General features: G+C 49.1%; 47 protein-coding genes and 1 tRNA gene. 28 read left to right on the top strand and 20 right to left on the bottom strand.

Translation table 11 applies throughout. The features are described 5' to 3' along the window. The 4 genes from MJZ25_04790 to MJZ25_04805 all read left to right on the top strand — a co-directional run. Positions 1–288, top strand: a 288-nt coding sequence (locus MJZ25_04790) for a hypothetical protein (protein ID MCQ2123485.1), incomplete at its 5' end; no start/stop codon positions are given. Between the two features lie 95 nt (positions 289–383). Then, the gene (locus tag MJZ25_04795; protein ID MCQ2123486.1) at positions 384–581 is read left to right on the top strand and encodes a hypothetical protein; all 198 of its coding nucleotides are present in this window, start codon (positions 384–386) and stop codon (positions 579–581) included. Continuing rightward, positions 578–1,168, top strand: coding sequence for a zeta toxin family protein (locus MJZ25_04800; GenBank protein MCQ2123487.1), 591 nt, complete (start codon positions 578–580; stop codon positions 1,166–1,168). Before MJZ25_04795 ends, MJZ25_04800 begins: the two co-directional genes overlap by 4 nt. Before the next feature lie 93 nt (positions 1,169–1,261). Beyond that, positions 1,262–1,843 (top strand): phosphatidylglycerophosphatase A, encoded by a 582-nt coding sequence (locus tag MJZ25_04805; protein ID MCQ2123488.1) that lies wholly within the window; start codon positions 1,262–1,264, stop codon positions 1,841–1,843. On the opposite strand, the gene MJZ25_04810 is transcribed toward MJZ25_04805, so the two are convergent. From MJZ25_04810 to MJZ25_04825, 4 genes are all read right to left on the bottom strand, one after another. Further along, positions 1,829–4,174, bottom strand: coding sequence for a UvrD-helicase domain-containing protein (locus MJZ25_04810; protein MCQ2123489.1), 2,346 nt, complete (start codon positions 4,172–4,174; stop codon positions 1,829–1,831). The genes MJZ25_04805 and MJZ25_04810 overlap by 15 nt on opposite strands. A gap of 151 nt (positions 4,175–4,325) precedes the next feature. Then, positions 4,326–4,469 (bottom strand): hypothetical protein, encoded by a 144-nt coding sequence (locus MJZ25_04815; protein ID MCQ2123490.1) that lies wholly within the window; start codon positions 4,467–4,469, stop codon positions 4,326–4,328. Positions 4,470–4,481: 12 nt separating this feature from the next. Further along, entirely contained in the window at positions 4,482–9,920 is a 5,439-nt protein-coding gene (locus tag MJZ25_04820) for an InlB B-repeat-containing protein (GenBank protein ID MCQ2123491.1), read from the bottom strand. Between the two features lie 175 nt (positions 9,921–10,095). After that, positions 10,096–10,686 carry a hypothetical protein gene (locus MJZ25_04825; GenBank protein ID MCQ2123492.1) on the bottom strand — a complete coding sequence of 197 codons (591 nt, stop codon included), beginning with the start codon at positions 10,684–10,686 and terminating at the stop codon, positions 10,096–10,098. Between the two features lie 169 nt (positions 10,687–10,855). Here MJZ25_04825 and MJZ25_04830 point away from each other — a divergent pair, with 169 nt between their 5' ends. Continuing rightward, positions 10,856–12,394: a hypothetical protein gene (locus MJZ25_04830; protein MCQ2123493.1), complete on the top strand. Its 1,539-nt coding sequence runs from the start codon at positions 10,856–10,858 to the stop codon at positions 12,392–12,394. A gap of 83 nt (positions 12,395–12,477) precedes the next feature. On the opposite strand, the gene MJZ25_04835 is transcribed toward MJZ25_04830, so the two are convergent. Then, entirely contained in the window at positions 12,478–13,443 is a 966-nt protein-coding gene (locus tag MJZ25_04835) for a YfiM family protein (protein ID MCQ2123494.1), read from the bottom strand. A gap of 89 nt (positions 13,444–13,532) precedes the next feature. Beyond that, on the bottom strand, positions 13,533–14,762 hold the full coding sequence (gene fabF / locus MJZ25_04840) for a beta-ketoacyl-ACP synthase II (protein ID MCQ2123495.1): 1,230 nt from the start codon (positions 14,760–14,762) through the stop codon (positions 13,533–13,535). 229 nt (positions 14,763–14,991) lie between these two features. Here fabF and orn point away from each other — a divergent pair, with 229 nt between their 5' ends. The 3 genes from orn to lgt are packed head-to-tail and all read left to right on the top strand — an operon-like array spanning position 14,992 to position 17,828. Beyond that, on the top strand, positions 14,992–15,537 hold the full coding sequence (gene orn / locus MJZ25_04845; GenBank protein MCQ2123496.1) for an oligoribonuclease: 546 nt from the start codon (positions 14,992–14,994) through the stop codon (positions 15,535–15,537). 2 nt (positions 15,538–15,539) lie between these two features. Then, the gene (locus MJZ25_04850; GenBank protein ID MCQ2123497.1) at positions 15,540–16,940 is read left to right on the top strand and encodes a penicillin-binding protein; all 1,401 of its coding nucleotides are present in this window, start codon (positions 15,540–15,542) and stop codon (positions 16,938–16,940) included. A gap of 9 nt (positions 16,941–16,949) precedes the next feature. Then, on the top strand, positions 16,950–17,828 hold the full coding sequence (gene lgt / locus MJZ25_04855; protein ID MCQ2123498.1) for a prolipoprotein diacylglyceryl transferase: 879 nt from the start codon (positions 16,950–16,952) through the stop codon (positions 17,826–17,828). A gap of 65 nt (positions 17,829–17,893) precedes the next feature. On the opposite strand, the gene MJZ25_04860 is transcribed toward lgt, so the two are convergent. From MJZ25_04860 to MJZ25_04880, 5 genes are all read right to left on the bottom strand, one after another. Next, positions 17,894–19,222, bottom strand: coding sequence for a TldD/PmbA family protein (locus MJZ25_04860; GenBank protein MCQ2123499.1), 1,329 nt, complete (start codon positions 19,220–19,222; stop codon positions 17,894–17,896). Next, positions 19,219–19,494 (bottom strand): XRE family transcriptional regulator, encoded by a 276-nt coding sequence (locus MJZ25_04865; protein ID MCQ2123500.1) that lies wholly within the window; start codon positions 19,492–19,494, stop codon positions 19,219–19,221. Before MJZ25_04865 ends, MJZ25_04860 begins: the two co-directional genes overlap by 4 nt. A 17-nt stretch (positions 19,495–19,511) precedes the next feature. After that, positions 19,512–21,089, bottom strand: coding sequence for a hypothetical protein (locus MJZ25_04870; protein MCQ2123501.1), 1,578 nt, complete (start codon positions 21,087–21,089; stop codon positions 19,512–19,514). A 97-nt stretch (positions 21,090–21,186) separates the two neighbouring features. Next, positions 21,187–21,259: transfer RNA gene (locus tag MJZ25_04875), tRNA-Arg, on the bottom strand. A gap of 48 nt (positions 21,260–21,307) precedes the next feature. Further along, on the bottom strand, positions 21,308–23,683 hold the full coding sequence (locus tag MJZ25_04880; GenBank protein MCQ2123502.1) for a diguanylate cyclase: 2,376 nt from the start codon (positions 23,681–23,683) through the stop codon (positions 21,308–21,310). Between the two features lie 168 nt (positions 23,684–23,851). On the opposite strand from MJZ25_04880, the gene metG reads away from it, so the two are divergent. After that, the gene (gene metG / locus MJZ25_04885) at positions 23,852–25,945 is read left to right on the top strand and encodes a methionine--tRNA ligase (GenBank protein MCQ2123503.1); all 2,094 of its coding nucleotides are present in this window, start codon (positions 23,852–23,854) and stop codon (positions 25,943–25,945) included. Positions 25,946–26,086: 141 nt separating this feature from the next. Here the strand turns inward: metG and MJZ25_04890 are convergent, their stop codons facing one another. Continuing rightward, positions 26,087–26,419, bottom strand: coding sequence for a hypothetical protein (locus MJZ25_04890; GenBank protein MCQ2123504.1), 333 nt, complete (start codon positions 26,417–26,419; stop codon positions 26,087–26,089). A 21-nt stretch (positions 26,420–26,440) separates the two neighbouring features. Between MJZ25_04890 and MJZ25_04895 the strand changes: the two genes are divergently transcribed. The 7 genes from MJZ25_04895 to MJZ25_04925 all read left to right on the top strand — a co-directional run bounded on the left by MJZ25_04895 (position 26,441) and on the right by MJZ25_04925 (position 32,349). Further along, the gene (locus MJZ25_04895) at positions 26,441–27,304 is read left to right on the top strand and encodes a hypothetical protein (protein MCQ2123505.1); all 864 of its coding nucleotides are present in this window, start codon (positions 26,441–26,443) and stop codon (positions 27,302–27,304) included. Beyond that, positions 27,301–28,680, top strand: a complete 1,380-nt coding sequence (locus MJZ25_04900) for a hypothetical protein (GenBank protein MCQ2123506.1) — start codon at positions 27,301–27,303, stop codon at positions 28,678–28,680. Before MJZ25_04895 ends, MJZ25_04900 begins: the two co-directional genes overlap by 4 nt. Beyond that, the gene (locus MJZ25_04905) at positions 28,670–29,587 is read left to right on the top strand and encodes a hypothetical protein (protein ID MCQ2123507.1); all 918 of its coding nucleotides are present in this window, start codon (positions 28,670–28,672) and stop codon (positions 29,585–29,587) included. Before MJZ25_04900 ends, MJZ25_04905 begins: the two co-directional genes overlap by 11 nt. A gap of 10 nt (positions 29,588–29,597) precedes the next feature. Next, positions 29,598–29,978 (top strand): VOC family protein, encoded by a 381-nt coding sequence (locus tag MJZ25_04910; GenBank protein ID MCQ2123508.1) that lies wholly within the window; start codon positions 29,598–29,600, stop codon positions 29,976–29,978. 127 nt (positions 29,979–30,105) lie between these two features. Continuing rightward, complete coding sequence (locus MJZ25_04915; protein ID MCQ2123509.1) at positions 30,106–31,134, top strand: GGDEF domain-containing protein; 1,029 nt, start codon at positions 30,106–30,108, stop codon at positions 31,132–31,134. Positions 31,135–31,153: 19 nt separating this feature from the next. After that, positions 31,154–31,864: a queuosine precursor transporter gene (locus MJZ25_04920; protein MCQ2123510.1), complete on the top strand. Its 711-nt coding sequence runs from the start codon at positions 31,154–31,156 to the stop codon at positions 31,862–31,864. Continuing rightward, on the top strand, positions 31,864–32,349 hold the full coding sequence (locus tag MJZ25_04925; GenBank protein ID MCQ2123511.1) for an 8-oxo-dGTP diphosphatase: 486 nt from the start codon (positions 31,864–31,866) through the stop codon (positions 32,347–32,349). The genes MJZ25_04920 and MJZ25_04925 overlap by 1 nt, the downstream gene beginning before the upstream one ends. Before the next feature lie 226 nt (positions 32,350–32,575). Here the strand turns inward: MJZ25_04925 and lptE are convergent, their stop codons facing one another. Continuing rightward, a complete protein-coding gene (gene lptE, locus MJZ25_04930) occupies positions 32,576–33,091 on the bottom strand; it encodes an LPS assembly lipoprotein LptE (protein ID MCQ2123512.1) in 516 nt (171 codons plus the stop codon). Between the two features lie 71 nt (positions 33,092–33,162). Between lptE and MJZ25_04935 the strand changes: the two genes are divergently transcribed. After that, the gene (locus MJZ25_04935) at positions 33,163–34,143 is read left to right on the top strand and encodes a GDSL-type esterase/lipase family protein (protein ID MCQ2123513.1); all 981 of its coding nucleotides are present in this window, start codon (positions 33,163–33,165) and stop codon (positions 34,141–34,143) included. Between the two features lie 75 nt (positions 34,144–34,218). Here MJZ25_04935 and MJZ25_04940 read toward each other — a convergent pair whose 3' ends face one another. Continuing rightward, positions 34,219–35,700, bottom strand: coding sequence for a carbohydrate binding domain-containing protein (locus MJZ25_04940; GenBank protein ID MCQ2123514.1), 1,482 nt, complete (start codon positions 35,698–35,700; stop codon positions 34,219–34,221). Positions 35,701–35,917: 217 nt separating this feature from the next. Here MJZ25_04940 and serS point away from each other — a divergent pair, with 217 nt between their 5' ends. From serS to MJZ25_04965, 5 genes are all read left to right on the top strand, one after another. Beyond that, positions 35,918–37,204, top strand: coding sequence for a serine--tRNA ligase (gene serS / locus MJZ25_04945; protein MCQ2123515.1), 1,287 nt, complete (start codon positions 35,918–35,920; stop codon positions 37,202–37,204). Between the two features lie 192 nt (positions 37,205–37,396). Then, on the top strand, positions 37,397–38,611 hold the full coding sequence (locus MJZ25_04950) for a hypothetical protein (GenBank protein ID MCQ2123516.1): 1,215 nt from the start codon (positions 37,397–37,399) through the stop codon (positions 38,609–38,611). Between the two features lie 97 nt (positions 38,612–38,708). Beyond that, positions 38,709–40,091, top strand: a complete 1,383-nt coding sequence (locus tag MJZ25_04955) for a hypothetical protein (GenBank protein ID MCQ2123517.1) — start codon at positions 38,709–38,711, stop codon at positions 40,089–40,091. A gap of 12 nt (positions 40,092–40,103) precedes the next feature. Then, a complete protein-coding gene (locus tag MJZ25_04960) occupies positions 40,104–40,331 on the top strand; it encodes a hypothetical protein (GenBank protein MCQ2123518.1) in 228 nt (75 codons plus the stop codon). A 3-nt stretch (positions 40,332–40,334) separates the two neighbouring features. Beyond that, entirely contained in the window at positions 40,335–41,579 is a 1,245-nt protein-coding gene (locus MJZ25_04965; protein ID MCQ2123519.1) for a hypothetical protein, read from the top strand. Between the two features lie 53 nt (positions 41,580–41,632). On the opposite strand, the gene MJZ25_04970 is transcribed toward MJZ25_04965, so the two are convergent. The 3 genes from MJZ25_04970 to MJZ25_04980 are packed head-to-tail and all read right to left on the bottom strand — an operon-like array spanning position 41,633 to position 46,318. After that, entirely contained in the window at positions 41,633–44,356 is a 2,724-nt protein-coding gene (locus MJZ25_04970) for a TIGR02171 family protein (protein MCQ2123520.1), read from the bottom strand. Further along, positions 44,357–45,337 (bottom strand): calcium/sodium antiporter, encoded by a 981-nt coding sequence (locus tag MJZ25_04975; GenBank protein ID MCQ2123521.1) that lies wholly within the window; start codon positions 45,335–45,337, stop codon positions 44,357–44,359. Between the two features lie 6 nt (positions 45,338–45,343). Continuing rightward, positions 45,344–46,318, bottom strand: a complete 975-nt coding sequence (locus MJZ25_04980; protein MCQ2123522.1) for a PorT family protein — start codon at positions 46,316–46,318, stop codon at positions 45,344–45,346. A 145-nt stretch (positions 46,319–46,463) separates the two neighbouring features. Here MJZ25_04980 and MJZ25_04985 point away from each other — a divergent pair, with 145 nt between their 5' ends. Further along, positions 46,464–47,987: a leucyl aminopeptidase family protein gene (locus MJZ25_04985; GenBank protein ID MCQ2123523.1), complete on the top strand. Its 1,524-nt coding sequence runs from the start codon at positions 46,464–46,466 to the stop codon at positions 47,985–47,987. Positions 47,988–48,144: 157 nt separating this feature from the next. After that, positions 48,145–48,831, top strand: a complete 687-nt coding sequence (lexA, locus tag MJZ25_04990; GenBank protein ID MCQ2123524.1) for a transcriptional repressor LexA — start codon at positions 48,145–48,147, stop codon at positions 48,829–48,831. Between the two features lie 239 nt (positions 48,832–49,070). Here the strand turns inward: lexA and MJZ25_04995 are convergent, their stop codons facing one another. Both MJZ25_04995 and MJZ25_05000 read right to left on the bottom strand, forming a co-directional pair. Further along, the gene (locus tag MJZ25_04995) at positions 49,071–50,231 is read right to left on the bottom strand and encodes a hypothetical protein (protein ID MCQ2123525.1); all 1,161 of its coding nucleotides are present in this window, start codon (positions 50,229–50,231) and stop codon (positions 49,071–49,073) included. Between the two features lie 3 nt (positions 50,232–50,234). Further along, positions 50,235–50,768, bottom strand: coding sequence for a peptidylprolyl isomerase (locus MJZ25_05000; GenBank protein MCQ2123526.1), 534 nt, complete (start codon positions 50,766–50,768; stop codon positions 50,235–50,237). 155 nt (positions 50,769–50,923) lie between these two features. On the opposite strand from MJZ25_05000, the gene lepA reads away from it, so the two are divergent. Then, positions 50,924–52,747 carry a translation elongation factor 4 gene (lepA, locus tag MJZ25_05005; protein MCQ2123527.1) on the top strand — a complete coding sequence of 608 codons (1,824 nt, stop codon included), beginning with the start codon at positions 50,924–50,926 and terminating at the stop codon, positions 52,745–52,747. Between the two features lie 100 nt (positions 52,748–52,847). Then, the gene (locus tag MJZ25_05010; protein MCQ2123528.1) at positions 52,848–54,014 is read left to right on the top strand and encodes a S26 family signal peptidase; all 1,167 of its coding nucleotides are present in this window, start codon (positions 52,848–52,850) and stop codon (positions 54,012–54,014) included. A gap of 86 nt (positions 54,015–54,100) precedes the next feature. Here the strand turns inward: MJZ25_05010 and MJZ25_05015 are convergent, their stop codons facing one another. Then, positions 54,101–55,873 (bottom strand): DUF1015 family protein, encoded by a 1,773-nt coding sequence (locus tag MJZ25_05015; protein MCQ2123529.1) that lies wholly within the window; start codon positions 55,871–55,873, stop codon positions 54,101–54,103. Between the two features lie 181 nt (positions 55,874–56,054). Here MJZ25_05015 and greA point away from each other — a divergent pair, with 181 nt between their 5' ends. Both greA and MJZ25_05025 read left to right on the top strand, forming a co-directional pair. After that, complete coding sequence (greA, locus tag MJZ25_05020) at positions 56,055–56,522, top strand: transcription elongation factor GreA (GenBank protein MCQ2123530.1); 468 nt, start codon at positions 56,055–56,057, stop codon at positions 56,520–56,522. 174 nt (positions 56,523–56,696) lie between these two features. Next, complete coding sequence (locus MJZ25_05025; GenBank protein MCQ2123531.1) at positions 56,697–57,611, top strand: TatD family hydrolase; 915 nt, start codon at positions 56,697–56,699, stop codon at positions 57,609–57,611. Positions 57,612–57,671 lie beyond the last annotated feature (60 nt).

Genomic DNA, 57,671 nt, shown 5'->3' on the forward strand with positions numbered 1-57,671 from the left:
CGGGAAAGCGCTCATTCGCCGTCGGAGCACTATTCCCCAAACGGGAAAGCGCTCAAACGCCGTCGGAGCACTATTCCAAAAGTGGGACTTCAAATTCCAGTAGAGCTCCAGGGACAGGTTTATCTGGACCCGAAATGTTACGAGCTGCCGGAATCCGTGGCCATCTGGCTTTGCGATTTTGACTTGCCGGACCGTGCGAAGGGTCGCACCATTGAAGGCGCGGCCCTTGTTTTTTACTGCAACCATGCGTATTTTCAAGTACGTTTCCTGATTTGCTTTCCATCCTGAACTCCACCGGCATTCCTCTCCAATCATAAGAAATTTTGAGGGACTTGGACAAAACGGTGTATTAACTCATCACATTTTTTCATATATTTACAGATATGGCAGATGAAGAACTGAAAAAATACAGGCTATCATCCATGGAGGAGCCTTCCGACGAAATGCTGGAAGCCCTTATGGAAAAGGTCGGTGCAGCAGCACGTGAATCCTCCCGCAAGGCAGAAGAGGCTATGGATCGTATGCGTGCAGAAGTCGCTTCAAATATCGCCCAGAAAAAATTACGTCTTGGTTTGCTATGAGCGAAAAGAAACCGACACTATGCATTGTTGCCGGTCCAAACGGTTCCGGAAAGACTACTACGACCATTCAGTTGCTGGAAAATGAATGGGCAGCCGATAGCGTCTATATCAACCCGGACAACATCGCCCAAGAAATGTTCGGAAACTGGAATTCCCCCGAAGCAGTGCTAAAAGCAGCTCAGCATTCTACCGAACTTCGCTACAAATGCCTTGAAGAAAAGAAAAACTTCGTCTTTGAGACCGTTTTTTCCTCAGACGAGAAGCTTGAATTCATACGCAAGGCAAAAGACGCAGGGTTCTTCATACGATTTTTCTTTGTATGCACAGAAAAGCCGTCAATTAACGTTCTTCGTGTAACAAACCGTTTCCTCACAGGCGGCCACGAAGTCCCTATTTCTAAAATCGTGACCCGCTACTACAAGTCACTAGCGAATGCTGCCGTCGCAATCTCCATAGTAGACAGAGCTTACATCTACGACAATTCCGTCGACAATCAGTTGCCTAAGCTGATTTGCAGAATGGTTGACGGAGCCTTGTATAAGCAGTACGCCGAGATATTGCCCAATTGGGTTCAGGAACTGCTGTAATCAAGGCACTGTAACTTTGAAAGGGCCGCACCGATGAATGGCGCTGCCCTCTATTAAATCACAGCATAATCGAATTTGACTATATTTGCCGACATGAACAAGGAAGAGCTTAAGGAAAAATACGGCAAGAAACGCGTGCCTCACCAGTGGCGCGGTACGGACTTTGTTTCCGCACAGATTTGTACTTTCTTCGGTTCTGGAATGAGCCCCAAGGCTCCCGGCACCATGGGAAGTTTGGCAGCCGCTATCGTAGCCTACCCCATGGCTCTACTGTTTGCAAAAATCGGATGCCCGGACTTGACCTTCGCGGGATACAGCGCAGGCTTGAACATCGCCTTTTTTGCCGCAGCCCTCTTCGTCTTCTTTGCCGCCATCCCTTTCGTGAAGAAAGCCATGAAGGACACCCAGACAGAGGACCCGGGCTGGATTGTCATTGACGAAGTGTGTGGAATTTTCATGTCCGTCGCCTTCGTTTCCACGGCAAGCATCCTGGCACACCCCTGGATTTTGGGAATCGCATTCGCCCTGTTCCGCTTTTTCGATATTCTGAAGCCCCTGGGAATTCACAAGTTCGAAGCCTTCCCCGGCGCCTGGGGCGTTATGGCCGACGACTTGCTGGGCGGTGTTTACGCAGGCATTCTCATGGCCGTAATCGTAGCCCTATTCGGCCTCTAGCGGATAGTCAAACTGGATTGTGCGGGGCGTGGCGATTTTGTCGAACTTGATTTCGTAACAGAAATTCTCGGCGTCGATGCCTACTATGGTGCCGGCGCCCATTATTTTATGGACAACACGGTCCCCCTCACCAAACGTAGCCGAGGGAACCTTTTTGCCAACGCCGTAGCTATCCGATTCGTCGATGCCACCCTTTAGGATGCCATCCAGGTCTTCGCCGAATTCACGTTCGCTATCTACCTGGGCAATGTGCTTGCGGGCCTCCTGGTACCATTCGTCGCTGAAGCCGCGGGCAATATCCAGTTCGTCCATGTTCATTTCCAACAAGAAACGAGACGGATAACGGCACTGCACATCGCCACCGGCGCTATCCTCGGCATCGCTCATGCAAAGGACATTTTCGGCGCGGGTAAAGGCCACGTAAGCCAGGCGGCGTTCTTCCTCCAGCTGGACCTTGTTCTTCACGCGCTTCACCGGGAAACAACCCTCGTTCAAGCCGCACACGAACACATAGGGGAATTCCAGCCCCTTGGCGTTATGAATCGTCATGAGCTGTACCTTGTCCTTGCGGGCCGCATCCTGGGCCGAGGAATCGGCGGAACCGCCAGAGCTGTCGTCGGAAGAGTCGGTGTCGGAGTTGGTGAACAGCACAATATTCTGCAGGTATTCATCCAGGGTGGCGTCTTCTTCGAAAGTCTTTTCGAACTCCATAACGCCCTGCTTCAATTCTGCAAGATTGCTGAGGCGATCGTCGTCACCATCCAGGCGGAGCATTTCCTCGTAGCCCGATTCGCGGAGCATCTTGGTCAGCACATCGCTAACCGCCATCTCGTTCACCAGGGCGCGGTACTTTTCAATCAGCTGAACAAACTCCCCCACCTTGGTGCGGGCCATAAAGGCGGCGCAATCCAGTTCCGGTTTGTTTTCGTCGGCCGCCACGTTTTCTACCGCGGCATTTTCCGCCTCGGCAGCCACATAAATTTCAAGCAGGGCATCGTACAGGGTGAGCCCGCGACGCCCCGCATAAGCCGCCAACGCAGCCTGCTTCTTGGGGCCGAACATGCGCTTGGGCGTATTCACCACACGCATAAAGCTCAGGTCGTCGCCATAGACCAGCATGCGCAAGTAGCAAAGAACATCCTTCACCTCCTGGCGCTGGTAAAAACCGATGCCGCTGTAGACCTTGTAAGGAATATCTTCGCTCATCAAGGCCTCTTCCACCGAGCGGGACTGGGAATGCATACGATACAGCACCGCAATATCCTTGCAAGACGCGCCCTTGTCAATAGCGCCCTTGATGCGTTCCACGATCCATTTGGCTTCGTCACGAGTATTCTTTGCGTGATAGAAAACCGGAGTCTTGCCCCCCGCGCGCACCGGACGAAGTTCCTTTTCGATACGGAACTGGTTGTTCTTGATAACAGAATCGGGCACCCTCAAAATGCTGGGCGTAGAACGGTAATTGTTCTGCAGCAAAATAGTCTTGCAACCCTCATGATGGCGGTCAAAATCCAGAATACGGTTCACGTCGGCACCGCGCCACGTATAAATAGTCTGGTCCGGGTCGCCCACCACAAAAAGGTTCTTGTGATAGCTGCTGAGCAAATCCGCCAGGCGGTACTGCTGACCGTCGATATCCTGGAATTCGTCGACCATCACGTACATCATGCGCTTACGCCACTTGTCCAGCTTTTCGGGGAAACGTTCCAGAATGTAGAGCGTCACCAGAATCAGGTCGTCAAAATCCAGGGCGAAGTTCTTGCGCTGCTCGTAAATGTAGCGGTAATAGACCTTGTGCCACTTGTCGGGAGCCGCACCGATCAAATCCAGCAAGCTTTCGGCATCTTTTTCGGCAAACATGGAAACGTAATCCATTTCGTTGGCCTTGCGGCCGCCAATAAAGTCCAGGGCGCTGCTGATCTTCATGTCGTTCAAGTGCAGGCCAAGTTCGGCATAGCACTTTTTTAGCAGGGACTTTTGGTCGTCCTCGTCCATGATCATGAATTCCTTGGGATAGTTCAGAACGTGAATATCCTCCCGAAGGAACTGGACGCAAAAACCATGGAACGTGGAAATGTAACCGGAATCGTCGCCCCCCAGCATGGAACGGACGCGGCGTTTCATTTCGCCGGCAGCCTTGTTGGTAAAGGTGACGCAAAGGATATTGGACGGGGAAATGCCCATCTCCTTGGCCAAATACAAGTAGCGATGGGTCAAAGTGCGGGTTTTGCCAGAACCTGCGCCAGCAATCACGCGAACATAGCCTTCCGTAGTCTCTACGGCCAGGCGCTGTTCAGCATCAAGTTTGGCAAGTTCCTGTTCAAAGCTCATTTAAAAACCCTACAAATCCATTCACACAAAATATAGTATAATTAGTAACCTTTTGTGCACTAACTTGATAAAAAATTCTTTTCCGCAGATGTTAAACGAAAAAGCCCCGGACAACGCCGAGGCCATGTTCGTTGAGAGAGTAATCGAACTGTTAGTCGAATATGTCGTGGTATTCTACCACGGATTCAACTTCTTCGTCAACGCAGTCCAAGCTGCAGCATAGGATTCCTACGTCGTTCGTAACATCGATGATTTCCATCCTAGGAGCTATGTATTCTTTCTTTTCGTTTTCCATTTTTCCTCCTAATTACTTGTTCACGATTGCCTTGTTGTTCTTGATGTAGGCGCCACGGGCGGTGGGCTTGCCGTTCAGGTGACGGCCCTGGAGGTCGTACCAGCGGGCAGGCTTCTTGTCGGCGGTGTTGAGGTTGTCGCCGGCGATGCCCTGGATAACGTCTTCGATTACGGTTTCGTCAACGACTTCATTGTTATCGTCCACGATGCGGACAACGATTGTCTTCGGGAGTTCCTCAGTCTCATTGGCAGCGGCCTTCATCAGGCCAACGCCGGGCTTGGGGGAAACCACAGGCTTGTTGTACACCAGGTAGGCGCGCATGGGCGGAACACTTGCACCGACACCAGCCTTCACGAACTGGCCGGCCACGATGTTATCGCCTTCGTTGACGCCGGCAAAGCCGTAGACCTTGCCCAGTTCCGGATCGCCCTCGACCCAGGTCTTGCCCTTGTAGGCACCCCTGAATGTCCAGGGACCGGAAGTGCTTTCCATAATCTTGCCAGTCGTTGCCTTGAGAGTCACGTTATCCACGGAGATGGAGGCGTTCTTGTTGAACTTGATAAGGTACGGGGTGTTGGCCACAATGCTCTTGGCTCTGGTACCGGTTGCAACCCACTGGTCGCCTTCCTTCTGCACGTCGGTAATCTGGAGCACGTCTTCCATGTCTTCGTTCAGGTCCATGGAGAACGGAAGCATCAACGTAGAGAAACGGCCGGCAGTGAAGTTGCGGGCGATCTCGATATGTTCCACGGTAATGTCCTCGGGAACCACAAGCTCGTCGGTGCTCTTGGAACCGGACAGGGTTGCCACAACGCCTTCCCCATCGCCATCCTTGGCCAAGGCAATACCGCTGATGGGCTTGAGGGTTGCGCTAGCTGTCTTCAGTTCCTGAATGTCTTCGGCAGTGAGCTCGCCTTCGTAGATTTTGCCGTTGGCATAGAACTGCTTGCCTTCTTCGATTGCAATGGAGGCCGCTTCCGCAGGAATTTCCAAGTCTGCGACATTGACTTCTTCAGAAGCTTCATCCCATGTGAGAACCAGTTCCGGCTTTACGATAGAACCGCTGAAATTGGGATACTTGTCGCCGGCAGTAACGTTCTGACCCCAGATGGAATTTTCATCAGAACCGCGAAGCAGAGCTGCCACGGAACCGTTGGCGAAGTCATCGAGAGACATGGCGGTACCAAGGGAAGACACGCCGGATCCCTGTCCTGCAAATCCAAGGTCGCCTTCAAGGTAGAACACATTGGATACAGTCAAATTACTTACAGAAGTGTAACCCACAACTGCACCTACATCATTGTGATGCATGCTATCATAGATAATTTCACCAAGATTGTAGGAGTTACTTAAGCTAACTTTTGCAGAGGAGAATCCAACTAAGCCGCCCGTTGTGTTCGGAGCAGAGACAGTGCCTAAATTGTAACAGTTATTCATGCTCAAACTTCCCACAGCAAGGAAACCAACGAGACCTCCTGCGTTGGAATTGTGATTAGGCCCAGTTACAGAAGCTTCATTATAACTGTTTTCAATGGTCAAGACCCCTGCAACAAAACCAACAATACCGCCAACCTGGGAACTACTGACTTCAACAGCACCCTTGGTATAAACATTAGAAATGTTCACCTCACCAGAAATCTGTCCTACAATCATGCCAACATTGCTTTCGCCCCTAATATAAGAGTCGACAACGCCAACATTCTTTATGGAAGCGCCCTGAACAGCAAAACCGAACAAGCCTACCGCAGAGGCTCCATCATTGAAATATAGACCAGAAATCTTATGGCCTTGTCCATCAAAGGTTCCTTGGAAAGGATGTTCTTTTATCAAAGAGCCGATTGGGGTCCACTTACGGAGATTAGAACCATCCCCATTCAAGGATCCATCTTTCTTCAAAACGTTTTCATTAACAACAATGTCTGCAGTCAACTTAGCACAAGCTGCATTAGCATTGTTGACTCCATTGTTTACCCTATCCGCAAAGAGATAAAGATCATCAGCGGATGCAATTTCATAGCAGCCTTCAGAATCTACATTAGAAACGAATTTTCCAAAGATATAATCAACGCCTTCAGGGATTTCGGTTATTGGTTCTCCCGTGAAGTCCGTATACCAACCCTCAAAGCGATAGCCGGGAATCGATGGTACGGGAAGTTCAAAATTATTTTCATACGCATATGATTCTTCACTCCAAAATTCGCCATCTACAAATTTTACCAGACGTACGAGTTTGAAGTTCTCGGAAACTTCACCGCTGAAGTTCGGCAACTTATCTCCAGCAACAACATCTTGTCCCCACATATAATTGATTCCATGTAGAATTGCAGCAACGTATCCGTTTTCAAAAGACTCCATGGGTACTACACTTGCGTCCTCCCAACGAGTGGAAAGTATTTCAGGAACGAAGGCATTATACAAATAAATTTCAGGATTTATACTATGAGAACTTCCGACAAAGGCATCTTTAGAAAGAGAACCTTCATATTTGCCAACATAGAAGGCGTTTGCAATATCTACCTCCGATTCGCCAGCAACGAAGCCCACAAAGCCTCCAACAGTAGCTCCCTTCAAAGTAGACGTACTATAGCAATCGTAAATATAAACATACTGATCGTAAACAACACCAACAAAGGAACCGATTTTATCCCCTTCGAAATAAGAATCCTCAATACCAATTCCATGCACATCAGCACGGCCTACATAACCGAATAAACCGGCATCACTTACAGTTGAATACAACCCGGAAATAACATGACCCTGGCCATCAAATTCTCCTTGATAGTGATTATAAAAATCACCAATCGGAGTCCATGTTTTGAAACTAGAACCATCCCCATTTAGGGTTCCATCGGCCTTCAGCACGTTGGTATTTACGACAATATCCTGAGTCAACCTAGCGTTAGCATATGTTTCGCCAGAATTCACCAAAGTGGCAAACTCATACAAACCTGCAGCTGAACTTATTTCATAATAGCCGTCAACAAATGCAAGAGTTGTCACTCTTCCATAAAGATCCAGGTCTTCTGTTTCTAGAGAAGATATGGCATCTACTTTTTCGCTGTAGCTATCCGATGTAAACCAGCCTAAAATCTTTTTATCTTCAATTTCACCAGGCAATTCTGCGCCTATACCAGATATATAAGTATCAGTAACTGTTGTGCCATCAGAGAGATGGTATGTGATTTTCTTTTCAAAATCACAACCAATCAACGTTCCCGAGAAATTGGGATGTAGGTCGCCATTGGTTACATTCTGCCCCCATACAGAACCAACAACAGAACCATCGTTAAAAATATTCAGCAAATGAGCAACAAAGCCGTTATGCACCAACACGTCATTAACAAGATATCCATAAGTAGTAGTGAAATACTTATTTTGCTTATAGAAACTGTTAATGACGTTGACCTGAGCCTTGGTGGAATTGCCGATAAAATTTCCTAAGTCAACGTTTTTTTCAAATTCATTGTCAACATAGCTATTTACAACACTTATAGAAGCAGGCGTCGCTCCTACAACATTTTGACCTTCTAGGTAGCCAACAAGTCCACCAGCTTTATAACCTTCTACACTAGCAACGTTATAAACATTTTCAAAACTCATTTGTGCCTGTTTAGCATGTCCGACAAAGCCACCGACGTTTTCAAAATTACTTGATACTCGACCTTCATTTGAACTTGTTTTAAAGTTCAACTTCGCGTAATAATCTGCATAGCCAACAATACCGCCAATATCTCCATCTTCACTTTCGACCGTTGCCTTATTATGAACATTTTCAAAGTTCAGCAAAGTGTTGGATCCCACATAACCAACAATACCACCAATATGCCTTACACCGGTAAAATAGGAGTCTCTTAAGGTCAAATTCTTAATGACGGTACTTTCTCCATAGTTGCCTGAATTCTGTACATAGCCAAACAAGCCCATATTGTCTCGAGTGTTGTTTTGGTAACTAGGCGCACGTAACACCGCAGGCGTTTGAGTTTCTGTAGGTACAGACGGCCTTGACAAAATAGGAGCATTTTTGATTTTAATATACAGACCAGAAATACTATGGTTATTGCCGTCAAAGATTCCCTTAAAGGCATTTCCATAGTTAGTACCAATACCAATGGGAATCCAGCTAACATAATTACCTTCATTTACAAATCCAGCATCATCAACCACATCTTTATTTACAGTAATGTCAGCTGTCAATTTACCGCAAGCGTAATTCTCCGCATAACGGCCTTCTTCATAATCGCCATTCACAATAGCGGCGAAACCATAAAGTTCAGCAGCATTTGAAATTAGATAGCAATTACGGCCGTCTTTCTCCGGTTCAGAAATAGCTAGACCATTTGTGTACAAATCAAGATTACCCGTCATATCGCTATACAGGTACTCCACTTCATTGGTCAAATTTTTATCTGTATACCATTCACCTACAATGTGGTTCGCGATGGTCGTTGGTAAAGAGAAACCTTCACCCTCCAAATAAAGGGTTTCTATGCTGGATCCATCTGCAAAATGGTATGTCAACCGAGATACACCAGAAATTCCATTCAAATCACCCTTGAAATTTGGTTTTGAATCTCCGGCAGCAACATTTTGCCCCCAAATAGATCCGTTAGATTTCGCACCCAAGTAGGAGTGAAGCTTTGCCGCAACACGCCCGTTTCTCATGTCGCCGTCGGAGACTAGGCTTCCGAAATCGGAGTTTGAATTCACATAGAAACTATTTTCAACAGAATTGTTACTAAAATAGACATCGAGTGAACCAATAAATGCATCTTTATTCGACGTTACTATAGGACGCAAAGATCCTGCAAAATAACTATTGTAAATATTGACAGTTTCGCTGTTGAACCCAACAAAGCCACCAACACCATCAGAGGGATTGGAACCTCCAACAACACTGCTTGTGGTATAACTGTTGGTAATGGTAAGCTTCGCTCCATTATTCACCACTTTTCCGACAAACGCACCGGCGTCTCCTTTGCCCTTGAAGTAGGAATCCTCAAGGCCGACGTTCTTGATTTCGGCACTGACAGTACTGGAAGAGCTCGTTGCATTCACTTCTGCAATAAAACCGGCGGCATCAGCATTGACATCTGTGTACAAACCGGAAATCACATGGCCCTGACCGTCAAAGGAACCATTGAAGCGTTGAATGGGAGTCCAGGATTCAAAAGAGCCTTCCGCTAAAGAACCGTCATCGTTTAAGACACCTTCATTGACGGTAATGTCTGCAGTCAGCTTGACGCACGCATTAAAGACAGGGGAAGAATAATAACCGTAATTCTCTGCTTTCACCATTTCCGCAAACCCGTACAGTTCGTCAGCGGTCCCAATGAGGTAGCAGCCTTCGGAGTCCTTACGAAGATCCTCGGCAGGCGTGGGAGTAATAGCAGCACTTGCACTGGTAACAAAGGCAAATGCGAACAATGACAGGAAAATGGCTTTTTTAAGCATAGTTCTCCACCTAATAAAAAATTCCGCGGCAAAGTTAGAAACCAACGTTCTTCATTGTAAGTTTTTTGTAAGTTGTTTTTACAAAAGTTTACATACAAAGGAAAAGGCCGAAACTGGCGTTTTTAGACCAATTTCGGCATATTTTATTGAATATCAACGAGTTAAGTTGTTCTAACTAATTCCTCAAGCAGCGCACGGAGTACATGTTGGTGCTGATGTCGAAGTCGCGGCTGAAGTCACCGGGAGGAGCGAGGTGCCAGCCAAAGGCGTCGCCGTCTTCTTCGGTGGCGCTCCAGAAGTGGGCGGAGACCCCAAGGTCGTAGAATCCGTCAGAAGCCTTCCCTGCCGGAACCACGTCAAAGCCGTAGCGGTCGGAGCCGTCCCACTTGTCGCGGGACTTGAGGCTCACCCAGGCGTCTTCCTTGCCGTCACTATCCTCGATGAACTTTTTGAACATGGTCCATTCTTCGTCTTCGGGCAGGTGCCAACCTGCAGGGCAAGCCTTGAGGGCGTCCTCGAAGGTATAAAGTCGACCGAACTTCTTGCAGTTTTCCTCTGAATTGTCGTAGCAGGCGCTGTTTTTGGTCTTGAAAGCCAGATTTTCGGCCATCCACAACCTTGAACCTACATATACGGTCCGGTATTCACGGCCGTCACGACCATCCCTGAAGGTGCCGGTCTGGGGAACGGCGAAACTTGGCACAAAGTTTGCAAAAACAAATATTGTAACAGCAAAGACCCTAGAACAAAGGCGTAATTTTTTCATTTTTTTGTCCAATTAAAACTTTTGTTTACAAGAAATGGAACGGTTTACAAATTTTAGGACTTTTTGCGATTCCAGTATTCCAATCTTTAGTTAATCTAACTAAATTTGGGGTACAAATTATTCAGGTGTTTTATAAACTAACCAAACATCCTACTAAAGGAGTATAGAGATGAACAAGATCAAGCTTTCTGCAATCGTGCTCGGCCTCGCTGCCGCTGGCGCTTTTGCCCAGAACGCCCCCGCAGCTGCTGCTGAAGCCCCCAAGGCTGAAGCTCCGGTTGTAAACGCAGACTCTGTTAAGGCCGCTGAAGAAGCTAAGGCTGCTGAAGCTAAGAAGGCCGAAGAAGAAAAGGCCGCTGCTGAAGCCAAGAAGGCTGAAGAAGAAAAGAAGGCTGCTGAAGCTAAGAAGGCTGAAGAAGAAAAGGCTGCCGCTGAAGCCAAGAAGGCTGAAGAAGAAAAGGCTGCCGCTGAAGCCAAGAAGGCTGAAGAAGAAAAGGCTGCTGCTGAAGCTAAGAAGGCTGAAGAAGCCAAGTCCGCTGAAGCTGCTCCGGCTGCAGACAACACCAACCCGGGCGAAGTCGGCGCTGCTGCTTCCTCTGCTTTCGCAGCAATCAAGGAAAGCTTCAGCAAGCCGACCTCCGTTGCAAACATGCAGGTCAAGGTTAACGGTACTGTCGAATTCGACGTTGAAGCTGGCGACCTGACCGAACAGCATGTTGGCCACAGCTTCTACACCGACGCTATTTTCGACGTCGATGTCAAGTTCAACGACAGCTGGTCTGCATTCTTGAGCGTTGAAGCATACAACGACTACGGTGCATACGCTGGTTTCGCTTACGAACAGGCTTACGTTCAGTACAAGCCGGCTGATGCATTCGCAATCAAGGTCGGTGACCTGAAGTGGCAGGAAGGCGCATTCAAGTCTTACTATGGCTACGATGATCCGTCCATCAACGCTGCTGGCATGGTTCGTAAGAACGTCCGTGGTATTGAAATCGACCTCGCAGGCCTGGAACTCGGTTACGGTTTCCTGAGAGGCGGCGACGGCTACGAATATGACGTGCACGCAGCTTACGAATTCAACTACGCTGGCCAGCACCTCCGTCCGTACTTCAACTACCTGTCCTTCCAGGAAAACTGCCACAACGAAATGCACGCCGGTGTTGACGCTGGCTTGACCATCGGTGGCTTCAGCTTCCGCGCAGTCTACGGCCTGCACATGGACTACCTGATCGATAGCGACGACTACGATGATGCAGGTGCTCCCAACGGCAAGCTCGACAAGAAGGGCCGTGCTAAGACCTACGACAAGACCTCCATGGCTCACGTCATCTTGGCTGAACCCAGCTTCGAAATGGGCATGTTCCAGATCAACACCTCCTTCCTCTTTGCAATCACCAGCGAAGGTGAAGATGGCAACGAAGAATACGCAGGTGAAGTTCCCGAAAGCATGCTCCTCTTCGCAGAACCGGCATTCAAGTTGGCTGAATTCATCAAGCTGGGCATTCCTGTTGAAGTCCACACCAACTCTTATGACTTCGACTTCGACGCAGCAACCTTCGACGTAGGCGCACGCGCTTACATCACCCCGGTTGAAAACCTCGAAATGACCGCTTACGGCATGATCGACATTGCAATCGGCGACGATGCTCCGGTTGCTGGCGATCTCGGTCTCCGCTTCGGTCTCGAAACCGTCTTCAAGTTCTAAGAGCCTGCAGGCCTAGCCTGCTAGCTTAGCAAAATTTAAAAGGCTCTGGTCTCTGGACCAGGGCTTTTTTATTTAAAATCTATTTAAAACTTAATGGGATACAACCAATACCAATGGACTTCCGGATAAACCTGCAAGGTCGGAGCAGGAAGCTTGAAGTAGTTGAGCCACTTCACCAAAGTTCTGGCCCAGCGGCTGTGAGGCCTTAACGCCTCGAAGTCGTAGTCCAAGGCAATATAAACTTCGCGATGGGCAACGCTCTTGTCGGGATGGTCGTGCCTCTTATACTCGTGGGTAAAGGCGCCCTCGTCGATACTCAAGCCAACAGCAAAGGCAAGCCAGCTGGGATAATACTTCTGGGCCGCGGCAGGAAGCAAACGGTACGGCTTGAAGGACGCCCAGTAAGTCTGGTTCACGTAGTCGTCGGTAAATACGCCATCACCCGAAGCCTTGTGGTTCTGGTCGTAATAAATCTTGGTATTGATCCAGTAGCTCCACTTAAGGTCCACATACTTGAATGCAGGAACGTATCGCTCAGCCATAGGCAAAAAACCACCAATGGAACCGGAAAGCACATCAAAAATGCTAAAGCCCCACTTGGGTGCAAACCCATCCTTCACGTCAATGGCGATATGGGTGGACACGGCAGAAAGACCGGCAAACAAGTAGGAATAGAATTCGGAAATTCCCGCCCAGCGGTAACCTTCGTAAAAGATTTCACTTAAAGCGACACCCGAGGCAAAATGTCCCAGTTTGTCAAGATTCAGGGCGTAGTCAAAATCATTCTCGAAATGGAAATCGTTGCCCTGTTCGTCCCACCAGCCCTTGGCAAAAACAAATCCATAGGCAGCGGCGTAAGCAGATGCGGTAACCCCGATTGTCGTGGCAAGCTTAGGTACGGAAATTTCAGACTTGATGTATTCCGGATCTTCGGTACGGTAATCAAAAGTGGAATCACGCCAGGTAAGTGGGCCCAGGAAATTATTTGCCTGGGCGGCACCGGCACAAACCAACGTAGTTGCCATCAGAGTTTTATACAAATTCTTCACGAAAGGCAAATATAGAAACTTTGAACGGATTTTCTAGATAAAAAAAGCCAGCCTTTGCGGGCTGGCCTTTTCAACCGTAAACCGGTCAATTAATCCTTAGCGAGGAGAACGACGCTGTTGTGGCCACCGAAGCCGAAGCCATCGGACATGGCGTAACGGAAGGAGTGGCTAGTGTTCTTGTTGGCGCAAACGTCGAAGTGGATGCGTTCGTCCTGGTTGAACACGTTGGTAGTAGCGTGGATCATCTGGTTCTGGAGGGACTTGATGGTGATGATTGCTTCGAGAGCACCAGCAGCACCAAGAGCATGACCGATCATGCACTTAGATGAGTTGATCTTGAGGGTGTCACGGAGACCGAAGACCTTTTCGAGAGCGGAGCATTCAGCAACGTCGCCAAGCGGAGTAGAAGTACCGTGGGTGTTGACGTAGCCAACGTCTGCAGCAGAGATCTTAGCATCGCGGAGAGCCATTTCGATAGCCATGCGAACACCTTCGCCATCTTCACGGGGAGCGGACATGTGGTGAGCATCAGCGCTCATGCCAACGCCAGCAACGCGAGCGAGGATCTTTGCACCACGCTTCTGAGCGTGAGAAAGGCTTTCGAGAACGAGAACGCCAGCACCTTCACCGATAACGAAGCCGTCGCGGTCAACGTCGAACGGGCGGGAAGCGGTGGTCGGGTCGTCGTTACGCTTGGAGAGAGCCTTCATGGAGCAGAAACCAGCAACAGCAACTTCGTTCACGGTTTCGTCGGAACCACCAGCCAACATGATGTCGGCACGGCCGAGGCGGATAGCATCGTAAGCGGCTGCGATAGAGTGGTTAGAGGTTGCGCAAGCGGAGGTCACTGCGAAGCAGGGGCCCATCCAACCGATACGGTTGGAAACTTCACCAGCAGGCATATTGGTAATAGCCATGGGAATGAAGAAGGGAGACACTCGGCTCGGACCGCGAGTTGCGAAAGCAACGCAGGAGTCTGTGTACATCTTCATGCCGCCGATACCGGAACCGATAATCACACCGGCGCGGGAGGGATCTTCAGCAGCGGGATCGATACCAGCGTCAGCAAGAGCCTTGTATGCAGAATAGACAGCATACTGGATGCTGCGAGAGTAGCGAGACTGGTCGCGAGCAGAGAAGTATTCGTCTGCAACGAATTCGTTAACGCTAGCAGAGAACTTGGTGGTGAATGCGGAAGCATCAAAACGAGTGATCGGGGTGATGCCAGACTTACCTGCGAGGAGGTTGTCCCAAAGAATATCAGGGGAATTACCAAGGGCGGAAACGCAGCCCATACCGGTGATTACAACTTCTTCCATATTAACCCACTTGTTATAATTGAGGTTCTTGTGATCTGCGCCACAATATAGCAATTAAAAATGTTACGCAAAGTTTTTTTTTATGTTACGCAAGCCGATTTTACCCAAGTTTACGAGCACAAAAAAAAACGAACGTTTCTGAATTTGACGGGCCAAAGTTAGCAAAAAACACTTAAAAATAAAACCCTAAAACAAGATTTCCCGACGAAATAGTTAAATTTGCGGATATATGGTAAGATGGAAAAGTTCCCCCAATCTGGTTTGGATGGACCTGGAAATGTCCGGTCTTGATCCCGAAAAGGACGTTATTCTTGAAATAGCGACCATTGTTACGGACGCAAACCTGAAAACTTTGGCCGAAGGCCCTGTCCTTGCCGTTCATCAAACTGAAAATGTTTTTGAGGGCATGGACGACTGGAACACCCGCCATCACAACCAAAGCGGCCTTGTAGACCGCTGCCGAAAATCCAAGTTGACCATCGAAGATTGCGAAAAAATGGTCCTGGACTTCATCAAGCCCTACACCGAATTCCGAGGCAACCTCCTCTGCGGCAACTCCATCACCCAGGACAGACGCTTTATATATAAGTACATGCCCAAGTTGTCCAACTGGCTGAACTACCGAAACATCGATGTCAGCTCCGTAAAGGAACTTTCCTTCAGATGGTACCCCAACCTGCCCGAATTCCAGAAAATGGAAAACCATCAGGCTTTGGACGACATTCGCGAAAGTATTGCTGAACTAGAATATTATAGAAAGACAATCTTTAAGTAAAAATGGCTTTAAAACCTTATCAAGAACCTAGAAAGCGCATCTCCCGCGCGGCAAGAATGCGCAACCGCTGCATTGTTCTCGTTGTATTTGTTGCAATTTGTCTTGGAATCGGCTCCTGCATTTCCAAATGTGGAGATAACACCGGCTACGCCAAGGCCGAACGCGAATTTGGACAGGTTTTCGAACCTAAGGCCTCCCCTGCCGAGACCGATTCTGCCGCCCAGGCTACTCCGACTGAAACAGCTTCTGCCGAAAAGAAAACTGCAGAAAAGAAGTCCAGCGAGTCCATGAAACTGCCCAGGGCAACCGCCGAGGATCTGGAAAACACCCAGGCAACCATCGCCGCAGCAGTCTCCCCCGAAAATCCGCCACAACCCGAAGTTATCGACAGCACCCACATCAAGAACCAGAAAGATGTGTACATGGCAGAAAAAATCGACAACCTACTCCGTCGTTTCAAGCCGGAAAACTCAATCATCCTCATGGTGGATGCCAAGACCAACGAAATTCTCGCCTGGGGCGAACGCAAGGACAATGCCGTCCAGAGCAAGCCCGACTACCTGATCAGAAACACTTTCCCGGCAGCCTCCCTGGCAAAGACTATCACCATCGCTGCCGCCATGGACAACAACCGTTACGCTTTGAATACCCAGATTCCGCTGATCGGTCACGCCCATCATTTGTACAAGAACCAGCTCCGCGTTCCCGCAAACTACCACGGTCCCACCGTCGACATGCAGGATGCCTACGCCCATTCCTACAATCCTCCCCTGGCGCTCATCGGCATGGATGTCGGCGCAAGCAAGTTGAAGGAAGCCGCCCGCAAGCTGGGTTACAACATGAATTTCGGCGCAGGTCTTCCGGGCCGTTCCATTTTCGCCCCGCCTGACACTGGCTACGGTCTGGCAGAAGCCAGCTGCGGTTTCACCGACGCCACCACCCTTTCCCCTTTGCAGGCTGCCGCACAGGTCCGCGCCATCCTCATGAAGAAGCCGCTGGAAATTCCCTGGTCCCCGAACCTGAAGGGTTACGCACCTAAGGGACGCATCGCTCTTGATGTCGGCACCTTCAAGGAAAACACCTACTACGGTCTCCGTCAGGCAATGATCCGTTCCGTCACCCACGGCACCGCCCGCAAGAACATTTCTACAAAGCACATGGCCCGCAAGAACTACAACGCCTTGACCATCGGCGGAAAGACCGGTTCTCTGGACGGCAAGGATCCCAAGGGTCGTTACGACTGGTTCATGGGTTTCGCACAGTCCAAGGATGACCCCAGCAAGGCAATCATCCTGGTGGTGCTGCAGATTTACGATAATCAAGGTTTAAGACCACAACCCACTACCCAAGTAGCAGGAATGTTGATAAATTATTGGGCACATCAGAATTTGTGGAATAAATAGGAGAATAAAATGGATTTGTCTTGGTGGAATTTGATTCCCACGTACTTTGACGGTACAGCCATCGAATTGGGCAGTTTCCCCGTCCGTTGGTACGGCATCATGTACATCTTCGCTTTTGTCACCGCATACTTTACCATGTGGCGCATCAACAAGAAAGAAAACATGGGCTACACCAAGGATCAGTTCGATAGTCTGTTCACCTGGATTATCGCAGGCATCATCATTGGCGCTCGCCTCGGCTACGTGTTCTTCTACAAGCCCGGCTACTACCTAGCCAACCCCATGGAAATCATCCTGCCCTTTACCCACGACGCCACCGGCACCCATTTTGCAGGCATCGCCGGCATGAGCTATCACGGCGGTTTGATTCTTGGAACCATCTTCACCTTCATCGGCCTGAAGAAGAACAAGATGGACGTTTGGAAGGGTTTGAATCTCTGCTTCCTGGTGGCACCTCTGGCATACACCTGGGGACGTTGGGGCAACTTCATTAACGGGGAACTTTTCGGAGAAGTCACTACCAGTGCCATCGGCATGTACTTCCCCCTGGCTCACGACAGTCCCTTGAGCAACCCCATCCTCCACCACCCCAGCCAGCTTTACGAAATGGTCTTCGAAGGCATTGTGCTGTTCGCACTTTTGTACAACTTGCGCCGCATTCCCTTGCTCCGCGACAAGATGCCCTGCCTTTACCTGATGGGTTACGGCATTTTCCGATTCTTCATTGAATTCTTCAGAAAGTCCGACGCACACCTGGGACGCAACGACCTGTTCGGCATGAGCCGCGGCCAGACCCTCTGCAGCCTCATGATCCTCGGCGGCATCATCTGGATGGTTGTGCTAATCTACCGCGAAAGAAAAGGGAAAAGCGAAAAGGTTAAAGGTTAAAGACGAGAGACGAATCTCGTAATTCGTAATTCGTAATTAAAAAAAGCCCCGGTGGGGCTTTTTTTTTATACGCTGACGCTGAGTTCGCTTACAGCCAGCGCAGGTACCTGGTAGCTGCTGAACTTATCCTTGTATTCATTACCCACTTCAACAATGTTCTGGATAATGTCGAAGAAGTTTCCGCTCAAGGTCACGCCATCCACCGGATGCTGGATTACGCCGTTTTCGCACCAGAAGCCGTGGGCACCCATGGAGAGTTCACCGCTAATGGCGTTACAGCCGGAACCACCTTCCAGGCGCACCACCAAGAGACACTTGGGGAACAGCTTCAGAAGTTCTGCGGTAGTCATGGTTCCCGGGGGAACCAGCAGGTTGTTAAAGCCGGTCACCATCTTGCTGCCGAAATCGCGAGCGCCGTTACCGGTAGTTTCGCAACCAGCCTTCGCTGCTGTTTCAAGATTGTAGAGGGCGCTATTGAAAACGCCATCCTTCACCACGTCCACGCGCTTGGCCACGCAACCTTCGGAGTCATAACGAATCTTGTGGGCAAACATGTCACCCTGAGGATCGTTGACGATAGAGAACTTTTCACCAGCAATCTTTTCGCCTTCCTTGCCGGCCAAGCGAGACTGCCCCTTCTGCATGGATTCTGCAATGAACGGACTGGTGTACATCCCGATGATTCGTGCGGAAACGCGTTCAGAGAACACCACCGGAATCTTGCCGCCTTCAATCTTCTTTGCACCGAAAAGTTCAGTAGCATAATCGGCAGTCTTGGAAGCAATTTCATCAATGCTGAATTCGCCCCAGTCTCGGCCAGACTTCACAAAGTTTCCCAGCTTCTTGATGCCGTCGCGGGAAGCCACTGCACCCGCCCCAGCGGAAGCGTAGTTGGACTTGCCCTTGTACATCAGGCCAGTGTTGTTTGCAATGACAGAAGATGCAGAACTCATATCCGCACCCAGGTACGGAATGTTTTCAATTTCCTTGGACTTTGCAAAAGTCTGCTTTTCAAGTTCAATGCAGAAATCCTTCATCTGCTGAAGATTCAAGGATTCCAAAGCCGAATTGTAGTTGGGATAAGTATCCGGCATTTCCACAGCGTTAGGCAAAGTGATATCGATGGATTCTGTCCACTGGGTATGGCAAAGTGCATCCTTCAAAGTCTGGGCGATAGCATCCTTTGTCAAACGTTCCGTATAGGCATAGCCCGGATGGCCGTCCTTGATTACGCGAACACCCATACCCACGGAATCAGAAATTTCAGTGTTCTGAACCTGTCCCTGGAAAACGGACAATCCTTCAGAATGAGAAGTAGTAGCAATCACATCGTACTGTTCAGCCTGGCCCTTGGCCAAGTCACACATATAGGATACAGCGTCAATAATGTTCATTTTAAGGTTCCAGGTTCAAGGTTCGAGGTTTCCGGAGCCGCAGCACGGCGGGCCTTGCGTTCCAGCATGGTCCAGTAGGCGGCAGGGCTACCCGTCACAGATTCAAGAGAAGTGGCAAGTTCGCGAGTAATGGGAGTAGTTCCTGCAATCAGGGATTCCAAAACTTCAAGGGAAACACCGATACGACGGGCAAATTCAGCCTTGTCCATCTTGAGCCATTCAATGCCTTCCAAAATAGCCTGACCCGGTGTGGGCGTTCCATGTCTTGCCATACAAACCTCTTACCAAACTAAAATTCTACAGTCTTCCAGCCCTCGGCACCGAAACGTAAATCACGTTCCACGAATTCCCAAATCAAAAGTTTCTTGCCTTTGAGAACTCCAGCCTTACGAGCCATCTTTTCACGTACTAAAGTACTTGCGCCACCATCGCTGACAATGCTTGCCACAGGACGCTTCATGTTCTTTGCAAAATGAGAAATCCAGCCTGCGTTTACCGGTGCGTCGGTCTGGTAAATACGGCTGAAGCTATCACCAAGAATCAAGATCTTGGACTTGCGGAAATCATCCTTAAACGGCACACGGGTGGTGTCGCTATTTATTGAATCTCTTTCAGTCACTGTCTGCTGAGAAACCACATGGCCTGTAACCTGCTGCACCTTGAAGGTATTGAATTTGTTCAAGCCACTCATTTCACCAATGTCGCCCATACGGTCCGCCAAGCTATCAGAAGCAACGTAATCCATGGTTTCAGGGCCAAGATCCACTACACCATCAGCCATCATACGGCGAACCTTTACAGAAATCAAATCCGCCACAAGTTCCGCACCACGAGGAGTCCAATGGGTATCATCGTTCAGGTAAAGAGGGCCAAATTTGTCATCATCAATCTTTGCATTCCAAAGAGGTGTATAAAGATTCACTGTATTGAACCCAAGAGCCTTCAAAGTATCCAGGATTCTCTTTCCATGGCCGAACCGTGGTTCTGCCACTTTTGCGCCTTCATTTACAGAGAAAATATCCTTCCCCGTCAAAATTTCAGGATAAATGCTGGGCTTGCCAGGAACAACCACAACCAAAAGTTCCACATTCTTGGCCTTCAGCTGGTCACGGAATTTTGTAATGGCGGAAACCGGATTATCCAACTTTGCAGAACGAATATCCAACGGAGACGGTTGCACAAGGAATTCCACATCCTGGCGATAGTACAACCACGGATCAGAATCGGCGTCCTTACCGCGGTCAGCCAGCACCACCTTTTCGCCTGGATCCTTCAGCATCTTCCAAACCGCAAGCTGGTATCTGGGGCGTACCGCCAGAACCAAGGCATTTTCGTCTTCAACCTTCTTTTCGAAGGCACGAAGATAACGACTAGTCCAAATACCATAATGTTTAATATCGTGGAAAGCCTTCACCAAGGAGAATCCACTGAATTCTGCCACCACAGCTTTCAAGGCTGAGTCCACAGCTGGGAAAGTTTCCGGTTCATCTTCCAAGGCGGAGAGCAGAGTGTCCGCTTGTTTCAACAACTTGAATCCCGTTTCCCCGCTGTCCAGTTCTGCATAGGCATTCACGGTAAGTGCCGCAGATTCCAAATCCGAAAGGGAGCCAATCACCGGTTCAAGAGCATCAGATGTTTCCGCACCACCGGCAATCGCCTCCCGTGCCTCCTTCCAGCGAACAGAAAGCGTTTCGGCAGCAGCAGCCAAGTCCACCTGACGCTTAAAGGGAGTATAGACCAGGTCCTTGAAAATATCAAGGCTACGGAATCGTTTCTCGCCCTGCAGGTCCACCACCGTCTGCACCGTAAACGGAAGCAACAGCAACAAGGAGAACACAACAATAATTGCGATATAACGATTCTTCATATAACCAAATATACAAAAGGAGATCCCGGCTCGAGGGCCGGGATGACAACAAAAAACGGACTGCCCATATATAATTGAAGGGCAATCCGCTTTTAAATACTCGGTCCGCGACTCGAACGCGGAGCTACTCCTTAGGAGGGAGTCGTTTTATCCTGTTAAACTAACCAAGCAGCTACTTGGCAACGCCAAAGCGGGCGAAAATATAGTAAAAAACAAGCTTACCGTCTAGAATGACCGCTCATCATAGCCAAAAGCTTGTCGGCGATTTCACCCCAGTGGTCCAGGGCAACCTTTGCAATTGCCGGGTCGTACATGAGGCCGATGTTCTTTTCGATTTCATTTCGGCAGAAATCAAGGGACATGGCGTCACGGTAACAACGACGGCTAGTCATGGCGTCAATGGAGTCCGCAATGGCAATCACGCGGGCGCCCAGGGGGATTTCGTCGCCGGCAACACCTTCCGGATAGCCGCGGCCATCGTAGCGTTCATGATGATGAAGCACAATCTGCACCATTTCCTGGGTGTAGTTGGACTGCATCAAGATACGGGCGCCTATCACCGGATGCTGCTTGATCACGGCAAATTCCTCATCAGTCAGCTTGGAGGGCTTGCCGAGAATTGCATCGCTAACGCCCACCTTGCCAATATCATGAAGGATGGCCGCATCAGAAATCAACTGCTGGGTAGCTTCAGACAAACCTAGGTATTTAGCAAGCATTTCAGAAAGTTCCTGCACACGGTCGGAATGGTGAGCCGTGTAGGCATCCTTGGCTTCCTCAATGGAAATCAGGCAGGAGACAAGTTCCCTCAGGTTCTTGTTATCGCTGGTTTCGCGGCTTCTGTGGGAAGAAACCTTGTCGCGATACATGTTCAAGTCAGCCTCAAGTTTCCAGTCGCTAATGGACTTGCGAAGGCCGGTATCGTTCTTGAGAAAACTTTCACCCACGGCCATGGAGAGCCTGTACAAGGCGTTCTTATTGTATTCTTCCACGGCTCTGTCCAAACCGCAGCGGAGCTTGTAAACCTGGTCGCGGTTGGATTTTGCCAAAACCACAAATTCGTCACCGCCAATACGGAAGCACTTGCCCACTTCGCCGAAGGCTGCAGAAATAGCATTACCTGCAGCCACGATCAGGGCGTCGCCAGCCAAATGGCCAAAGGTATCGTTGGTGTACTTCAGGCCGTTCACATCGATCATCACCATGACCCAGTCGGAATTACCATCTTCCAGGCGGCTAATGCGTCTCAGGTATTCATCGAAGGCCAAGCGGTTTTCCAAGCCGGTAAGGGTATCTGTAGTAGCGAGGTTCTGTAGCTGCTTGTTATAGACTTCAAGCTTGCTGTTGATTTCTTCAAGTTCAAAAGAGGTTTCGCGAATGAAGGTGGCCATTCGTGCAGCCAGAGGGAGCTTGGATTGCCTCTTGCTCTGAGTATCATGAACATTTTCTTCGACACGCCCCTCTCCTTCACGCATGGCGGCAATGACCAAGGTGATATTGTGCTGGTTCAGATGACTCTTTTCACGAATAAATTCACCATGAGAGAAAAAGCCGGTACTTTCAGAAACACCCTTCAACGGCAAAAGTTCGTAAGTCGGTTCGTAGGCCGACCAGAAAGCCTTACGGGCGGCACAGGAGAAAATATGCAAGACATCGGGTTTGAAAGCCTTGATTCGTTCACCTTCCTGGCGGATGGATTCCACAATGGTCTGAGGCTCGCCATAGGAAAGTCGTACGATGGATTCAACCTCTATGTCGGAGGACATCGTCAGAGATCCATCGGGATTACTGGCTGCAGGGGCTCGTACAATCTGGGTTCCGTTATGCTCATAAAGCATGGGGAAATCCAGGGCGTTGTAAAAGAAATTCTCGTCGTTATTGATGTTCAGGTACTTGTGGTAAATATCGTAAGCGGGAACACCGCCCAGTTCGTACAAAATATTGCCAGAGGCCTTGGTCACGTGGAAATTTCTGCCGATAGGTTTCCAACCGCTAATCTTCGTGGACTCCACGAAAAATTCCTCACCACCGTAGAACATGATGATAAGGCCATTGTGGTTAAATCCACCAACCGAAGAAAACACGCAGGAATTGGAACTTGTAATATCGGGGGAACATACGATGCCACCAAACATCTGGATATCCGGACGGAGGCCATCCATGCCATCGCAGAACAAAGTCGTCGAAAAGTCATTGATGGTGTAATGCATTTCGATGGCCTTCACCCAGGGATTACTTTCGGCATCAGCCACGATGCTTTGGGTAATGCGTTCCACCGACGTTGTTTTCAGGTCGTACTGGTAAATCTTGAACTTGGAAGAGGACTTTTCGAAAATGGTGGCCGTCACGGAAATTTCCGGGGACAGTTCACAATCCTGGATATTTCCCGCAGTGGAGTTTCCGACCCAGGGTACTCCCGGGAATTCCTGCTCAATGGAAGTCCACACGGACTTCAGCAGTTCCTGGTCAATAATGGCAGTGTGGATATGAAAAAAAAGAGCGCCGACACCGTTGGTGTCATACCATTTCTTGAACTCAGACAGTTCTTTTTTAAAACTTGACGGATCGCTAAAAGCGAATACTCTTTTTTTCATTCATTTACCTCGTTGGAGAAAAACAGAGTGCTGTCCTCCCCAACAGGAGCCGTCCGCCTTTCACTACAAAATTCTTACAACTAATATATATTGAAATTCTCCAAAATTCTGTTTTTTTCAAATTTTATAGTTCATCTTGGAATAAGACTTTTCTAGATTTGCCATCATATGAAGAACTTTTACGTTACTACCCCGATTTACTATGTGAATGATGCGCCGCATATCGGTCATTCCTACACCACCGTTCTTGCAGACATTCTTACCCGCTTCCACAAGATTCTTGGCTACCAGACCTACTTTTTGACCGGTACCGACGAACACGGCCAGAAGGTGCAGCGCGCAGCCGCCAAGCGCGGTGTGGATCCGCAGCAGCATGTGGACGAATACTACCATCACTTCGAAGACTTGTGGAAGAAGATGGGCATCTGCAACGACTTCTTTATCCGCACCACCTATCCCGAACACAAGGCTTACGTTCAGGAATGCCTCCAGAAGCTTTGGGACAAGGGCGAAATCTACTCCAAGGAATACGAAGGCTGGTATTCCGTTGGCGAAGAACGTTTCTTTGGCGAAGACGAACTGGACGAAAACAAGTGCGACCCCATTAGCCACCGCCCGGTGGAATGGCTGAAGGAAAAGAACTACTTCTTCAAGATGAGCAAGTACCAGCAGCAGCTCATCGACCACTTGAACAACAACCCGGACTGGATTGTTCCCGACTACCGTCGTAACGAAATCCTGGGCTTCCTGCGCCAGCCGCTTAACGACCTTTGCATCAGCCGCCCGAAGGCACGCCTCAGCTGGGGCATTCCCCTGCCTTTCGACGGCGACTACGTGACTTACGTGTGGTTCGACGCCTTGCTCAACTACGTGAGCGCCTCCACCGCCTTCCACAAGACTTTTGCCGATGGCACTCCCATTTGGCCCGCTACCTACCACCTGATCGGTAAGGACATCCTCACCACTCATAGCGTGTACTGGCCCACCATGCTCATGGCCCTGGACATTCCTCTGCCCAAGCACATTCTGGCTCACGGCTGGTGGCTCGTTAACGGCGGCGAAAAGATGAGTAAGTCTGCCGGTAACGTGGTCAAGCCCATGGACTACATGGAAAAGTACGGCGACGACGCCTTCCGCTACTACCTCGCTCGCGAAATGGTGGTTGGCCAGGACGCAAACTTCACCCACGATTCCTTTGTCCGTCGCATTAACGCTGACTTGGCAAACGACCTGGGTAACGTTCTGAACCGCGTTCATAAGCTGGTTCTCACCAACTTCGAAGGCAAGCTCCCCGCAGCCGTGGTCATGGATGACGCCGCCAACGACGTGATGAACCTCGCCAAGAAGGTCATCGAAGACATTAAGCAGGACCTGCCCCAGGCTCGCCTCTCCCAGTCCATCGAAAACATCATGAGCCTGGTCCGTAGCATCAACCGCTACTTCGAAATCAAGGCTCCCTGGAAGCTGGCCAAGGACCCGGCTCTCAAGAATGAACTGGCTACCGTTCTTTATGTGGCCGCAGAAGCCGTACGCCTCAGCCTTTGCATGCTGTGGCCGGTGATCCCCACCAAGGCTGAAGAAGGACTCAAGATGCTGGGCACCAAGTTCGAAAGTGCAGAAGATCTCGTCTGGGGTCTCATGAAGGGTGGCGAAGCTTTCGGCGAAGGTAAGCCCCTGTTCCCCCGCATCGACGAAGAAGTGAAGCCTCAGCAGCAGCAACAGCAGGCCAAGCCCAAGCAGAACAAGCCCCTGACCGCAGCTGACGTCCCTGCCGCTATGGACCTCCGCGCCGCAAAGATTGTTGAAGTGGCAGACCACCCGGATGCAACTTCCCTCTACGTCCTCAAGGTGGACGCTGGCGAAGGCGAACTGCGCACTGTTTGCTCCGGCCTGAAAGCTAGCTACGAAGCTTCCGAACTTCAGGATCGCATGATTCTTTTGTTCGCAAACCTGAAGCCCGCACCCCTTCGCGGTATCATGAGCGCAGGCATGCTCTTCGCAGGCGACCTGGAAGCCGAATCCCACAAGTGCCGCCTGGTGGCAGTACCGGAAGGTGCAAAGCCCGGTGACCGCGCTCTGTTCAAGGGTATCGAACCTTCTGAACCGCGCGAGCTGAAGCTGAAGGATTTCGACAAGATCGCTCTCTCCGTAAAGAACGGCGAAGTGTTCTGCACTGCAGGCGAAGGCGCAGCAGCCGTCGCTCTGGAAATCGGCGGCAAGGCCGTGACCTGCGACGTTCCGGAAGGCAACGGAGTTCATTAACCCCTTATAATGTCATCCCGGCGAAGGCCGGGATCTCCTTTATAAAAGACCGTTCGTAACATCTAGATAAAAAAAGCCCTCGACTTTTCGAAAGACGAGAGCTTTTTTTATTCCCAAAATAAAATCACGCCAAAGTCCAATTTAGGCTGGCACAGCATTTGCGATTGCTTCAAGAAGCCCACAAAGAAAACTTCCTGTTCCATTGGAATACTTTCCTCTACTGATATTGAGAACATCATAAATATTTAAAATTAACTGGATGAACATCAATGCGTAAGCAATATAGTACTGTCTAGGAGTACATAATCCATGCTGCGCCCCTTTTATCAAAGCAAATGGAAGACCTCCCATCAAGAAATGCAGCAGCCCCCAAAGTTTACTACAGATTAAAATATAAAAAAATCCAAAAAAACACGAAAAACGCCATTTTCTAAAAAAAGTCCTTTCCTGCAGGCAATAAGGGCTATACCCCATAAAAAAAATTATTTTATAGGCATGAGGTTCATTAAACAATCAAGTGTTTTGCTGATGATTCTAGCAGCATTCTGCTGGTCAGATGACCTCATCATGCCTCAGAACTTTTCCACCCATGCACTGGTGGCAAAACAGATTGCACCGGGGACATCCAGAATCATCGACTTTTCCACAGGCAGCGGCGGATGTGATTCCTGCAACGTTTCTGGAAAGACCGAATCCAATCATTACACTGATGACAAAATCAGCGGAATGTTGTTCCGCCTGGATGTAAGCCTCTTCACCTTAACCTGGCCCAAGACAGAAAACACCGAAGGCGGCTACAATTACAAGGGCAACACCTTCGGCGGCGGCATCTTTTTGAACGCCCACTACTCAATTTTGCTAGAAGCGGGCTTAACGCCCACCTTTGTCCAGTGGGTCGGCCCCTTCTACGTCGCAGCCTCATACGAATTATCACTGGGCAAGTACTTCGGCAAGCCCTATGATGCAATCACTTCTTTAAAACTTAGTACCGATTTTATGCTCACTGGCGCATTGAACGTCGGTGGCGGCGCCATGCTGTTCATGAACAACCACGGCATGGGTTTCGGTATGCACGGCGGTTTGCGCCAGATGCACTTCGTCAGATCTAATTACGAAATCTACACCGGAACGGACTACCGCACAGGAGAAAAGATCAACCCCAAGGAGCAAAAAGGATTCCACACCCAGGACTGGGCGATTTACTACGGATTTGATTTCACCGGCTATACAAACCTTCCGTTCCTCAAGGAAACCAACAGCAAGGGACATGGCGGCTACACCGTATCCATTGAATCCGGAATCCAGCTAGAAGACAGGCCCTTCTACTTCTGGGCATTAACATGGAGCTTTTATATATGAGAAAACTCCACGTTATTGCATTTTTGGTTGTTGCAATTCTGCTCTCGGGATGCAGTTCCATTATGCGTCCGCCTCCGGCAGCAGCCTACATGGACAGCTACAAAAGGGATGATGCCGTTAGAAGCGTTGGCTTCACGTACTACGCAGGCAATCTGGACAACGGATGGCACGACTCTCATAAATCTGAAGAATACCACATTTCCCATTCGGAATGGTGGGGCGACGGAACTTTCGCAAACTACATTAGCGGAGGCTACTTCACCTTTGGATGGGGACTTCAGAGCTTGACGCCATTTCTGCAATCAGGCTTTGTATCACCGTACTTCGGCTTGACTTCCTGGAGCAACTTCTTCCCCATATACAATTTTTATCCCGATAGCGAAACGGAAGGCGGATCCTCCTCACTGTTCCACTATTCCGGCGGGGCTATGGCCATCCAGCAGATTCCTTTAAACGACAATTGGAAGATTGGCATTACAGAACACGTGGCAAGAAACGGTCGCGAAACCTACTATGTCGATGATGCTTCTTGCGAATTTTTCTGCATCGACTTTCCGAGGCCTCGACCCAAGTTCTATACGGAGATTGGCGGCGGCATCTATTTTTCTCGAAAATTTGAAAATTCCAAAATGTCATTTGAATTCCGCTATGGCCGTGACGTCGATGAAAACAGGAACCGCTTTGCAGCCACCATCAGTGTCTGGGGATTCTCAAGTGCCATTGGCGTTGGCGGCAACGATCATATGCGCAAGATGGCAAATGAGAACAAAGAAAAACAAGAGAATACGAAATTTGCAGTGCCGCCTAAACCAGGCATTCAGTCGGACGCAGGCAAAAATCACATAGAGAGCGTATCCGACAGCAGTCTCGGCATCAAGAACATTGACTACAGGTGGTTCAGAATCAAGGATTCCACCAAGGTCACCGCATTCCTTTACAAGATTAAGGAAGCTGTAGATGACACTGTAAAGGCAGTACCGTCCAACGGAATCTGCTACGACAAAACCACAGATGAAGTTCTCCTGAGGCAAAAAGAGGATTCTTCTGTCGTAAAGCTTCCTCTTGCAGACATTGATTACTGCGACGAAGCGAAAATGAGGGGCTTCCTGGGAACCTCCTTGCTGGAAGGCGCCCTAATGTTCCTACCTGGTGGACTTTTAACAGGAAGTGCAACAGGGGGACTCATCGTCAGTGCCGTAACCGCCCTAGGTTTCTACACCGCCCTTAAGATTTTCAACCCTCAGGTGCCAAAGGTCAATGGCGACATTTGCGGCGAGACTCATTCCACGGAACTCGCCCGAGAATGGTTCAAGCAATATCCCTGTTCCGGTGAACCTGCTGTTGAAGGAAACGCGGAGGGCAAGAATGCTCCATAAACTTTTGCCGCATTTCTGCATTTGCGTCTTTCTTTTTGTGAGCGCCTTCCTTTTATCAGCATGCCTAGATGAAGGGGTCTCCCCACGTCCCATCCGTGGCGACGCAAAGTATGACATTGAAGAAAGTTCCTCCAGCGTAAAATCAAGTTCCTCTTTGGCAAGCTCCAGTTCGCCATTGGATATGTCGATGAGTTCTTCGTTGGCAATTCCCCAGCCTTCAGAGCCGCGTTACATACTAGATTTCATTTCCGACGGATATAGATTCTACAACATAACCAATGTCCCCAATTTCAACTCCGGTATGACTACGGATACAACTAAATTCACACGCAGTCTCATCATGATCGAAAACGAGAACACGCCTTGTGGCCATTATGTAAAAGACTGCGTGGATACCCTAGGCGTTTGTTACGGCAACGATGAGGAGAACTGTGTAAAATTCGGCAGACTCTACACCTGGACCGAAGCCATGGCACTCCCTGACTCCTGCGACTCCGTCTATTGTGATCCGTTGGTCAATGCCAGCAAAGCCCAAGGAATTTGTCCGCATGGATTTCACATCATGGAAACCTGGGAATGGGGGCCTTTAAAAATGATGAATACACGTATAGGAGATTCTGGTTTTGGAGCCAACCTGAAATCAGCAACAATGTGGAATGGAGACGATAATCTTGGCTTCAACGCTCTTCCTGGAGGCTACGCCGACGAAAAAGGAGAATTTTTCGGACTTGGTGAAGAAACCTACTTCTGGCTTTCCAAAAATATTGATACAGGTTACGGAACCGACGACGAAACCCAAATGCACGTCGTTCAGCTCACCACGGAATCAAACGACTTGATACGCCATCGTGGTTTCACCTTGCCTAAAAAAGCACGCGCCTACGTCCGCTGCGTAAAGAACCTATAAGATTTTTATCATGAACCTTACACAAGTCCATCACATCGCCATCATCAGCAGCAATTACGAAAAAACCAAGCATTTTTACGTGGACCTTCTGGGATTTAAAATCATCCGCGAGAATTACCGCGCAGAACGTGGGGATTACAAGATCGACTTGCAGCTGGACGGCATGGAGCTGGAGCTGTTCATCATTCCAGGAAGGCCGCCCCGCCCCAGCTACCCCGAGGCAAACGGCCTTCGTCACCTAGCGTTCCGCGTAGAATCTGTGGATGCAACTGTCGCAGAGCTGAACGCCTTAGGAATCGCAACGGAACCTGTCCGCGTTGACGATTATACCGGCAAGAAGATGACCTTTTTCAGCGATCCCGACGGATTACCGCTGGAAATACACGAATAAAAGCACTTTTATTACAACTTACAATATAAAACACCCGCAAAACAATTCAATTTTTCCCATTTTTTCCAAATCAAAATTCTTTTTAACAAAGTAAATACTACATTACGAGTATGAAATGGAGAACTTTATGTCTGTCAACAACATAAAAGATATCCGGAGACTCGCCTACATCGAGAATACAATCATCGCGGCCCTTGTCGTTGTGATGATGGGTATTTATTATGCCATCGGGGCAATGTTCCTGGTCTACTACTCCATTTTTGTTGCAATCGTCTACCTCGTACACTACTTTTTTATCCGAAGGTTCAAGTTCATTCCGGTCACATGGTCCACCTACACCATGCTGACCTTGTACATGTCCATTTGCACGGTGTACCTCGGATTCGACTACGGGTTCTTCCTGTACTCCATGTCCACCATCCCGCTGATTTACTACATCAAGTACTTGACCACTAAGTTTGGCGGAAAAGACCCCAAGCCAAACTTCTGGGCAATTTTCATCACTCTTTGCTGCGTTCTTTCTTCTCTGTATTCCATTAAGTATGGACCGGTTTATCCGACCGAGCAGGCTCCGGCCATGCTTTTCCTTGGTCTGAACCTGGCCAGCGTATGCTTCTTCTTGATAACCTTCTCTCAACTAACTATCAAGATTATCCTGGGAAACGAAGAGAAGCTCAAGAGACAAGCGGACTACGACGCACTTACCGGACTGGCAAACCGTTACCACATGATGACTTGCCTTGAAAAAATCGTGGAAGAAAGCAAGGAATCCAGCCAGCTCTGGGTCGCCATGATAGATGTGGATGACTTCAAGCAGATCAACGACAAGTATGGCCACGCCACCGGAGACCGGGTCCTTGGGCGTCTCAGTTCCATCATGAAAAAGCTTTGCGCCAACTGTACCATAAGCCGTTGGGGTGGCGAAGAATTCCTTATCTGCGGAAAGGCCGACATCGTTTCTCCCCGCATTTTGGAAGATTTGGTCAAGCAGGTCGGCGAAGCAACCGTCTCCGCCCAGAACGAAAAAGTCCATTTCACCATTTCCGCTGGCGTTGCAACATACGTTCCTGGCCAGGATATCGACGCCTGGATTATCAACGCCGACAAGATGCTTTACAAGGTAAAGAACAGCGGCAAGAACAACGTGGCGTTCTAAAAATTCTATCTTTGCGTCCATGACACAAGTTACGGACAACCTTGACAAAACCGCAGCAAAATCTGCCGATAACGAATTCGATATCGGTGAAAAGCGCGACCCTTTCTCTCCCCTCGTCGTAATCGCCGGCCTTATGGTGGCCTGCTACCTCACGTCCAACGTGATGGCGGTAAAATTATTGTCAGTCTGCGGTATCACCATCTTTGATGCAGGTACCATCACATTCCCCCTGGCCTACATGCTGGGCGATGTGCTCACAGAAATCTGGGGTTTCAAAACCGCCCGCAAGATCATTTGGCTCACCTTCTTCTGCCAAGTTTTCATGGCGGTTTTCACTTTCGTAGGAACAACCCTTCCCTACCCGGACTTTACCGAGGAAACCGCCAGCGCCTACGCTACCATTTTCAGCTTTGTCCCCCGCATTACCGTAGCCTCCCTGGTGGCATTCCTGCTGGGTGAATTGACCAACTCCTGGACCATGGTGAAAATCCGCGAAAAAACCGGCCGCAAGCTGCTCTGGGTCCGCACCATCGGTTCCTCCGTCTTTGGTTACATCGTCGACACCTCCATTTTCGTTCTGATTGCCTTTGCAGGAACCGTCCCCGTCAAGGACCTGACCACCATGATTGTGGTGCAGTTCCCTGGCAAGCTTGTCATTGAAGCCATTTGCGCCACCCCCATCGCCTACGCTTTGATCAACCATCTGCGTAAAAAGTTCGAGGCTCGCTAATGATCAACACTACCCTCTGCTACATCGAACAAGACGACAAGTACCTTCTCCTCCACCGCGTCAAGAAAAAGAATGACATCAATAAGGACAAGTGGATCGGTATCGGCGGCAAGTTCGAGGAATGGGAATCTCCCGAGGATTGCATCAAGCGCGAAGCCCTGGAAGAAACGGGACTCACCCTCATCAAGCCCAAGTACCGCGGCATCGTCACCTTCATTAGCGATGGCATGGACCAGACGGAGTTCATGCACCTGTTCACCGCCACGGAATGGACCGGCGAAATCAAGGAATGTGACGAAGGAAATCTTGAATGGGTCCCGAAGGCCGACGTTGCAAAACTCCCCCACTGGGACGGCGACCTGATTTTCTTGGCCTTGCTGGAACGTGGCGAACCCTTCTTTAGCCTGAAGCTCACCTACAAGGGCAGCACTCTTACCGAGGCTCTCCTGAACGAAGAGCCGGTCCATTGGCAGGACTTTGTCTAGCTTTTCAAAAAAGTGGGCCTAAAAGTTCCATTTCACCCCTAAATTGATTTTTTATAAAAAAAAGACGACTTTTTCATCAAGAAAAAGTCGCTTTTTCGTTTTTGCAAAACGTATCTTATAAGTACTCCAAACCAACCTCCTGCTTGGTCCTCATCGAAACCAAGCAAAACCCCAAGGCTTGTCAGGCTCCAAACTGGCAAGCTTTTTTATTTTGAGATACTAAAAGTTACCATTTGGCTAAAGCGTTGGTGATGATGAGATCCTGGAGTTTTTCGATGGCGCGGGCCTGGCCATGACGGTCTTCAGTTTCGTTGGCCTGCACGTCATAAACGCCTTCAGCAGACAAGGACTTGGATTCGTAAATAATACGTTCCTTCACATTGTCGTAGAACTTCACGCTAACACGGATAGTTACGCGATAAGTTTCCACATCGCTGTTACTGTTATAGTTTTCCGGCTTATTGGAATAACTCAGCAGTACAATTTCAAAATCGGAATTTGCTTCACCGTTCACAATACGGACACCACCCGCATTCTTCTTGAACATGTCCACAACGCCAGTCCTTATGTCATTGGCAAGCACCGGATCCATGGTCTTGTCATCGACTTCATGGATATTGACGGTTCTAATATGGCTAGGCAAGGTACTGGCGGTAAAGCTGTAACAGCCAGACAAGGCGCACACAACCAATGCCAACAAGGCGGTCCATAAAACTTGTGATGTTCTCAACGATTTCAGCATACCTAAATACTAGAAAATTTAAAACTAGATGATTAATGTTTATATTGTGAACATAACAATAAAAGGTTTGTATGGGAAAGTTTTTCGTTTTCGCTGGCGCTATCGCCGCACTCGCCATTAATGCTCAGGCCATCACCAAGGTAGCCTGCGTCGGCAACAGCATTACCGAAGGCTACGGCATCTGGGACAAGAAAAAATACCCAGAGCACCTACAAGATATGCTGGGCAGCGACTACAAAGTGGAAAACTTCGGTCATTCTAGCCAGATGTTCCACAAGGCATCTAGTCAATCCTACTGGAACTCGCCTAAATTCAATGCCGCCTACGAATTCGCGCCAGATATTGTGGTCATTGAACTGGGAACAAACGACAGTAAATATTTTTACGATGGTCAAGGAAGTTCTTCCGGCTACAACTACATGTACAATCCCAGCTACAAGGATGAAATGTACAAGGACTACGAAGCCCTTATAGATACTTTCGCGCACCAGCCGCAAGCCCCAAGAATTATCGCCACTTTACAACCCTACGCACAAAATGTTGAATGGGGAATTGTCGATACGGCAATCGTTAACCAAATCAATCCATTGATCAAGGAAGTGGCCACCAAGAAAGGTGTTGCCATCATAGACTTGCATTCTCAATTTAACAAGTTGGAATGGTTGCTAGACGATGTGGTCCACCCTAATGAAACAGGAGCCAAGGAACTGGCCCAGATTATCGCCAACGGAATTCAGGGCAAGTCCGAAGCTATCACAAGTTCAAGTTCCAGCGATACTCCTATCGAATCCAGTTCCTCCAGCGAACCTTCTGTTGAATCATCATCTGGAACAGAAACTTTGGTAAAAGCACACATTGCCTCAGCAAAAATTTCAACCCAGGGAACAAACATCTTTATAGAAAACTACTCTGGAGAGATTACCGTTCTTGACCTTAACGGGAATATCGTCAATCGAACAAATTCCTTTGGCGCTACACAAATCAAGGCCAAACATTTCGGAACCTACATCATCAAAACGGGAAATGCATCTCACAAGGTTTTGATTAAATAAATCCCAAATCTTCAAAAAAGAAAGTCCATGGCAACACGCCATGGACTTCGTTTCTTAACACCCAAAAAATCCTATCTATTTAACAGAGAAGATTCTGTTGACAGAGCCGTTCTTGACAACGTACAAGCCCCTGTTCAGCTTCATTGAATTCAGCTGAGCCTGAACAGCATTCAAGCCCGAGCACTTCAACTTAGTCACAAAAGCACCCTTCATATCGTAAACGCTGAAGGTACTTTCTGTAGACTGCATCAAGGCACCCACAGCAATGCTCAAGGTGGGATCCTTCTTGTCCTCGATCTTGTCGATCTTGGTCAGCACCACATTGTCGATGAAGACGCTACCTGTAGCCAGGCCAGCATTAAAGGAAATACGGCCATTATCATCGGTGGGTTCGGTCATGGTGAATTGTATTTCGTAGGACTTCTTTTCAGTACTCAAGTCAAAGGTCTTTGCTTCGCCAAGGTAACTGGTCCAGGGATCGGTATCCTTTTCCAGATTCACTTCAAGAGTTCTGGCAACAGAACCGTATGCATCAAAGCTAAGCTTATAGCTTTGGCCCTTTTCGTAGTGCATACCCTTCTGGATCATTTGAACATCATAGGCATTGGTGCCTGTTTTTGCCACATTGATTTCGGCAGTACCGTTGGTATGCTTCAAGGAACCGTCGCCACTATGCACCGTCAAGGCCCAACCGGCAAGTTTCAAGGAATCAGAGAAAGTTCCATTGAAAACCGTATCTCTGTCGGAAGGAACAACAATCGGTTCAGCAACACCGTCCAAAGAATAGTTCTTCACAAAGTTCCAGATGTCGGAAACTTCGTTCTGGGAAGGCATGTGACCACGGCCTTCCAACTTCAGGTGCTTCACATAGACACCACCATCGCAGGGACCCCAAGTATAAAGGGTAGCCTTGTCGCCGGTGTGAGGATAGTTATTCTGGACTTCAGCCTGGGAAGGACAATTAAACTGTTTGCGATAGCTGCCCAAGTTGTTTTCAAGGCCGCTATAACCCACCACATCGTCGCCAGTTCCATGGACATGGAAAATAGGAACCGGACGCATGGCAACGCCAGCGCCACCCATCAAGTAACCAGAGCAGGGAGCAAAGGCGGCAATCCTATCGGCAATCTTGCTCATGGCGTGGTAAGAGAACATACCGCCCATGGAGAAGCCGGAAAGATAGACTCGCTTGGTATCGATTTTATAATCCTTGGCAAGCTGATCAATAATTTCAGTAACCCACTTGGTATCCTTATCACCGCTGATATCCCAAGTGCTAAAACCCGTACCGCCCCTAAGGTAAGCAACAACAAATCCAGCCGTATCGGCCACAGTTTCCCAATGAGTATTCTGCTGCTGATAATTAGGGTCCTGATCCATGCCATGCAAGGAAAGAAGCAACGGACTGTTATCGGCCACGCCAGAGGGAGCATACACATGCACATCTCTGCCCGAAACAGACACCTTCTTAAAATCGTTGATGGATTTTCCGCCGCCACCACCCCATTGGGCGAACGACATTGTTGCTGCCGCTAAAAGCAGTAAAGTTTTTTTCATTGTTCAACACTCCTAAGGGAATCCCGTCCCTACATATGTAATACGTGTAAAATAATTTATATCCAGGAGGTAGATTTTACTGCATGGCGAACCGATTTTGTGATGTAAAGGTTTACAACACACCGATTTTACATAAACACAACAGTGTCGCCGTCACTTTTCATTGTTCTATTTCCTATATTTAAGCCCGTAAATTTTATTTCATCAGAGGCATAAAATGCTTGACATTAAGAAAATCCGCGAAAATCCGGAATACTATATTGCTGAAACCGAAAAGAAGTATACGACCGTGAGCCTGCGCGATGTTCTCGCCATCGACGAAGAACGCCGCCCCCTCCTCACCGAAGTGGAACGCCTCAAGAGCGAACGTAACGCTCAGTCCAAGCTCATCGGTGAATTGAAGAAGAAGGGCGAAAACGCAGACGCCGCACAGGCCGCCACCCGCGAACTGGGCAACAAGATCGACGAAATGGACAAGAAGCTGAAGGATCTGGAATTCAAGCAGACCGAAATGCTCATGCACGTCCCCAACATCGCTCCTCGCTCCATCGAAGGTAAGGACTCCAGCGACAACAAGGTGGAAAAAGACGGTCCGATTCCTTTCGACTACTACACCAAGAACGATGACTTCGCCCGCGTCGACCACAAGACCCTCGGCGAACGTCTTGGCATCTTTGACTTTGAACGTGGCGCAAAGATCTCCGGTTCCGGCTTTCCGGTCTACCGCGGTCTCGGCTCTCGCCTGGAACGCGCCCTCATCCAGTTCTTCCTGGACGAACACCAGAAGGCTGGCTTCGAAGAATTCACTCCGCCGTACCTCGTTACCCGCAACACCATGCGCGGCACCGGTCAGCTCCCGAAGTTCGAAGAAGACATGTACCGTTGCGACAAGGATGACGACCTGTTCCTCATCCCCACTGCAGAAGTTCCTCTAACCAACCTCTACTCTGGCGAAGTCATTCCGGAATCCGAACTGCCGAAGCGCATCTGTGCTTACTCCGCTTGCTTCCGTCGCGAAGCTGGTTCCTACGGTAAGGACACCCGCGGTCTTCTCCGCCTCCACCAGTTCAACAAGGTTGAAATGGTTTATTTCGCACATCCGGAACACTCCTACGAAGATCACGAAGAACTGACCCGCTTTGGCGAAATGCTTCTCGAAAAGCTCGGCCTCCCCTACCACCGCCTCGCACTCTGCAAGGGCGACCTCGGCTTTGGTGCAGCAAAGTGCTACGACTTGGAAGTCTACGCTCCGGTGGAAAAGAAGTGGCTTGAAGTTTCTTCCTGCTCCAACTTCGAAGACTACCAGGCACGTCGTGCAAACATCAAGACCAAGATCAACGGCAAGAACACCTTCATCCACACCTTGAACGGTTCTGGCCTTGCTACTCCTCGCGTGATGGTTGGCATTTGCGACAACTACCAGCAGAAGGACGGTTCTCTCTTGATTCCTGAAGTTCTGCGTCCGTACATGGGCGGTCTCGAAAAGATCGAACCCAAGCGTTAATTAAAGTAAACTAAAGTTTCTTTAATTTTATTTACAAACTAAGCACCTGGCTCAAAATAAGCCAGGTGCTTGTTGTTTTACAAACAAATTTTTTCACTTAATTTTTTTTACCAAAATAGAAACTATGAAATTCATCACTCCTTTCTATATTTAAGGGCGGAAATCCTAACCACATCTTTAAAAGGAGTTATCATGAACTTCAAGATTATCACCCTCGTTTCTGCATTGGCCTTCACTGCAGCAGTTGCTCAGGATGACGAAGACGATTACGAAGACGAAGAAGAAGAAACCACTGAAGAAGTTGCCGAATCTAAGAAAGATTCCTCTCCTGCCCCGGTTGTTCCGGAAATGAAGGAAGCTCCCAAGGCAGAAGCCAAGGGTCTTGACGTTCTCCACGGCAATGCATACAACCTGGTCGGTAACGAAGGTGGTGCAGCTACTATCGGTAGCAACATGGCTTCTCTTTACAAGATGGCTGGCAGCAACCTTATCTACATCGAACCGTCTGGCGAACAGGGCGTCTTGGCATTGACCATGGGTGGCATCACCTTCTTTGGCGGCCTCAGCAATAGCAATGTCCAAGATTCCGACGTCGGTATCCTTACTGTCGGCGCTTCTCTCGGTGCCATGGGTTTTGGCCTTGATTTCGGTATCGACAAGAACTGGCATTCCGAAGAAACCAACAACAACGAATCTAGCACTTCCACTTATGGCGCTGGCGACATCATGGCTCTGAAATTCGGCATGAACTTTGGTGCACTCGACTTGGCAGCCAACCTCTTCTGGGTCAACTTTGCTGACGAAGAAGACACTGAAACTGCAGCTCAGGAAATCACCAACGACAGATGGGATCTCGGCCTTAGCGTAACCGTTTCCAACTCTCCTGTGGCAAAGAACATCTTCTGGTCTGCCGGTTTGGGCATCATGAAGCGTGTCAACACCACTGAAACTGAAGCTGGCAACAACAACACCGAAGTTACTCACGAAGACGATCATCTCTTGATTCAGCCCAACTTCAACGTGGCCTTCCCGATTTTCTCTAACGAAAATTCTCAGGTCCTTGCTGGTTTGAACACCCGTCTTCCGTTGCGTTTCTACGACGTGAACGACCGCTTCACCATGGAACTGTACACTAGCCCCAACGTTCTCGCTGAAATCGTACTCAACGAAAACTGGATCCTCTCTGCTGGCGCAACCTATGATTGGTGCGTATTCGGTCATAGTGGTGCAGAACAGGGTAACACCGACATTTCTGACAACTACATGAAGACCAGCCGCACCATGGCAAATGCCGGTGTCCGCTTCAACTACAAGAACCTCATTGTGGAAGCTACCGTTGCCGACGCTCTGGGCTCTTCTGCTTGGGCAGGTCTTGTTGGTCAGCTCGGTTTGTTCCTTACCTTCTAATAAGGAATTTTCCTAAAAGCATTGAAGGTGGACGAAAGTCCACCTTTTTTTATTCGAAGAATAACTAACTTTAAGATGATCTGATAAAGGAGTGAACATGAATCTTAAATTGATGTCCGTTGCCGCCAGCATCGTTCTTTCTGCAGCCGCAGCACAGGAATCATCTGAAGTGGCAGCAGCACCGGCTGAAGCAACAGCAGTTACAGAAGAATCCGCAGACAGCACAACAGTGGCTCCGGCCCCTGCAGCGGAAACACCCCTTTTGAAAGAAGAGCCAGCAACCGTAGCAACAGCAGAAGAAACTTCTCCTAATACTGAGCCACCTTCTGAAACTATGGCTGACGCAACCTCCGACACCTCCAAGGCAAACTTTGATGTTCTCCGTGGTCGCGCATACAATACCGTCCGCAACCAGGCTGCAGCATCCACCATTGCCGATCACGTGGCAAGAGCATACAGCAACACGAACCTCCCGAACGAAAACATCGTCAAGCCCCACGAAATGTTCGGTCGCAAGCTTGTGTATTTGGAACCGACTCTGGAATACGCCACCCTCGCTTTCGGCGACAAGAACACTTACTTCCTCAACTTCCAAAATACATCTGGTCTCGGAACAATTACCGCAGGTTACGCAACCGCAGCCTTCGGTATTGAAGTTTACGCCTCCATCGGCAAGACCTGGACTTTGAGTGATGCTCCCGACACAGACTACAGCGAATCTCGAGTAACCGCCGGCGACGACATCGGTGCAGTATACTCTATGCCCCTCGGAAACCTCGACCTTACAATTTCCTTGGACTGGTACACCACCTCCAACGAAGTTTCCACTACAGAAGAAAATCCCATCATCGATACCGAAAACGAACAGGATTACTGGGACATCACTTTGAAGGCTGCGGTTACCAACGCCCCGGCCAAGGAAAAGAAGTTCTCCTGGGCAGCAGGCCTTGCCTTCCTTCGTCATAACCGTACAGAAACAGTCGTCAGCGGCGACGAAGTAACAGAACGTGCAACCCTCGACTCCCGTTTTGAAATCGACCCGTTCTTCAATATCGGCTACCAAGTTCTCAAGGCAAACAACGCTCGCGTTTTCCTGGGTTTGAACACCGTTGTTCCTGCCGCTATTTACGACGACATTCAAAACAAGAACAATTACGTTCGTAAGGACCATCTCAGCGTAGGCGTCTTCACTTCTCCGAACATTCTCGCAGAATTGTCCCTGAGCGACAACTGGATGATTTTTGGTGGAGCAAACTACACTTGGAACGTTTTCTCTACCGAATACTTGTATGAAACAGAAGCAGACATCAATACCTTCGGCATGAGAACCAACCAGGTCGTTGTCAACGCAGGAGCCCGTTTCCAGTACAAGAATTTTGCAATCGAAGCTGCAATCAACGATTCCTTCTTCAACAATCCTCTTGAAGGTTTCGGCAACAGCCAGTTCCTCGCCTCTTTCGGTGGCTTCATCCATTTCTAAGGTCGGCATAACATGAAAAAGATCATTCTCGCAGCTATTTCCGCAATCGCACTTTCTGCCTTCATTGCCTGCAGCGCCGACTCCTTGGCAGCAGCAGATTCCACTTACACAGAAGGCCCCACCGGCGTTGTGTCTAACGAAAAATCCAAGGCACCTGCAACTACAAAGAACAAAAAATCCAGCAGCAGCACCGCCAAATCCTCCAGTTCTTCTGCAAAGTCCAGTTCCTCGGCAAAGTAGACCATGGTTCTCAACATTATCTGGCTAGTTTTCTTCTTTGGCGCATTCATCGCCTGCATGGTCCAATGGCTTGCATTTGGCGATAGCGGCATTTTCAACAAGGCAATCCTTGGTGCATTCGACATGTCCAAGACAGCCTTTGAAATCGCCCTTGGCCTTACCGGCATTCTGAGCCTTTGGCTGGGCATTTTGAAAATTGGCGAAAAGGCCGGTGCCGTGCAGATCCTTGCAAAACTGGTTCAGCCTCTCTTCAGCCGCCTCTTCCCGGAAATTCCCAAGGGCCATCCGGTTGTAGGAACCATGCTCATGAACATCAGCGCCAACATGCTTGGCCTGGATAATGCTGCAACGCCCATGGGACTCAAGGCAATGAAGGAACTCCAGGACTTGAACCCCAACGAAGATAAGTCCGTGGCCAGCGATTCCCAGATCATGTTCCTGGTGCTGAATGCCAGCGGTCTCACCTTGATTCCCGTAAGCATCATGACTTACCGTGCCCAGATGGGTGCAGCCAATCCCAGCGACGTTTTCCTCCCCTTACTGCTTTCCACATTCTTTAGCACTATCGCAGGCATCGTTGCCCTCAGTTTTTTCCAGAAGGTAAAGCTGAAGGATCCCATTACCGTCGCCTGGTTGGGCGGTCTTTCCGCTTGCGTTATTTCCATCATGGTTTACTTCAGCCACCTGACTGCAGAAGCCATCGGCACCACCAGTCTTTTGATTAGTGGTCTTGCCCTGTTCGGTGTTATCGTTGCATTCCTGGGCCTCGCCTGCTATCGCAAGGTTCAAGCCTACGAAGCATTTGTAGAAGGAGCCAAGGACGGATTCCATACCGCAGTGATGATCATCCCGAACCTGGTCGCCATTCTCGTTGGTGTCGCCGTATTCCGAGCCAGTGGAGCTATGGATCTTTTGATGAACGGTATTTCCTGGCTGCTGGGCGTATTCGGCATTGGAAACGACGTTGTACCCGCCCTCCCCACCGCCATCATGAAACCGCTCAGCGGTAGTGGTGCCCGCGGCATGATGATCGACGCCATGAAGACCCTTGGCCCCGACAGTTTCGCCGGCCGTTTGAGTTGCATGTTCCAAGGCGCCGCCGACACCACCTTCTACATCATCGCCGTGTACTTCGGTTCCGTAGGCGTCAAGAAGACCCGTCACGCAGTCACCTGCGCCCTCATCGCCGATGCCGTTGGCGTCATTGCCGCCATCGCCATCGCCTACATATTCTTCCCGCCGGTTTAGTAGAACTAAAATTCACAATAAAAAACACCTCGTAAATCGAGGTGTTTTCTTTTTTAAAAGCTATGTAACGCAGAATCAATGCGGGCAGTAATCATCGGTCCAGCCTCATTCGTCAAGTGGTCTCGATTATACGCCAGTGAGTCAGGATAATCGTGATTACCCATCTTATTTTCATCAAGTATCTTGAAATTCTTGTACGTCTTGGAAATATCCGCAATTTCCTGAATCAAGCTATCAGCCTGACTGCGACGGATTCCGTAACGACCAAAGGATCCCGTCTTCTTGAAAGCTGGACTCTGCGGAAAAATGACGCCAAGAACCCTCACATTTTTTTCTGCAGCAAGCTTAACAATGGCTTTTAAATTTTCAAGGTTATTGTTGCAATCTTCCGCGCGATAATCAAGCCACGTACTGTCGAAGTCAACAACAGGATCTTCTTCCCAACCAATATAAAAAGGAACATTATGCATTCCTCGATGGCGCGTATATTCCTTATGATCACTTTCATCATTGTAACTATTCAGAGTGTATTCTGTCAGGCCTTCGGGATATCCATCCTTCCAAAAATCATGATTGGCATCATATACATAGCCAGGCAGGTAAGGGGCTTCCATAGCAAAGAAATTGTTGAGCTCTTCTCGCTCGGACAAATACCATAAATCAATATCTAGAGAAACAACCACATACTTCAAATTCTTTGCATGAGGGAAAACGTAATTCTCAAATTCATATCTTGATTCATACAAGATATTCGGAATTATCGACATATTTACCGCATAAATATCCTTGCTAAACGCGTAAGGATCAGCCGCAGCCGAAGGACGAGAACTGCCAAGAATCACGGTATTGATAGAATCCTTATTCGTCCAAAAAAGTTCAAGTTTCTGACGAATCATCGAAGCTTCCATGCTAAAGCCTTCCTGATAGTAAGCACCAGCACTATCAGGATCCAGCTTTGACACCGTAGAATCCAGCAAGAAAACTTTATCGACCCACATTGACGGATGCCAAAGTTCATCGCCTTGAATCAAAGTCGTGGTACTTGAATCAACCAAGTTAACAAGAGCTATTTCACCATGAGCTCCATTAACATTCGTCAAAGAAGCAATAGCAAAATCAGAATTAACCCATTCTGTATGGTCAAAGGTTCTACCCTTCGGAGCCTTAATCGACTTAATCAACTTACCAGTACTATCGGCAAAGAAAATTCTTTCATGAGTCCTATATTTTTCACCCACAAAAGCATTCCCAGTCTTTCCTGAAAAGTCAAGGAACAAAACACGTTTAGAACCATCTTTGTTCAAAGAAACATTGCAAGCCTGGTTTCCGTTATACCATTCTGAATAGGAATCATCATCCTTATAAACACGCAATATCCCAGCACCGGAGACAGCCATTGAATAATCCGAAGCAACGCCACCATTAAAGGATCCTTCAAAAAGCTGTCTTGGCTTTCCAAATTTTTCACCTTGGAAAGAAACAACCCACGTACCATGTTTTTTCCAAGAAGATAAATCGTTATTGAGATCGGTATCGTCAACAAAGGTAATCAAGGTATCGCCATCCTGCACAATCCATCTAGGAATTGCAGCGGATTCCACATCAAGCTTAATAGCGGTGCTACCAATATTCAACCTACGCACATACAAACTTGAAGTTCCCTTCACCCCTTCGCTCTTAGTACAAAATGCAACCCATCTGCCATCAGGAGAAATTTCAGGATGGAAAACATTCATGGTATCCTGAATTTCAAATACCGATCCACCCCAATTGGCATAATCCACAAAAGCTAGATTTCCCGAGACATCATTTCTGAAAGCAAGTTTAGCCCTATAGGTGCGCATCAGGCTTTTCATTTGCGAAGTGGAAAACACAACCTGCATTCGAGATGTTTGTGCGGTTCCATTAAAATCCAGCCACACGGCATTAGGAATTGAGCCAAAGGCAAGTCTAAAGCCTACATAATCAGATTTCTTCGAGGAAGAAACGGTATACACATACCCGCGGGAAAACAAATTAATATTGGGAAGTTCGCTGAGATAACCACCCCCCTTCACAATTCGCTCACCCCAAGCACCATCCACTGCACCTGCATAATTTGTAACCGTCGTATCTTTAAAGTAGCCAAGCCAATCGTTCACAAATTCCATGGCATTACCCGCCATATCGCAAAGTTCAAAGCGGTTTTTCGGCTTAGAACAAACCTTGTGTGTTTTAAAATCGGAATTGGAAGCATTCCAACTGTTTTCGGCATTCCAGCCGGCGCTTGCCGCATAAATCCACTCAGCCTCTGTCGGCAAACGGTAGCTTTCCTTATCTGCATTAAAAATCAGATTTTCCAACAGGATACAATTACCTGCAGAATCAAATACAGCCTTGGAATACTGGTATGCTGTATCCAAATTTTCAGACTTACTGCGAGCATTTGCATAAAGTACAGCATCATAGTAAGAAATAGAAGTCTGCGGCAACATTTCATCGTCGCAGACTCCAGCTGTCTTCATCAGCGATGAATATTCACCGCAAGTCACTTCATGTTCAGATATGGAATAGGCATAGGAAAAATCAACCCTCATTCGAGGGCGTTCCTTTGCGGGAGCCGATTCATCATCCGTACCGAGAAAAGCATTTTTCCCTTTCGCATCAATACGAATCATTCCCGTATGAAGAGTATCTACGGAAAATTGAATTTCATCATTGCAATCCTTACATGACTGCGGGTCCGAAGAACACGCAAACAACAAGAATGACAGCAATGAAAAGAATAAAAATTTCACTTAGAACGGCCAGTTACCTGTGGCCTTTAAAATCAGGTTCAGAAGGTACAAGACATAGACCAGCAACAAGATGACGCCAGCGATTCGGTTAATGCGGCCATCGCCCTTACGACGGAAGCCAAGCACCAACAGAGACAAGGTCAGCATAGCCATCAACGGCATATCCCTGTAGAGAACATCTTGTTCAATATTACCCATAGGTGCAATTGTTGCGGCAATGCCAACCACCATCAAGGTGTTGAAAAGATTGGAACCGATAATGTTGCCTACAGCCAAATCATCTTCGCCTTTACGGGCGGCAGCGATAGAGCTAGCCAATTCCGGGAGGGACGTTCCGATAGCCACAATGGTAAGGCCGATAAGCAAGTCACTAACGCCAAGGCTTCGCGCAATTTCGACGGCACCCCAGACAAGGGCGCGAGAACTTGCCACCAGAAGAGCCATACCAAGAACCAGGAGTCCGATAGACTTACCCAAGCTCATGGGAGCAGCAGCCTCGTCATTCTGATCAGTCATTTCTGCGACAGCAGCGTTTTTCTTTTCCCGCCAGATATTGAATCCCATAACGCCAAAGAAAACGCACAGGAAAACAATACCGTCTATACGGGATACAGAGCCATCTACAAGCAGAACAATAGAAAGGATAGTCACCCCGATAAGCAACGGCAAGTCTTTCTTGAGAACAGATCTCTGAACGAGGATCGGAGAAATCAAGGCCGTCACGCCAAGAATCAAGGCGATATTCGCAATGTTGCTACCATAGGCATTACCTAGGGCCAATTCCGGATTGCCCTGCACAGCAGAGATTGCAGAAACAACCATTTCAGGAGCGCTTGTGCCGAAGCCAACGATTACCATACCTATAAGTAAGGTACTCATACCACAAAAGCGGGCGACGCCAACGGCGCCGTCCACAAATTTGTCTGCACTCCAGACAAGAACTATTAAGCCAATGATAACAGCAATTGCAGGAATTAACATCTGTTATTAGAGGATGTAGAAGGAAAGACCCATGGTGAATGCACTAGAGCTGTTATCGATGTTGAGGTCGTATTCATCTTCATAGAGCTTGTTCATACCGAGTTCGTAACGGATATCGAAGCTGATCAAGTTGTTCGGACGAATGGAGAGGCCGAGGAGGAGGTTCCAGTCAACAGAAACACGCTGGTCGTCTTCAATCATGTCAAACTTATGCTTGCCGGGAACGCCAGTGGTGTGCTTTGCATTTGCACCAGTGTCTTTACCTGCGCACATGTAGGAGAAGGTATCGCTCAGCGGAATGCCGACGCTAGTACCAATACCGAAGGAAACAATGGAACGGGGTCCCTTGAAGTCAAAGAGTACAGGAATGTTCAACTTGTACTGACTGATCTTGCTGGAAGTGCTGTACCAGTTATCATCGCTGGTGGAAGCTTCGCTATGTTCGAAGAGCAAACCGACCTTCAAAGCAGAAGTATAGGTGTTCAGCGGAATGGAAGTGTGAAGACCGACGCGCCATGTCATACCGGACATATCGTAGTCAAAGACATCTTCCATAAAGAAGAAGGAACCAACGAAAGCCTGGACACCAAAAGCGAGTTTCTGAGGTTCGTAACCACGATCGGTAGCAGCAGGCTGTACATAAGAGGCCTTTGCCGGAGCAGCAGTTGCCGGGCGGGATTCAACATTGTAAGTCTTGTAGGAACTGCCACCACGAACGGCAACAGGTGCGGGGGCAGCATTTTCTGCAGGAGCGGCTTCCATGACGGAAGCTTCATCAGCGGGTGCTTCAACAACGGGAGCAGATTCTGCGGCAGGAGCTTCAGCTTCTACAGCAGCGGGGGCAACGGATTCTGCGGCAGGAGCTTCAGCTTCTACAGCAGCGGGGGCAGCGGATTCTGCGGCAGGAGCTTCGGGTTCTGCAGCAAAAACGGAAGCAGCAGTAGCGAGCACAGCCATGATACTAGTAAATCGGATATTCATATAATTGTCCTCCTTTTTCAAAGTTTACGAAAAATATACAATGTTTTGATTATCAAAAACGAGCCAAAGTTGCATAAAATCATAATTTTTTTCCAAAACGGCTTTTTAAGGTGCAAAAAAAACGTTTTTTTCTACATTATCAGATATGAAACTGAATATCGTCGCTAAGGAATCTGGCAAGGCAAACGCCTCCGCCCTCTTTTTTGTAAAGCAATCCGTCCAATTTTCCGCAGTCCTTTCTGAAGAAGGAGAAATGCAGGCTGAATCCGTATTGAACGGAATCAAGGACGGAGTCTTTGAAGATCTGGAATTTCTAGAAATCGAAGGCAAACCCACTATTTTCGTGGATGCAGCGAAGGAACGCGGAATTTCCAGCCTGGACCACCTTCGCATGGCCGCATACCGTTTGGCACAGCGCGCCGCCAAGAAGCAGATTCCCATGGTAAGCATTATGCTCGCCGACGCAGCCAACGAACAGTTCAAATCCATTGCACATGGCCTCGCCTACGCAGACTACAAGTTCGATGCCTACAAGAGCCACAAGAAAGAATCTTTCCAAGTGACCTTCGAAATCATCGCCGGCGAACACGTTTCTGAATTCAAGAAGATTGCAGAAGATGTCGCTGTAGAACAGAAGGCCATCGTTCTCGCCAAGAACTTGATCAACACTCCTGCAGCTGATTTGACGCCTGCAGACTTTGTGGAACGGGCAAAGACTGTAGCAAAATATACCGACGGTCTCTCCATCAAGGTTCGCGATATGAAGCAGCTTGAAAAGGAGGGCTTCATGGGCCACGTTACCGTTGGCAAGGGCAGCTCTCGTCCGCCCTTCATGGTAACCCTCAGCTACGACGGCACCAAGGGTTCCAAGAGCCCGCGCGGATCCAAGCAGGAAAGAACTTCCGCAGACCATCTGGTTATCGTCGGTAAGGGTCTCTGCTTTGATACTGGCGGACTCTGCCTGAAACCGCCTAAATCCATGCCGGAAATGATTAGCGACATGTCTGGTGCAGCCACCACCTTGGCAGCCATCCAGGCCATCGCCACATTAAAACTCCCCCTCCGCGTAAGCGCAGTGCTTTGCCTTGCAGAAAATGCCATCGGCAACATGTCTGTTCTTCCCGGCGATATCTTTACCGCTAAGAACGGCAAGACCGTCATGGTGGACAACACCGACGCTGAAGGCCGTTTGGTTCTGAGCGACGGCCTCGCCGAAGCAGGTCTCATCGGAGCAACCCACATCATCGACCTTGCCACCCTTACAGGAGCCATGGTCCGCGCCCTGGGTTACGCTGTAACAGGTTTCTTCAGCAACGACGACGACCTGGCCCGCGCCGTGATCAACTGCGGTGAAGAATGCTGCGAAAAGTTCTGGAGCATGCCTCTGGAAGAAGAATATGCTGACGCCCTCAAGGACAAGTTTGCCGACCTGAAGAATACCGGAAGCGACGCTGGCGCAATTTCTGCAGCATTGTTCCTCCAGGAATTCCTCCCGGCAAATACCGCATGGTCCCACTGGGATATCGCAGGCACCGCCTTCGTTTCCAAGAAGTGGAAGTACACGGAATACGGTGCCACCGGCTTTGGCGTACAGACCTTGATCGAACTTGCACGCCGCATGTCCCAGGGCAGCCTCAGCAATTGCGAAGGCTCCTACGAAACGGTGTAAATTCACAATCATTCGTTTTAATCCTCGCAGTAAAATGCGAGGATTTTTTGCTCTAGGAAAAAAAAGTTACTTTTTGTGCAGTGAAAGTATTGACAAGTGCTCAATAATGCACTATATTTAAAAAGGTTAAATTCAAAACCTTTATATGAGGTGCAAAATGGACAAGTTCAATAACGAAAATGCCGAAGTTGAAGCCGGCGAAAGCAAGCGCAAGGGCCTGACTCCCCGTCAGGAAGAAATCCTGGAATACATCAAGAAGTACTCCAAGGAAAACCGTATGCCGCCTACCGTTCGTGAAATCGGCAACCGCTTCGAAATCTCCTCTACAAACGGAGTCCGTTCCATTCTCGCAGCCCTCATCAAGAAGGGTTACATCAATCGTTCTCCCCGCCTTAGCCGCGGTATCGAAATTCTGAACACCGGCGACGAAGCAGAACAGACTGAAACCGTAAGCAATACCATTGAAATTCCTATCGTAGGCCGCGTCGCCGCAGGTACCCCGATTCTCGCCGTCCAGAACCTCGAAGGCACCGTCACCATCGACCGCGACTTCCTGGCTTGCCGTTCCGACGTATTTGCACTTCGCGTCAAGGGCGACTCCATGATCAACGCAGGCATCTTCGATGGCGACCTGATTTTTGCTCGCCAGCAGAAGACTGCAGACCGCGGCGAAATCATCGTGGCCCAGGTGGACAACGAAGCTACCGTCAAGTATTACCATCCGGCAGCAGACCATGTGGAACTGCGCCCCGCAAACCCCAACTACCGCCCCATCGTAGTGAAGAAGGACAAGGACTTCTCCATCGCTGGTCGCGTTATCGGCGTGATGCGCAAGGTGAACTAAGCAAACGAACTAATCGAGCGCACCAGTACAGCGCGCGATATAGCGGATAAAATTTTCACACACACAGGTCGTCGGTTTTTCCGGCGGCCTTTTTTCATACAAATTTTCCGGCAGCTTATTTCTAAAATTTACCAGCGGACATTACTTCTCGAAATTATTCTTCATGCAAAAAAAAGGCGCCGACCCGAAAGTCAGCGTCTTCTTAACTTGTCTTGAATAGCAAGCCTTTCGGCCTAAGACTATTCACCCATATCGGCGAGATCTTCTTCAGCTTCCTTCAGATCGTCTGCATCCGGGCCCATGATTTCATCATCTTCTTCATCAAGGGAGTCACCCATGCCGCCCAGCTGGTATTCAACCTTACGGGCTTCCTTGGACTGACCGAGCTTAAGAATCATTGCACATTCTTCGCAGTAGCCGAGATGCTTGTCGACCCAGAATTCCGGGGATACCAGGTTGCGGTTGCAACGAGTACACATCTGAGATGCAGCTTCGCGTTCGAATGCGAGGTTCTGTTCTTCAAGTTCCTTGAGGATACGTTCGGTAAGTTCTTCCTGGGTTTCTTCTGCAAGGGAAATCTTGTGACGGATTGCGGAAGTGGGCTTCATTTCAAGATTCTTCATTTCAGAAGACATCTTCTTCTTGTTGGAGCGATCTTCCTGTTCGTCGATTTCAACGAACATCACAGTCTTGGAAAGCTTCTTGACGCCTTCGAGAAGAACTGCATAGTCAGCATCAAGGCCCTTCTTCGGCTTGGCGTCTTCCTTTACTTCAGGAACTTCGACAACTTCAACCGGCTTGGTTTCGTCCTTAGCCTTCTTGCCCTTCTTTTCAGCAACAGGTTCCTTGACTTCTTCTACCTTCGGTTCAACCTTGGCGGAAGCCTTCTTATCAGCCTTTACAGCCTTTTCAACCTTCTTCGGTTCTTCCTTTACAGGCTTAGCAACCTTGGCAGGAGCCTTTGCAACTTTCTTCGGTTCTGCCTTTACAGCCTTTGCGGGAGCCTTCTTTTCAACCTTCTTCGGTTCTTCCTTAGCAGCCTTGGCGGGCTTTGCGGCAGCCTTCGGTGCAGGCTTAGCAGCAACCTTTGCAGCCGGCTTTGCGGCGGCCTTCTTCGGTTCAGCCTTGGCAGGCTTTGCGGCAGCCTTCGGTGCGGGCTTTGCAGCAGCCTTGACCGGCTTTGCGGCAGCCTTCTTTTCTACCTTGGCAGGCTTTGCTGCGGGCTTAGCCGCAGGCTTTGCAGCCTTAACGTCCTTAGCAGGCTTCTTGGCTGCACTGGCAGGGGCAGTCTTCTTTGCAGGAGCTGCAGCCTTCTTGGCAGGAGCCTTTTCAGCGGGCTTCTTAGCAGGAGCCTTCTTGGCTACCGGCTTTTCCTTGGACGATACTTTCTTAGAACTCATAGGTTACTTCTTTTCCACAATTTTGATGTTAATAATGGGATCGTTCTGTTCAATGCGGCAGACAACGTCATGGCCGGAAAGCACCTTACCGAAAACAGTGTGCTTGCCGTCCAGATGAGGTTGAGCAGTATGAGTGATGAAGAACTGGGATCCATTGGTATTGGGTCCGCGGTTTGCCATGGAAATGACACCTGCTTCATGCTTCAACTTGCTAATTTCATCATCGATCGTGTAACCCGGACCGCCCTGGCCATTGCCCTGGGGGTCGCCGCCCTGGATCATAAATCCAGGAATGACACGATGGAACGTAAGTCCGTTATAAAAGCCGCTATTGGCCAAGTCAACAAAATTTGCAACAGTATTCGGAGCAGACTTGAAATCCAAATCAATAACGATCACGCCTTCATGAGTAGTGATGGTCGCCTCGATAGCCTTGATACCAGAATAATCCTTGTTAAAGACCTTTCCTTCGGCACAGCCAAGGGCAACAAGTCCACTCAACAAAGTCGCAACAAAAAACTTCTTAAAGATTTTCATAAATTCCATTGTATAAATCGACTAAGATTACCGATTTGTCAACAATATAGATTTTTTGCAGACACCATACGCTGCACATCCCCAAAACATAAGCGTTTTAGCCTATAAATCCTTATCATTTTCTATATTTGACATAAAATTAAATACGGAACCTTATGGCTCATAACGACAATATCAGAAATTTCAGTATCATCGCCCACATCGACCATGGTAAATCCACTTTGGCCGACCGTATGATCGAACTGACAAAGACCGTTTCCAAGAACGAAATGATGAACCAGCTCCTGGACGACATGGACCTGGAACGCGAACGCGGCATCACCATCAAGGCCCACGCCATCCGCATGGTATACGAACGTGACGGCAAGGAATACATCCTGAACATGATCGATACCCCGGGGCACGTGGACTTTACTTATGAAGTGAGCCGATCCCTCGCAGCATGCGAAGGCGCCATTCTCGTGGTGGACGCAAGCCAGGGTATCGAAGCACAGACTTTGTCCAACTTGTATCTGGCTATCGAAAATAACCTGGAAGTCATTCCCGTCTTGAACAAGGTGGACCTACCGGGCGCACAGCCCGACCATTTCGCACAGATGATTGGCGACCTGCTGGGTTATGACCCGGATAAGATTCCTCGCATTTCCGCAAAGACTGGTCTGAACGTGGAACAGGTTCTGGACAAGATTGTGGATGAAATTCCCGCGCCCGAGGGCGAAAGCGACAAGCCCCTGAAGGCTCTGATTTTCGACTCCGTCTACGATTCCTACCGTGGCGTGATCAACTACATCCGTATTGTGGAAGGCACCCTGAAGCCCGGCATGAAGATTCGCATGATGAAGACCGGCGGTGAATACATGGTCACCGAAGTGGGAACCTTCAGCATGCGCCGCGACCCGAAGCCGGAACTGACTGCTGGCATGGTAGGCTACGTTCTCGCCAATGTGAAGACCATTAGCGACGTGAAGATCGGCGATACCCTTACCGATGCGGCAAATCCTGCAACGGAACCTCTGCCGGGTTACAAGGATATCCTCCCCATGATCTATTCCGGTATCTACCCCATCAATCCGGAAGATTACAAGGACCTCCGCGAAGCTCTTGAAAAGTTGCGTTTGAACGATTCCGCCCTCACCTGGGAACCGGAAACTTCCGAAGCTCTCGGCTTTGGTTTCCGTACAGGCTTCTTGGGACTTCTGCACATGGAAATCGTGCAGGAACGCTTGGACCGCGAATTCAACGTGGACATCATCACCACCGTTCCCAACGTGGAATACCACGTATACATGAGCGACGGTACCATGGTGAAGATCGAAAGCCCGTCCAAGCTCCCCGACGCCAGCCGTTACGACCACATCGAGGAACCTTACGTCAAGGCACAGATCTTTACCCCCAAGGAATTCGTGGGCGCACTCATGACCCTCTGCGACGAAAAGCGCGGCGAGTTCGAGACCATGGAATACCTGGATGAGACCAAGTGCATCTTGAAGTACAACCTCCCCCTGGCAGAAATCATGTTCGACTTCTACGATCGTCTGAAGTCCGTGAGCCGCGGTTATGCTGGTCTTGACTACGCTCCCTGCGGGTACCGTCAGAACAACTTGGTTAAGTTGGACATCTTGCTGAACGGCGATCCGGTGGATGCATTCTCTGTGATTATCCACCGCGACAAGGCCCACACCTACGCCAACGCCATCTGCGTCAAGCTGAAGGATCTCATTCCTCGCCAGCAGTTCGACGTTGCCATCCAGGGCGCTATCGGCGGCAAGATCATCAGCCGCAGCACCGTGAAGGCTGTCCGTAAGGATGTGCTCGCCAAGTGCTATGGCGGTGACATTACCCGTAAGCGTAAGCTCCTTGAAAAGCAGAAGGAAGGTAAGAAACGCATGAAGAGCATCGGCTCCGTGGAAGTGCCCCAGAAGGCATTCCTCGCTGTGCTCTCCCTTTCCGACAATTCCACTGGTGGTGGCGAAGACTAATTCGCACGGGGTTAGCTTGTCTAGACTGGACAGAAAAGTTAGGCGTTTGCAGAGGCGTAACAGCCAAAGCCACGCCTTCTTTTTGTTTATAGTGCTGCTGATGTTCCTCGGCGGTGCAACGGTTATTCGTCTCTACGTCTTTGAACCGGTAAAAATCATGGATGCATCCATGGCCCCAAAGTTCAAGGAACAGTCCATCGTATGGATGTGCAAACTACCCTATTGTTTTTCTGGTTTGACGGACCAGGACATCGTTTGGGCAAAGCTCAAGTCCGACGAGACACAAGTGCGCAGCATTCTCGCCATGCCGGGAGACACCATTGAAATTTCGGACAAAGGAAGAGTCGTTTCCGCCCACAGAAATTTCAAGTGGAAAAACGAAGACGCATTTATCCAGAGCAGAGCCATGTACGTTCCCAAAACGGGCGACACATTGGTCTTTAGCGAATTGAACGACGTGGAACAGGATTACGTCATAGCCTACCTTCGCGACAAAGGCGAGAACGTCCTTGTAAAAACAACCTTGTGGCAAGGCGGCAGAGAAATCAGTCTTGATCGAGTGGGATCCACCAAGATTGCCAATCGCCAAGTCAGCCTAAACGAAATCGACTTCTTACCTTGGCAGGACCGCTACCTTATCGAAGAACAGATCCGCCAAAGCGAACCTGGCAACGCCCCTATTAAATTGAAACGTCAGCTATTCTATGGCGAAATCAAGAAGGTTGCCGCTACCGATAAAAAGGATTCTACAACTTCACAGGATTCCACAGCAACACAGGATTCCTCTGTCGTAAAAGACTCCGGTGCAGTTGCGATAAAACAGGATTCAGTCAGCGTAGACACGGCACAAATATCCCAGGCACACAATAGCCAGAGTGTTAAAGTCTACGGAGCACAAATCAACGAAATCGTAATCGAAGACGACTGCTATTACCTTATCTGCAAAAAGGGTTCCAACTGCCCGGACTCCAGAGAACTCGGCTACTTCAGAAAGGACCAGCTCATCGGAACCCATGTGGCATGGCCCGACAAAATCAAGGAAAACTTCATCGAGCCGGTGATGAAACGAGTTCGAATCGTAACGACATTGGTTTCCGACACATGGACTCACGCAACAAAATGGGCAGGCGATAAAATCGACCAGGTCAAGGAATGGTTCCAGAAAAAAGAAGAACCAAACGAATCTGCACCAGAAGCAAATATCGACGCCATCGAAAAAAGCTACAAGCAAATGCAAAAGAAATCAAACAAGAAGCCTAAGAACTAATCTTTGATTTCAATAAATCGAAAAACATTTTATAAAAAAAATGACCTGCTCAATGAGCAGGCCATTTTCATTTTCGTTTATCCGAATTAGTCCAGGGTGTGAACCAGGAGACCGTCACGGAGCTTCGGTTCGAACCAGGTGCTCTTCGGCGGCATGATTTCGCCAGCGTCGGCGATGTTCATGAGCTGATCGAGAGTGGTCGGGTACATTGCAAATGCGCATGCGCATTCACCGCTATCCACGCGCTTGACCAGTTCGCCAAGACCACGGATACCACCGACGAAGTCGATGTTCTTGGAGGTACGCGGGTCTTCGACGTCGAAGAGAGGCTTGAGGATGAGCTTCTGGAGGAGAGCCACATCGAGGCTATCCACAGGGCCCAGGTTCTTCAGATATTCAGCCTTGAAGGTGCAAGCATACCACTTGCCGCCCATGTAGAAGTTGACCTGGTTCTGCTTTGCCGGGCTCTGCATTTCTGCGAGAGGAGCAATGTCGAAAACCTTTTCCATTTCTTCCATGAGCTGTTCCGGAGTACGGCCGTTCAAAGTCTTGAGAACACGGTTGTAGTCCAAGATCTTCAGCTGAGTGCTGGGGAACAAGATGGCGAGGTAACGGTTGAATTCTTCGTCACCAGTGTAGGTGCCAGCCTTCTTGGCTTCTTCGGCACGGTAGCTAGCGGCGCGAGCGCCAGCTGCACTACGGTGGTGGCCATCAGCGATGTAGCTAACAGGAACAGCTTCGAAAGCCTTACGGATGGCAGCAATCTTGGCGTCGTCTTCGATAACCCAAACGGTGTGGCCAAAACCATCGGCTTCGGTAACGAAGTCGTAGGTCGGAGCGGTCTTGATGACATCAGCCAACAATTCAAACTGGCCTTCGTCGCGGTAGGTCAGGAACACCGGACCGGTGTTGGCGTTGGTACCGAGCACATGGCGCAGACGGTCTTCTTCCTTATCGGCGCGGGTCAGTTCGTGCTTCTTGATGGTGCCGTTGAAGTAGTCTTCGGCAGGAACGCAGCAAACCAGGCCGTACTGTTCACGACCGTTCATGGTCTGACGGTAGATGTAAAGGCAATCCTTCTTGTCGTGGGCAATGACGCCGTCGGCAATCATCTTGTCCAGATTTGCACGGGCATGTGCATAAACCTTAGGATCGTATGCGTCCAAGGAGTCATCCAGTTCCAATTCGGAACGGGTAACACGGAGGTAGGAGTGAGGAAGGCCCTGAGCCATTTCCTTGGCTTCAGCGCGGTTCATCACGTCGTACGGCAGAGCGGAGATGTTCTTGGCTTCAGCGGGATCAACCGGACGGAGAGCCTTGAACGGATAGATGTGCATCATAGGTTTCTTTCCTTTGTGAGCTTCTTTGATTAAAACTTCGTCTTCAGCAATGAGATTGTGAATAAATCCTGTTTTCTTCGCCAACCACTTTTTACGGCGATGGTTTACAATGACATAAGCTAGAATAAAAAAGATGACTCCACCGATGGCAGCCACAATTGTGATGCCAATAAGGAATGCAATCAAGTGGTCCGGGGCGTTTTGTGCCAAATTTTTAATGACCGTAACGCAGTTCTTAAAGGACAAGCCTTCCATTTCAGACAAAAAGTCAAAATTGATCTTGTCCGGGTCAATAATCTTGCAGCCGATATAATAGCCCGCGGGATAGTAAATACCGAACTGGGTAAAGGGATTTGCCACAAAGGAGGCTACGACACCAGGAACCTTGGGGAGCTTGAACATGGCGCAGAAGGCCACAGTCAAGAGGATTGCCACGCCGATGGTGGGCCAAATACCGATGAACACGCCTGCGGCAACAGACCACGCTACACGAAGGGCGTCCTGATTCTTGGGAAACATGCGATTGTAATAAATACGGCTCAATCGCTTGTACTTTGGTTCTTTCTTTTTTCTTCTCGGTAATTTATCCAATACGCTCATACGGGGGCAAAAGATAGCAAATTTTTACATTCGGTATATGGGTTAACCCTTGTTGTCTCAATAAATAGTCAAAAACGTGCATTTTGCTACATTTACAACTATGAAGCATTTGATTTCGAAAGAAGGTTTTGAAAAGTTCAAGGCGGAATGGGAACAGCTCAAGTATGTGGAGCGTCCCGCCATGATCAACCAGGTTCAGGCTGCTGCTGCCGAAGGCGACCGTAGCGAAAATGCCGCCTACACCTATGGCCGCATGCGAGTTCGCGAAATCGACCGCCGCCTCCGTGAACTGGACCGCATTTTGGACGGAGCAAAAATTGTGGAAAATGCCGCCCCGGAAGATGGTTCCATCAAGTTTGGTGCCACCGTCAAGATGAAGGACATCAAGACCAAGCGCGAACGCGTCTACAGCATCGTCGGCGAAAAGGAAATCAACCCACTGGAAGGCAAGATCAGCATGAAGTCCCCCGTTGGCGAAGCCTTGATGGGCAAGAAGCAGGGCGAACAAGTGCAGGTACAGGCGCCCCGCGGAACAATCACGTACGAGATTCTTGAGATTAATTATTAAAAGCAGCGAGGTCGGCCTGCGGCCTAGAGGCTCGAGGTACGAGGTAAAAATCGAACGTCGCAAAAATAAGCTCGCTTATTTTTATCTTGTCCTCGCTTGGCGGGGATGACCGAGATGCACCATCAAAGCAACGAAGTTGCTCATTCATAAATCATAATTCATAATTAGAATTGTATGTTTATCGATTCCCATTGCCATTTGGACGCTTACGAAGAATACTCCAACGAGTCGCTGGACAGCCTTTTTGCACGTCTGCAGGCCGCTACGGATGCCGCCCGCAACGCACAGGAGGATGCCGCCCGAGGAGAAGCGCAAAATAGCGCCGCCTTCCCTATCCCGGATTTGAGCAGTCAAAAAAGCTGGAGCAGTTCCAAGTCCGACGCGCCGGACCCCAACGTGCGTATGCCCGAGGCATTCATCCACGTGGCATGCGATCCGAAGGATTTGACCCGAGGCGTGGAACTCATCGAGAAGTACAGTTTTGTATACGGTGCCTTCGGGATTCATCCGGAGTATGTCAGCGATACAACACCTGAGGACGAAAACCGCGTTGCAGAACTTTTGAAGCACCCAAAGTGCGTCGCCTGCGGCGAAATCGGCCTGGACTATCACTACGGCGCCGACAAGAAGCACGAACAGTGCAAGCTTTTTGAACACCAGCTGGGCATCGGAATCGATTCCGGAAAGCCCCTGGTCTTCCACCTGAGAGAAGCAGATGACGACGCCCTCGCCATCCTTCGAAATGCTCAGCTCCACGGCAGAAACATTCACGTCCATTGCTTTACGGGCACTCCCGAATTCGTGGAAGAACTGTTGGCCTTAGACGCCAATGTGTTCATCGGCTTTACGGGAATCGTCACCTTCAAGAGTGCCCAGAACGTCCGCGACGCAGCCGCTCTGGTTCCCTACAACCAGATTCTTCTGGAAACGGACTCTCCCTACATGGCACCCGTCCCCCACCGCGGAAAGACATGCCATTCCGGATTCATTCCCTACACCGCCCAGATGCTTGCAGACATCAAGAACATCCCTGTGGAAGAACTCTATAGGCAGTGCCGAGAAAACACACGGAACTGCTACGGAATTTAGACTCAAGGACAATATCCAAAATCCATTAAACATTCAAAAAGACTCGGCAAAACCGAGTCT

The organism is Fibrobacter sp. (assembly GCA_024399065.1).
Lineage (GTDB): Bacteria > Fibrobacterota > Fibrobacteria > Fibrobacterales > Fibrobacteraceae > Fibrobacter.

Coding starts and splice junctions, on each gene's coding strand:
- MJZ25_04830 (MCQ2123493.1), top strand. CDS start 10,856: ATGAACAAGATCAAGCTTTCTGCAATCGTGCTCGGCCTCGCTGCCGCT.
- MJZ25_05015 (MCQ2123529.1), bottom strand. CDS start 55,873: ATGTTTCCCAAGAATCAGGACGCCCTTCGTGTAGCGTGGTCTGTTGCC.
- MJZ25_04915 (MCQ2123509.1), top strand. CDS start 30,106: ATGTCTGTCAACAACATAAAAGATATCCGGAGACTCGCCTACATCGAG.
- MJZ25_04975 (MCQ2123521.1), bottom strand. CDS start 45,337: ATGTTAATTCCTGCAATTGCTGTTATCATTGGCTTAATAGTTCTTGTC.
- MJZ25_04870 (MCQ2123501.1), bottom strand. CDS start 21,089: ATGAAGAATCGTTATATCGCAATTATTGTTGTGTTCTCCTTGTTGCTG.
- MJZ25_04935 (MCQ2123513.1), top strand. CDS start 33,163: ATGGGAAAGTTTTTCGTTTTCGCTGGCGCTATCGCCGCACTCGCCATT.
- MJZ25_04810 (MCQ2123489.1), bottom strand. CDS start 4,174: ATGAGCTTTGAACAGGAACTTGCCAAACTTGATGCTGAACAGCGCCTG.
- MJZ25_04920 (MCQ2123510.1), top strand. CDS start 31,154: ATGACACAAGTTACGGACAACCTTGACAAAACCGCAGCAAAATCTGCC.
- MJZ25_04860 (MCQ2123499.1), bottom strand. CDS start 19,222: ATGAACATTATTGACGCTGTATCCTATATGTGTGACTTGGCCAAGGGC.
- MJZ25_04960 (MCQ2123518.1), top strand. CDS start 40,104: ATGAAAAAGATCATTCTCGCAGCTATTTCCGCAATCGCACTTTCTGCC.
- MJZ25_04900 (MCQ2123506.1), top strand. CDS start 27,301: ATGAGAAAACTCCACGTTATTGCATTTTTGGTTGTTGCAATTCTGCTC.
- MJZ25_04910 (MCQ2123508.1), top strand. CDS start 29,598: ATGAACCTTACACAAGTCCATCACATCGCCATCATCAGCAGCAATTAC.
- lgt (MCQ2123498.1), top strand. CDS start 16,950: ATGGATTTGTCTTGGTGGAATTTGATTCCCACGTACTTTGACGGTACA.
- MJZ25_04985 (MCQ2123523.1), top strand. CDS start 46,464: ATGAAACTGAATATCGTCGCTAAGGAATCTGGCAAGGCAAACGCCTCC.
- lexA (MCQ2123524.1), top strand. CDS start 48,145: ATGGACAAGTTCAATAACGAAAATGCCGAAGTTGAAGCCGGCGAAAGC.
- MJZ25_04940 (MCQ2123514.1), bottom strand. CDS start 35,700: ATGAAAAAAACTTTACTGCTTTTAGCGGCAGCAACAATGTCGTTCGCC.
- MJZ25_04880 (MCQ2123502.1), bottom strand. CDS start 23,683: ATGAAAAAAAGAGTATTCGCTTTTAGCGATCCGTCAAGTTTTAAAAAA.
- lptE (MCQ2123512.1), bottom strand. CDS start 33,091: ATGCTGAAATCGTTGAGAACATCACAAGTTTTATGGACCGCCTTGTTG.
- MJZ25_04825 (MCQ2123492.1), bottom strand. CDS start 10,686: ATGAAAAAATTACGCCTTTGTTCTAGGGTCTTTGCTGTTACAATATTT.
- MJZ25_04800 (MCQ2123487.1), top strand. CDS start 578: ATGAGCGAAAAGAAACCGACACTATGCATTGTTGCCGGTCCAAACGGT.
- serS (MCQ2123515.1), top strand. CDS start 35,918: ATGCTTGACATTAAGAAAATCCGCGAAAATCCGGAATACTATATTGCT.
- MJZ25_04850 (MCQ2123497.1), top strand. CDS start 15,540: ATGGCTTTAAAACCTTATCAAGAACCTAGAAAGCGCATCTCCCGCGCG.
- MJZ25_04965 (MCQ2123519.1), top strand. CDS start 40,335: ATGGTTCTCAACATTATCTGGCTAGTTTTCTTCTTTGGCGCATTCATC.
- MJZ25_04955 (MCQ2123517.1), top strand. CDS start 38,709: ATGAATCTTAAATTGATGTCCGTTGCCGCCAGCATCGTTCTTTCTGCA.
- MJZ25_05010 (MCQ2123528.1), top strand. CDS start 52,848: ATGTTCCTCGGCGGTGCAACGGTTATTCGTCTCTACGTCTTTGAACCG.
- MJZ25_04950 (MCQ2123516.1), top strand. CDS start 37,397: ATGAACTTCAAGATTATCACCCTCGTTTCTGCATTGGCCTTCACTGCA.
- MJZ25_04815 (MCQ2123490.1), bottom strand. CDS start 4,469: ATGGAAAACGAAAAGAAAGAATACATAGCTCCTAGGATGGAAATCATC.
- MJZ25_05000 (MCQ2123526.1), bottom strand. CDS start 50,768: ATGAAAATCTTTAAGAAGTTTTTTGTTGCGACTTTGTTGAGTGGACTT.
- orn (MCQ2123496.1), top strand. CDS start 14,992: ATGGTAAGATGGAAAAGTTCCCCCAATCTGGTTTGGATGGACCTGGAA.
- fabF (MCQ2123495.1), bottom strand. CDS start 14,762: ATGGAAGAAGTTGTAATCACCGGTATGGGCTGCGTTTCCGCCCTTGGT.
- MJZ25_04865 (MCQ2123500.1), bottom strand. CDS start 19,494: ATGGCAAGACATGGAACGCCCACACCGGGTCAGGCTATTTTGGAAGGC.
- MJZ25_04805 (MCQ2123488.1), top strand. CDS start 1,262: ATGAACAAGGAAGAGCTTAAGGAAAAATACGGCAAGAAACGCGTGCCT.
- MJZ25_04980 (MCQ2123522.1), bottom strand. CDS start 46,318: ATGAATATCCGATTTACTAGTATCATGGCTGTGCTCGCTACTGCTGCT.
- lepA (MCQ2123527.1), top strand. CDS start 50,924: ATGGCTCATAACGACAATATCAGAAATTTCAGTATCATCGCCCACATC.
- MJZ25_04995 (MCQ2123525.1), bottom strand. CDS start 50,231: ATGAGTTCTAAGAAAGTATCGTCCAAGGAAAAGCCGGTAGCCAAGAAG.
- MJZ25_04820 (MCQ2123491.1), bottom strand. CDS start 9,920: ATGCTTAAAAAAGCCATTTTCCTGTCATTGTTCGCATTTGCCTTTGTT.
- MJZ25_04890 (MCQ2123504.1), bottom strand. CDS start 26,419: ATGGGGTATAGCCCTTATTGCCTGCAGGAAAGGACTTTTTTTAGAAAA.
- MJZ25_04895 (MCQ2123505.1), top strand. CDS start 26,441: ATGAGGTTCATTAAACAATCAAGTGTTTTGCTGATGATTCTAGCAGCA.
- MJZ25_04905 (MCQ2123507.1), top strand. CDS start 28,670: ATGCTCCATAAACTTTTGCCGCATTTCTGCATTTGCGTCTTTCTTTTT.
- MJZ25_04925 (MCQ2123511.1), top strand. CDS start 31,864: ATGATCAACACTACCCTCTGCTACATCGAACAAGACGACAAGTACCTT.
- greA (MCQ2123530.1), top strand. CDS start 56,055: ATGAAGCATTTGATTTCGAAAGAAGGTTTTGAAAAGTTCAAGGCGGAA.
- MJZ25_04795 (MCQ2123486.1), top strand. CDS start 384: ATGGCAGATGAAGAACTGAAAAAATACAGGCTATCATCCATGGAGGAG.
- MJZ25_05025 (MCQ2123531.1), top strand. CDS start 56,697: ATGTTTATCGATTCCCATTGCCATTTGGACGCTTACGAAGAATACTCC.
- metG (MCQ2123503.1), top strand. CDS start 23,852: ATGAAGAACTTTTACGTTACTACCCCGATTTACTATGTGAATGATGCG.